Origin of the sequence: Modestobacter muralis, assembly GCF_010682105.1 — a bacterium.
In the GTDB taxonomy this organism is placed as follows: domain Bacteria; phylum Actinomycetota; class Actinomycetes; order Mycobacteriales; family Geodermatophilaceae; genus Modestobacter; species Modestobacter muralis.
Genome location: NZ_JAAGWH010000005.1, coordinates 1 through 56,046, shown reverse-complemented (window position 1 = coordinate 56,046; position 56,046 = coordinate 1). Strand labels below are relative to the sequence as shown.

The 56,046-nt window shown below is 74.9% G+C and carries 56 protein-coding genes (1 of these 56 only partly in view); 26 read left to right on the top strand and 30 right to left on the bottom strand.

The features are described 5' to 3' along the window. The 8 genes from cutA to GCU67_RS01750 form a co-directional block, all read left to right on the top strand. Positions 1-844, top strand: partial view of an aerobic carbon-monoxide dehydrogenase large subunit gene (gene cutA, locus GCU67_RS01785; RefSeq protein ID WP_163609370.1) — the 3' end only. 1,571 nt of this gene lie to the left of the window's left edge; 844 of the gene's 2,415 nt are visible here — the last part of the coding sequence; its start codon lies off the left edge, out of view; it ends in the stop codon at positions 842-844. Further along, positions 841-1,533 (top strand): SRPBCC domain-containing protein, encoded by a 693-nt coding sequence (locus GCU67_RS01780; protein ID WP_163609369.1) that lies wholly within the window; start codon positions 841-843, stop codon positions 1,531-1,533. Before cutA ends, GCU67_RS01780 begins: the two co-directional genes overlap by 4 nt. Positions 1,534-1,629: 96 nt before the next feature. After that, positions 1,630-3,714 carry a hydantoinase/oxoprolinase family protein gene (locus GCU67_RS01775; RefSeq protein WP_163609368.1) on the top strand — a complete coding sequence of 695 codons (2,085 nt, stop codon included), beginning with the start codon at positions 1,630-1,632 and terminating at the stop codon, positions 3,712-3,714. Then, positions 3,711-5,582, top strand: a complete 1,872-nt coding sequence (locus GCU67_RS01770; protein WP_163609367.1) for a hydantoinase B/oxoprolinase family protein — start codon at positions 3,711-3,713, stop codon at positions 5,580-5,582. The genes GCU67_RS01775 and GCU67_RS01770 overlap by 4 nt, the downstream gene beginning before the upstream one ends. A 4-nt stretch (positions 5,583-5,586) precedes the next feature. Further along, positions 5,587-6,426, top strand: coding sequence for an SDR family oxidoreductase (locus tag GCU67_RS01765; protein ID WP_163609366.1), 840 nt, complete (start codon positions 5,587-5,589; stop codon positions 6,424-6,426). 53 nt (positions 6,427-6,479) lie between these two features. Continuing rightward, positions 6,480-6,995: a MarR family winged helix-turn-helix transcriptional regulator gene (locus GCU67_RS01760; protein ID WP_163609365.1), complete on the top strand. Its 516-nt coding sequence runs from the start codon at positions 6,480-6,482 to the stop codon at positions 6,993-6,995. Positions 6,996-7,087: 92 nt separating this feature from the next. Continuing rightward, positions 7,088-8,512, top strand: a complete 1,425-nt coding sequence (locus tag GCU67_RS01755; RefSeq protein ID WP_163609364.1) for an amidase — start codon at positions 7,088-7,090, stop codon at positions 8,510-8,512. Between the two features lie 85 nt (positions 8,513-8,597). Then, positions 8,598-9,410 (top strand): copper homeostasis protein CutC, encoded by an 813-nt coding sequence (locus GCU67_RS01750; RefSeq protein WP_211660588.1) that lies wholly within the window; start codon positions 8,598-8,600, stop codon positions 9,408-9,410. On the opposite strand, the gene GCU67_RS01745 is transcribed toward GCU67_RS01750, so the two are convergent. From GCU67_RS01745 to GCU67_RS01730, 4 genes are all read right to left on the bottom strand, one after another. Next, positions 9,376-9,987: a TasA family protein gene (locus GCU67_RS01745; protein WP_163609363.1), complete on the bottom strand. Its 612-nt coding sequence runs from the start codon at positions 9,985-9,987 to the stop codon at positions 9,376-9,378. The two genes, GCU67_RS01750 and GCU67_RS01745, sit on opposite strands and share 35 nt — an antisense overlap. Before the next feature lie 148 nt (positions 9,988-10,135). Next, the gene (locus GCU67_RS01740; protein WP_163609362.1) at positions 10,136-11,551 is read right to left on the bottom strand and encodes an amidase family protein; all 1,416 of its coding nucleotides are present in this window, start codon (positions 11,549-11,551) and stop codon (positions 10,136-10,138) included. A gap of 8 nt (positions 11,552-11,559) precedes the next feature. Then, positions 11,560-11,814, bottom strand: a complete 255-nt coding sequence (locus GCU67_RS01735) for a hypothetical protein (protein WP_163609323.1) — start codon at positions 11,812-11,814, stop codon at positions 11,560-11,562. Between the two features lie 86 nt (positions 11,815-11,900). After that, positions 11,901-12,842: an EamA family transporter gene (locus GCU67_RS01730; RefSeq protein WP_163609361.1), complete on the bottom strand. Its 942-nt coding sequence runs from the start codon at positions 12,840-12,842 to the stop codon at positions 11,901-11,903. A gap of 69 nt (positions 12,843-12,911) precedes the next feature. Here GCU67_RS01730 and GCU67_RS01725 point away from each other — a divergent pair, with 69 nt between their 5' ends. From GCU67_RS01725 to GCU67_RS01715, 3 genes are all read left to right on the top strand, one after another. Next, positions 12,912-13,766 carry a LysR family transcriptional regulator gene (locus GCU67_RS01725; RefSeq protein WP_163609360.1) on the top strand — a complete coding sequence of 285 codons (855 nt, stop codon included), beginning with the start codon at positions 12,912-12,914 and terminating at the stop codon, positions 13,764-13,766. 294 nt (positions 13,767-14,060) lie between these two features. Then, entirely contained in the window at positions 14,061-14,474 is a 414-nt protein-coding gene (locus GCU67_RS01720; RefSeq protein ID WP_163609359.1) for a hypothetical protein, read from the top strand. Positions 14,475-14,633: 159 nt separating this feature from the next. Continuing rightward, positions 14,634-14,837, top strand: a complete 204-nt coding sequence (locus GCU67_RS01715; RefSeq protein ID WP_014741881.1) for a cold-shock protein — start codon at positions 14,634-14,636, stop codon at positions 14,835-14,837. Positions 14,838-14,936: 99 nt separating this feature from the next. On the opposite strand, the gene GCU67_RS01710 is transcribed toward GCU67_RS01715, so the two are convergent. Then, positions 14,937-15,395, bottom strand: coding sequence for a hypothetical protein (locus GCU67_RS01710; protein WP_163609358.1), 459 nt, complete (start codon positions 15,393-15,395; stop codon positions 14,937-14,939). 154 nt (positions 15,396-15,549) lie between these two features. Between GCU67_RS01710 and msrB the strand changes: the two genes are divergently transcribed. Continuing rightward, positions 15,550-15,963: a peptide-methionine (R)-S-oxide reductase MsrB gene (msrB, locus tag GCU67_RS01705; protein WP_163609357.1), complete on the top strand. Its 414-nt coding sequence runs from the start codon at positions 15,550-15,552 to the stop codon at positions 15,961-15,963. A gap of 59 nt (positions 15,964-16,022) precedes the next feature. Here the strand turns inward: msrB and hemQ are convergent, their stop codons facing one another. Genes hemQ through hemE form a run of 4 tightly spaced genes read right to left on the bottom strand, consistent with a single transcriptional unit; the run spans position 16,023 to position 19,705 of the window. Further along, positions 16,023-16,739 (bottom strand): hydrogen peroxide-dependent heme synthase, encoded by a 717-nt coding sequence (hemQ, locus tag GCU67_RS01700; protein ID WP_163609356.1) that lies wholly within the window; start codon positions 16,737-16,739, stop codon positions 16,023-16,025. Positions 16,740-16,794: 55 nt separating this feature from the next. Next, on the bottom strand, positions 16,795-17,280 hold the full coding sequence (locus GCU67_RS01695) for a GNAT family N-acetyltransferase (protein ID WP_163609355.1): 486 nt from the start codon (positions 17,278-17,280) through the stop codon (positions 16,795-16,797). Positions 17,281-17,303: 23 nt separating this feature from the next. Next, positions 17,304-18,659 carry a protoporphyrinogen oxidase gene (hemG, locus tag GCU67_RS01690; RefSeq protein ID WP_163609354.1) on the bottom strand — a complete coding sequence of 452 codons (1,356 nt, stop codon included), beginning with the start codon at positions 18,657-18,659 and terminating at the stop codon, positions 17,304-17,306. Then, complete coding sequence (hemE, locus tag GCU67_RS01685; protein WP_163609353.1) at positions 18,659-19,705, bottom strand: uroporphyrinogen decarboxylase; 1,047 nt, start codon at positions 19,703-19,705, stop codon at positions 18,659-18,661. Before hemE ends, hemG begins: the two co-directional genes overlap by 1 nt. Before the next feature lie 142 nt (positions 19,706-19,847). Between hemE and GCU67_RS01680 the strand changes: the two genes are divergently transcribed. The 3 genes from GCU67_RS01680 to GCU67_RS01670 all read left to right on the top strand — a co-directional run bounded on the left by GCU67_RS01680 (position 19,848) and on the right by GCU67_RS01670 (position 22,602). After that, entirely contained in the window at positions 19,848-20,468 is a 621-nt protein-coding gene (locus GCU67_RS01680) for a DUF3000 domain-containing protein (protein ID WP_338104700.1), read from the top strand. A 125-nt stretch (positions 20,469-20,593) separates the two neighbouring features. Further along, positions 20,594-21,304: a LuxR C-terminal-related transcriptional regulator gene (locus tag GCU67_RS01675; RefSeq protein ID WP_163609351.1), complete on the top strand. Its 711-nt coding sequence runs from the start codon at positions 20,594-20,596 to the stop codon at positions 21,302-21,304. 20 nt (positions 21,305-21,324) lie between these two features. Further along, entirely contained in the window at positions 21,325-22,602 is a 1,278-nt protein-coding gene (locus tag GCU67_RS01670; protein ID WP_163609350.1) for an HRDC domain-containing protein, read from the top strand. Positions 22,603-22,638: 36 nt separating this feature from the next. Here GCU67_RS01670 and GCU67_RS01665 read toward each other — a convergent pair whose 3' ends face one another. The 5 genes from GCU67_RS01665 to GCU67_RS01645 form a co-directional block, all read right to left on the bottom strand. Then, on the bottom strand, positions 22,639-23,142 hold the full coding sequence (locus tag GCU67_RS01665; protein ID WP_163609349.1) for a hypothetical protein: 504 nt from the start codon (positions 23,140-23,142) through the stop codon (positions 22,639-22,641). Further along, positions 23,139-23,765 carry a hypothetical protein gene (locus tag GCU67_RS01660; protein ID WP_163609348.1) on the bottom strand — a complete coding sequence of 209 codons (627 nt, stop codon included), beginning with the start codon at positions 23,763-23,765 and terminating at the stop codon, positions 23,139-23,141. The genes GCU67_RS01665 and GCU67_RS01660 overlap by 4 nt, the downstream gene beginning before the upstream one ends. Before the next feature lie 119 nt (positions 23,766-23,884). Beyond that, a complete protein-coding gene (locus GCU67_RS01655) occupies positions 23,885-25,171 on the bottom strand; it encodes a sugar ABC transporter permease (RefSeq protein WP_163609347.1) in 1,287 nt (428 codons plus the stop codon). A gap of 3 nt (positions 25,172-25,174) precedes the next feature. Beyond that, the gene (locus tag GCU67_RS01650; RefSeq protein ID WP_163609346.1) at positions 25,175-25,972 is read right to left on the bottom strand and encodes an ATP-binding cassette domain-containing protein; all 798 of its coding nucleotides are present in this window, start codon (positions 25,970-25,972) and stop codon (positions 25,175-25,177) included. A gap of 70 nt (positions 25,973-26,042) precedes the next feature. Continuing rightward, entirely contained in the window at positions 26,043-27,137 is a 1,095-nt protein-coding gene (locus GCU67_RS01645; RefSeq protein ID WP_246214449.1) for a sugar ABC transporter substrate-binding protein, read from the bottom strand. A 226-nt stretch (positions 27,138-27,363) separates the two neighbouring features. Here GCU67_RS01645 and GCU67_RS01640 point away from each other — a divergent pair, with 226 nt between their 5' ends. Then, the gene (locus GCU67_RS01640) at positions 27,364-28,569 is read left to right on the top strand and encodes a thiolase family protein (protein WP_163609344.1); all 1,206 of its coding nucleotides are present in this window, start codon (positions 27,364-27,366) and stop codon (positions 28,567-28,569) included. Continuing rightward, positions 28,566-30,629, top strand: coding sequence for a 3-hydroxyacyl-CoA dehydrogenase NAD-binding domain-containing protein (locus GCU67_RS01635; protein WP_163609343.1), 2,064 nt, complete (start codon positions 28,566-28,568; stop codon positions 30,627-30,629). The genes GCU67_RS01640 and GCU67_RS01635 overlap by 4 nt, the downstream gene beginning before the upstream one ends. A gap of 107 nt (positions 30,630-30,736) precedes the next feature. Here GCU67_RS01635 and GCU67_RS01630 read toward each other — a convergent pair whose 3' ends face one another. From GCU67_RS01630 to GCU67_RS01615, 4 genes are all read right to left on the bottom strand, one after another. Next, complete coding sequence (locus GCU67_RS01630) at positions 30,737-31,015, bottom strand: thiamine-binding protein (protein WP_163609400.1); 279 nt, start codon at positions 31,013-31,015, stop codon at positions 30,737-30,739. An 85-nt stretch (positions 31,016-31,100) separates the two neighbouring features. After that, positions 31,101-33,017 (bottom strand): 1-deoxy-D-xylulose-5-phosphate synthase, encoded by a 1,917-nt coding sequence (gene dxs / locus GCU67_RS01625; RefSeq protein ID WP_163609342.1) that lies wholly within the window; start codon positions 33,015-33,017, stop codon positions 31,101-31,103. Positions 33,018-33,118: 101 nt separating this feature from the next. After that, on the bottom strand, positions 33,119-33,487 hold the full coding sequence (locus tag GCU67_RS01620; protein WP_163609341.1) for a hypothetical protein: 369 nt from the start codon (positions 33,485-33,487) through the stop codon (positions 33,119-33,121). Positions 33,488-33,678: 191 nt separating this feature from the next. Continuing rightward, the gene (locus GCU67_RS01615) at positions 33,679-34,431 is read right to left on the bottom strand and encodes a hypothetical protein (RefSeq protein WP_163609340.1); all 753 of its coding nucleotides are present in this window, start codon (positions 34,429-34,431) and stop codon (positions 33,679-33,681) included. Between the two features lie 194 nt (positions 34,432-34,625). On the opposite strand from GCU67_RS01615, the gene GCU67_RS01610 reads away from it, so the two are divergent. Next, a complete protein-coding gene (locus GCU67_RS01610) occupies positions 34,626-34,862 on the top strand; it encodes a hypothetical protein (RefSeq protein WP_163609339.1) in 237 nt (78 codons plus the stop codon). A 4-nt stretch (positions 34,863-34,866) separates the two neighbouring features. Here the strand turns inward: GCU67_RS01610 and GCU67_RS22235 are convergent, their stop codons facing one another. The 4 genes from GCU67_RS22235 to GCU67_RS01590 form a co-directional block, all read right to left on the bottom strand. Further along, positions 34,867-37,386 carry a phosphatidylglycerol lysyltransferase domain-containing protein gene (locus GCU67_RS22235; protein WP_163609338.1) on the bottom strand — a complete coding sequence of 840 codons (2,520 nt, stop codon included), beginning with the start codon at positions 37,384-37,386 and terminating at the stop codon, positions 34,867-34,869. Further along, positions 37,383-38,684: an alpha/beta hydrolase gene (locus GCU67_RS22645; RefSeq protein ID WP_211660587.1), complete on the bottom strand. Its 1,302-nt coding sequence runs from the start codon at positions 38,682-38,684 to the stop codon at positions 37,383-37,385. Before GCU67_RS22645 ends, GCU67_RS22235 begins: the two co-directional genes overlap by 4 nt. A 131-nt stretch (positions 38,685-38,815) precedes the next feature. Beyond that, on the bottom strand, positions 38,816-40,063 hold the full coding sequence (locus GCU67_RS01595; RefSeq protein ID WP_163609336.1) for a TRAM domain-containing protein: 1,248 nt from the start codon (positions 40,061-40,063) through the stop codon (positions 38,816-38,818). A 73-nt stretch (positions 40,064-40,136) separates the two neighbouring features. Then, positions 40,137-42,167, bottom strand: coding sequence for an amino acid permease (locus GCU67_RS01590; RefSeq protein WP_163609335.1), 2,031 nt, complete (start codon positions 42,165-42,167; stop codon positions 40,137-40,139). A 190-nt stretch (positions 42,168-42,357) separates the two neighbouring features. On the opposite strand from GCU67_RS01590, the gene GCU67_RS01585 reads away from it, so the two are divergent. Beyond that, the gene (locus tag GCU67_RS01585; protein ID WP_163609334.1) at positions 42,358-43,026 is read left to right on the top strand and encodes an NAD-binding protein; all 669 of its coding nucleotides are present in this window, start codon (positions 42,358-42,360) and stop codon (positions 43,024-43,026) included. Further along, positions 43,026-43,694 carry a potassium channel family protein gene (locus GCU67_RS01580; protein WP_163609333.1) on the top strand — a complete coding sequence of 223 codons (669 nt, stop codon included), beginning with the start codon at positions 43,026-43,028 and terminating at the stop codon, positions 43,692-43,694. The genes GCU67_RS01585 and GCU67_RS01580 overlap by 1 nt, the downstream gene beginning before the upstream one ends. Before the next feature lie 22 nt (positions 43,695-43,716). Here the strand turns inward: GCU67_RS01580 and GCU67_RS01575 are convergent, their stop codons facing one another. The 7 genes from GCU67_RS01575 to GCU67_RS01545 form a co-directional block, all read right to left on the bottom strand. Continuing rightward, a complete protein-coding gene (locus GCU67_RS01575) occupies positions 43,717-44,508 on the bottom strand; it encodes a DUF3159 domain-containing protein (RefSeq protein WP_338104699.1) in 792 nt (263 codons plus the stop codon). Between the two features lie 48 nt (positions 44,509-44,556). Next, positions 44,557-44,958 carry a single stranded DNA-binding domain-containing protein gene (locus GCU67_RS01570; protein WP_163609332.1) on the bottom strand — a complete coding sequence of 134 codons (402 nt, stop codon included), beginning with the start codon at positions 44,956-44,958 and terminating at the stop codon, positions 44,557-44,559. After that, positions 44,955-45,761 carry an alpha/beta fold hydrolase gene (locus tag GCU67_RS01565; protein WP_163609331.1) on the bottom strand — a complete coding sequence of 269 codons (807 nt, stop codon included), beginning with the start codon at positions 45,759-45,761 and terminating at the stop codon, positions 44,955-44,957. The genes GCU67_RS01570 and GCU67_RS01565 overlap by 4 nt, the downstream gene beginning before the upstream one ends. After that, positions 45,758-46,483 carry a DUF3710 domain-containing protein gene (locus GCU67_RS01560; RefSeq protein ID WP_163609330.1) on the bottom strand — a complete coding sequence of 242 codons (726 nt, stop codon included), beginning with the start codon at positions 46,481-46,483 and terminating at the stop codon, positions 45,758-45,760. The genes GCU67_RS01565 and GCU67_RS01560 overlap by 4 nt, the downstream gene beginning before the upstream one ends. A gap of 2 nt (positions 46,484-46,485) precedes the next feature. Beyond that, the gene (gene dut / locus GCU67_RS01555) at positions 46,486-47,031 is read right to left on the bottom strand and encodes a dUTP diphosphatase (RefSeq protein WP_338104698.1); all 546 of its coding nucleotides are present in this window, start codon (positions 47,029-47,031) and stop codon (positions 46,486-46,488) included. A gap of 68 nt (positions 47,032-47,099) precedes the next feature. Beyond that, positions 47,100-47,981: a hypothetical protein gene (locus GCU67_RS01550; RefSeq protein WP_338104697.1), complete on the bottom strand. Its 882-nt coding sequence runs from the start codon at positions 47,979-47,981 to the stop codon at positions 47,100-47,102. 225 nt (positions 47,982-48,206) lie between these two features. Then, on the bottom strand, positions 48,207-48,506 hold the full coding sequence (locus tag GCU67_RS01545) for a DUF4193 domain-containing protein (protein WP_163609328.1): 300 nt from the start codon (positions 48,504-48,506) through the stop codon (positions 48,207-48,209). Between the two features lie 567 nt (positions 48,507-49,073). Here GCU67_RS01545 and GCU67_RS01540 point away from each other — a divergent pair. After that, the gene (locus GCU67_RS01540; RefSeq protein ID WP_163609327.1) at positions 49,074-49,628 is read left to right on the top strand and encodes a LytR C-terminal domain-containing protein; all 555 of its coding nucleotides are present in this window, start codon (positions 49,074-49,076) and stop codon (positions 49,626-49,628) included. Between the two features lie 18 nt (positions 49,629-49,646). On the opposite strand, the gene GCU67_RS01535 is transcribed toward GCU67_RS01540, so the two are convergent. Then, on the bottom strand, positions 49,647-50,474 hold the full coding sequence (locus tag GCU67_RS01535) for an inositol monophosphatase family protein (protein WP_163609397.1): 828 nt from the start codon (positions 50,472-50,474) through the stop codon (positions 49,647-49,649). Positions 50,475-50,536: 62 nt separating this feature from the next. Here GCU67_RS01535 and ppgK point away from each other — a divergent pair, with 62 nt between their 5' ends. The 5 genes from ppgK to GCU67_RS01510 form a co-directional block, all read left to right on the top strand. Beyond that, the gene (ppgK, locus tag GCU67_RS01530) at positions 50,537-51,280 is read left to right on the top strand and encodes a polyphosphate--glucose phosphotransferase (RefSeq protein ID WP_163609326.1); all 744 of its coding nucleotides are present in this window, start codon (positions 50,537-50,539) and stop codon (positions 51,278-51,280) included. A gap of 348 nt (positions 51,281-51,628) precedes the next feature. Beyond that, the gene (locus tag GCU67_RS01525; protein ID WP_163609325.1) at positions 51,629-52,960 is read left to right on the top strand and encodes an RNA polymerase sigma factor; all 1,332 of its coding nucleotides are present in this window, start codon (positions 51,629-51,631) and stop codon (positions 52,958-52,960) included. Positions 52,961-53,157: 197 nt separating this feature from the next. After that, a complete protein-coding gene (locus GCU67_RS01520; protein WP_163609324.1) occupies positions 53,158-54,465 on the top strand; it encodes an SGNH/GDSL hydrolase family protein in 1,308 nt (435 codons plus the stop codon). Positions 54,466-54,874: 409 nt separating this feature from the next. Beyond that, entirely contained in the window at positions 54,875-55,102 is a 228-nt protein-coding gene (locus tag GCU67_RS01515) for a DUF7455 domain-containing protein (RefSeq protein WP_211660585.1), read from the top strand. 146 nt (positions 55,103-55,248) lie between these two features. Continuing rightward, on the top strand, positions 55,249-56,046 hold a 798-nt coding region (locus tag GCU67_RS01510), incomplete at its 3' end, for a peptidoglycan binding domain-containing protein (RefSeq protein ID WP_476738948.1).

The following is a 56,046-nucleotide window of genomic DNA, read 5'->3' as shown; positions in this document are numbered from 1 at the left end:
CGGCTACGCGGTGGGCACCTTCGCCTCCCGGGCCGCGGTGGTGAGCGGCAACGCGGTCGCGCTGGCGGCCAAGGGGGTGCGGGAGAAGGCGCTGCGCATCGCCGCGGAGCTGCTGGAGGCCGACCCCGGCGACCTGGAGATCGACGAGGGCCTGGTCCAGGTCAAGGGGACGCCCGGTGCCTCGATCCCGCTCCGCACCGTCGCCGTGCTGTCCAACCCGCTGCGGTACGCCTTCGACGAGGCGGCCCGGCAGGCCACCCAGTTCGCCGGGCCGGGCGACGACTCCAAGCCACCGATCGCGGTCGGGGACTCCCCCGGCCTGGAGTACACCGACTACTACTCCCCGCTGCGCTCGACCTTCGCCGCCGGCGCCCACGCGGCGGTGGTCGAGATCGACCCGGCGACCTGGGAGATCGACGTCGTCCAGTACGCCGTGGTGCACGACTGCGGCAACGTGGTGAACCCGATGATCGTCGAGGGCCAGGTGCAGGGCGGGGTGGCTCAGGGCGTGGGCGGGGCGCTGTACGAGCGGATGGCCTACGACCGCGACGGGCAGCTGCAGAACGCCTCGTTCATGGACTTCCTCATGCCCTACGCCAGCGAGGTGCCCGACGTGGACATCGACCACCAGGAGACGCCCTCGCCGCTGAACCCGCTGGGCATCAAGGGCGCCGGCGAGGCCGGGGTGATCCCCGGCTCGGCCGCGATCGCCTCGGCCATCGAGGACGCCGTGGGCCGCCGGATCGCGGCGATGCCGATCAGCCCCACCGAGCTCTACGACCTGATGCGCTCCGACGGCGAACAGGTGCCCCGCCTCCCCTCTGCGACAGGAGTCCCCGCGTGAACCTCGACGGCAGTGCGGTGCTCAGTGCCCCACCCGAGGACGTGTGGTCGGTGATCACCGACCCGGCCGTGCTGGCCCGCACCATCCCCGGGTGCCTCTCCCTGGACCAGGTGGGCGAGGACAGCTACACGATGTCCGTCTCGGCGGGGGTGGGCGCCATCCGCGGCACCTACGCCGGCGAGGTGCGGCTGGCGGAGATGAACCGGCCCTCCTCCTACGTCATGCACGCCAGCGGGTCCGGCGGCCCGGGGTCGGTGCGGGCGACGGTGCAGATCGGGCTGGCCCCCTCCGGCGAGGGCACCGAGCTGACCTGGTCGGCGGACGCCGTCGTCGGCGGCGCGGTCGCCGGGGTCGGCCAGCGGATGATCTCCGGGGTCGCCAAGCGGATGGCCGGGCAGTTCTTCTCCGCGATCGACGGGGAGCTCACGAACCCGCCCGAGGCCGAGGCGCCGTCGGCGGTGGCGAGCGCGGCGGCGGTCTCCTCGACCAGCGTCGACGGGCAGTCCGCGGAGCCTGCGTCGTCGCCGTCCGCGCCTCCTGCGCGGCGCGCGGCGCCGGCCCGGCCGGTGGCCGGCTCCGGCGGGTGGGTGCCCGGCGAGGCGCGGCCGCTGCTGGTCGGCGTGGCCGGCGGTGGCCTGCTGACCCTGCTCGGCGTCTGGGTCGGGTCCCGCCTCGGCCGCGGCCGCTGACGCCGTCCGGTGCGGCCGCCGCCGACGCGACCGCACCGGTCCGGCAGTTCCCGCGCCCCCTTCCGCCCAAAGTATCTCACCGCTAAGGTAAATGCCATGGGGACACCTGCCCGACAACGTCAGATCCGCATCGGCATCGACACCGGCGGCACGTTCACCGACGTCGTCGCCGTGGACGAGGAGACCGGCCGGACGGCCACGACCAAGACGCCCTCCACCCCGGCCGACCCGGCCGAGGGCTTCCTCACCGGGGTCCGCAAGGTGCTGGACCTGCTGGGGCTGGACGGCTCGAGCGTCACCGCGGTCAGCCACGGGACGACGGTGGCCACCAACCAGCTGCTGGAGGGCAAGCTGGACCGGCTCGGGTTCATCACCACCGAGGGCTACGAGTCGGTCCTGGAGATCGCCCGCCAGTCGGTGCCCGACGGCTACGGCAACAGCTACTTCTGGGTCAAGCCGCCGCGGATCGTCCCGGCCGACCTGGTGCGCACGGTGCGCGGCCGGCTCGACGTCACCGGCGCCGAGGTGCGCCCGTTCTCCCGCGAGGACGCCGTCGCGGCCGCCCGGTTCTTCCGCGACGCCGGCATCACCACCATCGGCGTCTGCTTCCTGCACTCCTACGCCGACGACGCCCACGAGCGCGCGATGCTCGAGGTCCTGCGCGAGGAGTGCCCGGACGCGGTCGTGTCGATCTCCAGCGAGGTGCTGCGCGAGTACCGCGAGTACGAGCGCTCGGTGACCACACTGGTCGACGCCGCGGTGAAGCCGAAGGTCGGCGCCTACGTGCGCAACATCCGCCACCGGCTCGACGAGCTCGCGCCCGGGGTGCCCTTCTACGTGATGAAGAGCAACGGCGGCGTGCTGTCGGCCGCCGAGGTGGTGCACCAGCCGATCACCACGATGCTCTCCGGGCCGGCCGCCGGGGCGCTGGGCGCGGCCCTGATCGCCGGGGTCGCCGGCTTCGACCGGGTGCTCACCTGCGACGGCGGGGGCACCTCGACCGACGTCACGGTGGTCGTCGACGGCCAGCCCACGCTCACCACCGAGGGCTCGGTCGGCGACTATCCCAGCAAGATCCCGATGATCGACGTCGTCACCGTCGGCGCCGGCGGCGGGTCGATCGCCTGGCTGTCCCCCGAGGGCACGCTCAAGGTGGGGCCGAAGTCGGCCGGCGCCGACCCAGGCCCGATCTGCTACGACAACGGGGGCGACCAGCCCACCGTCACCGACGCCCACGTCGTCCTGGGCCGGATCCCCCCGCACCTGCTCGGTGGGGAGATCCCGCTGTCGGTCGACGCCGCCCGCGCCGGGCTCGAGACGCTCGGCGCCACGCTGGGGATGACGGTCGAGCAGGCCGCCACCGGCATCCTGGAGATCTCGGCGTGGAACCAGGCCAACGCGCTGCGCCAGGTCACCGTGGCCCGCGGCCTCGACGTCCGCGACTTCACCCTCACCACGTTCGGCGGCTCGGGTTCGCTGCTGGCCTGCCGGCTGATGGACGTCCTGGGCCTGCCCCGCACGCTCGTCCCCCCCAACCCGGGCAACGTCAGCGCCTTCGGGCTGCTCACCGTCGACGTCCGCAACGACTACGTGCAGACGATGGTCTCCCGGCACACCGACCTCGACCTCGACCGGCTGCGGGCCATCTACGTCGACCTCGAGGCGCAGGCGGCCGCGGCGCTGGAGGGCGAGGGCTTCGGCCCCGACGCCCAGCGCCTGCAGCGCAACGCCGACCTGCGCTACGTCGGGCAGGCGTTCGAGGTGCGCGTGCCGGTCCCCGACGGCGTGCTGGACGCCGCGGCTGCCGAGCAGGCGGCGCAGGCCTTCCACGCCGCGCACCGGCAGCTGTACGGCTACGACTTCGTCGACGACCCGCGCCAGGCGGTGGAGTGGGTGAACCTGCGGGTGACCGGCATCGGCCCGATCCGCCGCCCCGACGTCGTCGAGCTGCCCGCCCGGGACGGCGGGCCGGAGCGGGCCGTCACCGGACGGCGCCCGGTCTTCTTCGACGACTGGGTCGACACACCGACCTACGACCGGACCGGGCTCGCCCCCGGTGACGTGGTCCCGGGCCCGGCGATCGTCGAGGAGTTCGGCTCGACGGTCCCGGTGCACCCCGGCTTCTCCGCCGCCGTCGACGCCCACGGCAACCTGCTGCTGACCAAGGAGGACGCGCGATGAGCGAGACGCGGAGCAAGGTCCAGGCCGACCCGGTGCTCGTCGAGATCGTCGCCGGGACGCTCGCGGCGATCGAGAAGGAGGTGGAGACGTCGATCGGGCGCACCTCCCGCTCACCGATGATCCGGGACGCGCACGACTTCCGGGCCGGCATCCACGACCGGCAGATGCGCAAGCTCACCGGGCGGTCGTACTCCGCGCTCGTGCAGCCGGTGGTGCGCGACTACCCCATCGCGACGATGGCCCCCGGCGACGTCTACTTCCACAACGACGTCTACCTCTCCGAGGGCGGCATCGGCCACCTGCCCGACCTCTGCGTCACCGTGCCGGTCTTCGCCGACGTCGATGGTGCGCCCACCGTGGTGGCGTTCGTGCAGGCCTTCGGCCACCACGACGACATCGGTGGCGCGGTGCCCGGCTCCATGCCCTCGGCGGCGACCAGCGTGTTCGAGGAGGGCCTGATGGTCCCGCCGATCAAGCTGTGGGACCGCGGGGTGCCCAACGAGAGCGCGTTGAAGATCATGACCCGCAACTCGCGGATGCCGGACTCGCTGGCCGCGGACCTGGACGCGGAGTGCTCGGCCTGCCTGGCCGGCGCCCGGCGGCTCGGCGAGCTGTTCGACCGCTACGGCGTCGAGGCGATCGAGGCCTGCTTCGAGGCCAGCCTGACCAGCTCCACCGAGGTGTATCGGCGGGAGGTGCTGTCCCAGATCCCCGACGGCACCTACGTGTGGGAGGACTACGCCGAGCACGACGGCGTCGACGAGCCCCAGCTGCACCGGCAGCGGATCACCCTGACCATGGACTCGACCGCCGACGTCCCGCTGGTCATCGACTTCACCGGCACCGGCCCGCAGGCCAAGGGCCCGATCAACCACTGCGGCGACTACGCCGACGGCAACTTCCTGAAGAAGTGGCTGGCGCCGATCCTGCGCAACCTCGCCGCCACGCCGGAGCGGATGGCGCAGCTGGACGTCAACGAGGGCGTCGTCCCGCTGATCGAGATGCGTTTCCCCGAGAAGGGCACGCTGCTCACGCCGATCTTCCCGGCGCCCACCAACGCACGGACGTTCGTCATCCTGCGCCTGCTCGGGGTGCTGGCGGGCGCGCTGGCCAAGGCCACGGGCGGCCGGATGCCCGCCGACCAGGAGACGATCCGCTACACCGGGGTCTACGGCACCGACGCCGACGGCGAGCCCTACCTCATGCGCGAGGTGCTCGGCGGCGGGTCGGGCGGGCGCTACTACGCCGACGGGGAGGACACGATCCACGTCGTCCCGGACTCCCGGAACCTGCCGACGGAGTTCACCGAGTCCCGGTTCCCGCTGCGGATCGAGCGCCTGGCGCTGGCGCAGGACTCCGGCGGGCCGGGCCGGTACCGCGGTGGCTGCGGCTACGAGAAGGACATCCGGGTGCTGCGCGACGCGCACTTCATGTCCATCGCGGACCGCTCGATCCTGTCCTGCTGGGGCGTGAAGGGCGGCAAGGCGGGTCGGCCGTTCTCCATCACCGTCGACCCCGGCGGGCCCGACGAGCACGAGGTCGACGCGCTGGCCGACGCGGAGCCGCTCACGGCCGGCACCGTGGTGCGGGTGCGGACGACGGGCGGCGGTGGCTGGGGCGACCCGCTGGAACGCCCGGTCGCCGAGGTGCTCCAGGACATCGCCTGGCGCAAGGTCAGCGTCGACGGCGCCCGCCGCGACTACGGCGTGGTGGTGCTCGCGGACGGCTCGGTCGACCAGGCGGCCACCGACCGGCTGCGGGCGGAGGTCCGGGACGGCCGGGCCGACGTCGAGCCGTTCTTCGACCGCGGCCCCGGCTACGCGCTGCTGTCCGGTGGCGCGGCCGCCAACGAGTACGACTTCCTCTGAGCCGATGATCGTCGTCACCGCCGCCGGGGGCCGCACGGGGCTGGCCGTGGTCGCCGCGCTGCGCGCCCGCGGCCAGGCCGTGCGCGCCCTGGTGTCCTCGCCGCGCGCCTCGGCGTCGCTGACGGCGCTCGGGGCGGAGGTGGTGCAGACCGATCTCACCGACGTCGACTCCCTGCCGGCGCGGCTGGCCGGGGCGCAGGCGGTCCACCTGATCTGGCCGAACTTCGACGCCCGGGAGCAGGCGGGCTCCGTCGCGGTGCTCGCGGCCGCCCGGCGGGCCGGCGTGGGCCGGCTCGTCCACCACTCCGTCCTGCACCCGCAGGTGCGGGCCATGCCGCACCACGCCGCCAAGGAACGGGTCGAGGAGGCGGTCGTCGGAGGCGGGGTGCCCTGGCGCGTCCTGCGGCCCTGCGCCTACGCCGACAACCTCGACGCGGGCCTGTCCGACGTCGCGGCGACCGGGCGCTTCTCCAGCCCCTGGGGACTCACCCGCGGGCAGTCGCTGGTCGACCTCCGCGACGTCGCCGAGGTGGCCGCCGTGCTGCTCACCGAGGACGGCCTGGACGGCGGCACGTTCGAGGTGGCCGGCCCCGAGCCGCTCACCGCCCCGGCGATCGCCGGGCTGCTCGCCCAGCGGCTGGACCGCGAGGTGACGGCGGTGGACGTCGTCCCCGACCGGCCGGTGCCCCCGGTCTCCGACTACGCGGCGCACTGCCGCCGGCTGATGTTCGACTGGTACCGGGAGCACGGGTTCACCGGCACGCCCTGGGCGCTCGAGGCGCTGCTGGGCAGGCCGGCCCGGACCCTGGCCGACCACCTGGCCGCGCAGGAGGTCACCCGGTGACCGACCTCGCTGGACGGGCTGGGGCCCGGCGACCCGTCGTTAGCATGACCGCCATGGCGCAGGCGGACGCGGACGCGGTGGACCTGATCCTGGAGCAGTGGGGGCGGGAGCGGCCGGACCTGGACTGCTCCCCCATGGGCGTCATCGCCCGGGTCACCCAGGCCCAGCGCGAGGTCTACCTCGCCCAGCGGGAGACCTTCGCCCGCCACGGCCTCGACGCCGCCGCCTTCGACGTCCTGGCGGCGCTGCGCCGCGCGGGCCGGCCCTACCAGCTCACCCCGACGGCGCTGATGCGCACCGCGCTGGTCACCTCCGGCGCGATCACGCAGCGGCTGGACCGGCTCGAGGAGAAGGGCCTCATCTCCCGCGAGCCCAGCGAGGACGACGGCCGCGCGGTCCTGGTCACGCTCACCGAGCTCGGCGGGCAGGCCCTGGACGCAGCACTGCCCGACCACCTGGAGACCGAGCGCCGACTGCTGTCCGGCCTGAGCACCGACGACCAGCAGCTGCTCGCCGGTCTGCTGCGCCGCCTGCTCATCACCCTGGGGCGCACGCCGGCCGCGCCCTGATCGACGGTCGACGACGCGAGGTACCTCAGCGCTAAGATGTCCCGGCGACCCGCTCCGGGCCCGGCACTGCCGACTGACCAGGGATGCCGACGATGACCTCAGTCCACGAAGACCTGTGCACCCGACCGGCGACCGAGCTGGCCGCCCTCCTGCGGGACCGGCAGGTGTCCGCGCGTGAGCTGGTGGACGCCCACCTGGACCGGATCGACCAGCTCAACCCCGGGCTCAACGCGATCGTGACGCTCGACGCCGAGGGCGCCCGGGCCGCAGCCGACGCGGCCGACGCCGCGCTCGCCGCCGGCGAGGACGTCGGCCCGCTGCACGGCCTGCCGGTGGCCCACAAGGACACCCACATGACCGGCGGGATGCGCACGACCTGGGGGTCGCCGCTGCACGCGGACACCGTGCCGGCCCGCGACGAGCTCGTCGTCGCCCGGCTCAAGGCCGCCGGCGCCATCCGGGTCGGCAAGACCAACACCCCCGAGTTCGCCGCCGGCTCGCACACCTTCAACACCCTCTTCGGCGTGACGCACAACCCCTACCGGCACGGGCTCTCCGCCGGTGGCTCCTCCGGCGGGGCGGCGGCCGCACTGGCCGCCGGGCTGGTGCCCCTCGCCGAGGGTGGCGACATGGGCGGGTCGCTGCGCAACCCGGCGGCCTTCAACAACGTGGTCGGGCTGCGGCCGACGCCGGGACGGGTGCCCTCCCACCCCGCGCCGGTCGGGTGGTCGCAGATGCAGGTGCAGGGCCCGCTGGGCCGCACCGTGGCCGACGTGGCGCTGCAGCTGTCGGCCCTCGCCGGGCCCGACCCGCGGGTCCCCATCTCGCTCGGCGACGGCGGGGCCTCCTTCGCGGCGGCGCTGCCCGAGCGCCTGGACGGCCTGCGCGTGGGCTGGGCGCCGGACCTGGGCGGCCGCATCCCGGTCGACCCGGCGATCACCGAGGTCCTGGGCACCTCGGTCCGGGTGTTCGAGGAGCTCGGCGCCCGGGTGGACGAGGCGTGCCCCGACCTCACCGACGCCCAGCAGGTGTTCGAGGTGCTGCGCAGCTGGCAGTTCGAGGCGACCTTCGGCGAGCGGGTGCGCCGCACCCCGGAGTCGTTCAAGGAGTCGATCCGCTGGAACGTCGAGGTCGGGGCGAAGCTGACCGGCGCCGACGTGGGCCGCGCCGAGCTCGCCCACACGAAGCTGTACGAGCGCGTCGTGGCCTGGTTCGACCAGTACGACGTCCTGCTGGCACCCACCACGCAGGTGCTGCCCTTCCCGGTGGAGATGGAGTACCCGACCGAGGTCGCCGGCGTCCCCCAGGACGACTACCTGGGCTGGATGCGCTCCTGCACGATCATCACCCCCACCGGCTGCCCGGCGCTGTCGGTGCCCGGCGGCTTCACCGCCGACGGCCTGCCGGTGGGCCTGCAGGTCATCGGCCCGCCGCGGGGCGACCGGCGGGTGCTGGAGGTCGGGCACGCGTTCGAGCAGGCCACCGGTTTCGGACGGCGCCGCCCGCCGCTGGGGTGAGCACCGCCCTGGACCCCCTGCTGGTCCTCCTCACGGTGCCCGGGCCGGGGCGCCCGCCCGCCCGCGCACGGGCCGGGAGCTCCGCATGACGCTGGTGGAGATCTGCGTCGACGACGTCGCCGGGGCCCGCGCCGCCGAGGAGGCGGGCGCTGACCGGGTCGAGCTGTGCGCCGATCTGCTCGAGGGCGGCATCACCCCCAGCATCGGCATGCTGGAGCGGACGCTCGCCGCGGTGACCCGGGTGGGGGTCCAGGTGCTCGTCCGGCCTCGTGGCGGCGACTTCCGCTATGACGCGGACGAGGTCGCGGTCATGCGCGCCGACATCCGCGCGGCCCGCACCCTGGGCGCAGGCGCCACCGTGCCGGTGGGGTTCGTGCTCAGCGGGCTGACCACCGACGGCCGGGTCGACCGAGCGGTGCTCGCCGCACTGCTGGCGGAGTGCGGTGACGCACCGACGACCTTCAGCAGGGCCTTCGACGACGTGGCCGACCGGCGGGCTGCGCTGGACGAGCTCGCCGCGCTGGGCGTGCACCGGGTGCTGACCTCGGGCGGAGCCGCCACCGCGTCGGCCGGCGCCGCGGAACTGCGGGCGCTCGCGACCGACGGCCGGGTGATCGTGCTCGCCGCCGGGTCCGTGCGGTCGGGCACCGTCGGTGACCTGCTGACCCGCACCGGGGTCCCCGAGGTCCACCTGCGCGCACCCGGCCCGCCGGCGGCCGGCTCCGCACGTCCCCGGCGGAGGTCGCTGCCGTCGTCACCGCCGTCCGGGCCCATCGGGACCAGAGGTGACCGACGTGCCGACAGGCGACGTGCCCGGAGCCGGCCAGGGCTGGTGACCCCCGGGCCCGGCCGGGGCGCGCGTGTCAGCGGGTGGTGCCGGTGGCCTGGGTGCCGGTGAAGGTGAAGGCCATCCGGCTGCGCGCGCCCTGGAACGCGTTGCCAGCGCCCTCGGGCAGCGCGACCGAGACGGCCAGGTGGTCGACCCCGCCCACGGCCAGGCTGGCCGGGGTGGCGAGCACCCGGCTGCCCGCGACCGGGCCGGCGGCGAGCGTGCGCTCGGTGCCGCTGCAGGTGTACACCGGCGCCCCGCCGACGAGCGCCGTCGACCAGACCACGTCGCAGGACCGGACGGTGAGCTGCAGGCCGTTCGCGGTGTCGGTGTCCAGCACGCTGGACTGCAGCGGGACGGCGGACAGCGAGACCGAGGCCATCGGTGCCGTGCCGTCGTTGCGCAGGTCGACCACGCGGGTCATCCGGTCGCCGGGGAGGAAGCCGGCCACGTCGAGCGGGTACGCAGAGCCGCCGGCGTCGGCCAGGTCGATCGAGACCACGCCCGAGGAGACCGTCGCGGCCAGCGGGGTGGTGCTGTCGGTGAAGGACCCGAAGGTGCCCAGACCGGCCACCGCGGCGGCCGCGCCGAGCACGCCGAGCGAGCCGATCACCCTGCGGGTGCGCGTGCGGGCGGTGGTGGTCATGTCGGCTCCTCGTGCTCGTCCCGGCCGCCGGTCCCCCCGGCGCCGAGGACGACGGTGCCGCCACCGCCGCACGATCGGCGCGTGCGCTCCGCAGGATCTCCGCAAGACCGCCGGACACCGCCGGAGGCGGACGGCCGGGGTGCCGGGGTCAGGCCGCCTGCGCCGCGTCCACCAGCTGCGGCATCCGCAGGTGCCAGTCGGTGCGGCGCTGGAACGCGTCGCCGGCGCGCAGCACCGCCTGCTCCTCGAAGGGACGCCCGGCGATCTGCAGTCCCAGTGGCAACCCCCCGTCGGTGAACCCCATGGGGACCGACAGCACCGGGTTGCCCGTGGCGTTCCAGTAGCCGGCGCGCACCGTCGTGCCCCCGTCGTCCAGCCGGCTCCACCGCGTCTGGACCAGCGGCGGGGCACCGGCGGTCACGGTCGGGGTGACCACCAGGTCGACCTGCGCGAAGAGCTCGGCGACCCGGCGCATGCCGACCCGGCGGACCCGCTGGGCCTGCACGAAGTCGGTCGCGCTGTAGTACAGGCCCGAGGCGATCCGGCTGCGGGTCAGCTTCCCGTACCGCGACCACTGCCGCTCGAAGTCCGGCTGGTGGTAGGTGGCGGCCTCGACGAACATGGTCATGACGTTGACCAGGTTCAGCTCCGCCCAGAGCGGCAGCCGGACGTCCACCACCTCCGCCCCCGCGGCGCGCAGCACCTCGACCGCGACCGCGAGCACCCCGGGCACCGCGGGGTCGTCGCCCCGCGCCGGGGCCGCCGACATGTCGTCGACGCCGATCCTCAGCCCGGTCAGGTCGCCGGTCAGCGCGGCCGGGTAGTCCTCGACGGGCTCACGGACGGAGCTGGGGTCGGAGTCGTCGGCGCCGGCGAGCACCGACAGCAGCAGGGCGCAGTCGGCGGCGCTGCGGGCCATCGGGCCGATGCGGTCCATGCTGTAGGCCAGCGGGACGCACCCGGACTTGGGCACCCGGCCGTAGGTCGGCATCAGCCCGGTGATGCCGCAGAACGCCGCCGGGATGCGGATGCTGCCGCCGGTGTCGGTGCCCAGGCCGGCGAGGAACTGCCCCGTCGCCACCCCGCTGCCCGTCCCCGAGCTGGACCCGCCGGGGTGGTGGCCGACGTCCCAGGGGTTGCGCAGCTCGGGGAAGGGGCTGCCCTCGTCGGCCTCCCCGATGGCGAACTCGGCGGTGGTCGTCTTGCCCATCATGATCCCGCCGGCGCGGCGGAGCCGGGCGACGGCGACGGCGTCGCGGCGGCCGTTCCACTCCGGGTCGTGCACCAGGCTCATCGCCGTGGTCGGGCCCTCGGAGGTGGTGATCAGGTCCTTGACGCCCAGCGGCACGCCGGTCAGCGGCCCCACCGGGTCCCCGGAGGCGAGCCGGGCGTCCGCGGCGGTCGCCGCCGCACGGGCCTGGTCGACGTAGCGGTCCAGGAAGGTGCCGAACCGGGCGTCCAGCCGGTCGGCCGCGTCGATCGCCTGCTCCACGAGCTCGACGCTGGACACCTCCCCGGCGCGCAGCGCGGCCGCGGCGGCGGTGACGGTCAGCGGTGCGTCCACGACCGGTCTCAGGCCCGCGCGCTGAACAGCACGGCCGGCTCGTCGTAGCGCGCCTCGGGGACGGCGTAGAGCAGCCGCACCGCGGCACGGGCGGCCCGGAAGCCCGCGACCAGGCCGGCGATCTCGTCCTCCGCGGGCGTCAGGTGGGCCATCGCCAGCAGCGCGCGGACCGCGGTCTCGGGGTCCGGACCGGGCTCGGCGGGCAGGTCCGCGGCAAGTTCGGCGGCGAGCGCGACCGCCGCCGTCGCGTACATCTGGGTCACTCGTTCCTCCGGTGCGGGGGTGGTGGACGCGACCCCGACGAGGGCACGGCGGGGCGAGGGTATCCACGCGGCCGGCGCTCAGCCGGTCACCGCCCCGTGTCGCCCCTGCGCCGCGCCGGGCCCCGGTGGGCGAGCAGCTGGCTGGCCACGTTGGCGACCACGATGGCGACGATGCCGGCCCAGGCGTCCCAGCCCAGACCCTCCCCCAGCACGACCAGCCCGACCACGGCGGCGAGCACCGGGTTGATGCTCATGAAGACCCCGTAGGCACCGGTGGCCACCCGGCGCAGTGCCTGCAGGTCGACGAACAGCGGCACCGCCGAGGCGAGCACCCCGGCGGTGACCGCGCACGCCACGGTCGCCGCCGACGGCGGGTGCTGGGCGAGCACGACCACCCCGACCGGCAGGAAGAGCAGCGCCGAGATCCCGGCCGCCGTCGCCGGCCCGGCCCCGCCGGGCACCCGGGCACCGATCTCCCGGTTGACCAGGATGTAGGCCGCCCAGCAGCCGCCGGCCAGCAGGCCGAGCCCGATGCCCGGGTAGTCGGTGGTCGGCTGCGGCCGGGTGAGGACGAGGACGCCGCCGGCCGCGACCAGCGCGCACAGCAGCGGCCCCCTCCCCCGGGCGCCGAGCAGGGCCAGCGACAGCGGGCCGAGGAACTCCAGCGTCACCGCCAGGCCGAGCCCGATCCGGTCGACGGCGCTGTAGAGCGAGAGGTTCATGGTGGCGAAGACGACGACCAGCAACAGCACCGGCCGCCACTGGGCCGCGGTGAACCGCCAGGGCCGTGGCCGGGCGACGGCCACCAGCACCGCCCCGGCCACCCACTGCCGGACGGCGACCACGCCCACCGCACCGATGGCCGGGAACGCCAGCGCCCCGACGGCGGCACCGACCTGGTTGGACAGCGCGCTGCCGACCATCATCGCCACGCCGACCCACGCGCCCCCGGCCGGCGGGGTCACCGGTCCCGCCGGCCGCTCGGCAGCCTGCTGCACGCCGTCCGCCAGAGCCTGGTCCGTCCGCATGAGGAGACTGTGCGGGACCGGGGTGCGATGCGCACAATGCAATCGACGCGCTCCCCATACGCTGCACGCATGGCTCTCGAACTGCGTTCCCTGCGCTGCCTGGTCGCGATCGTCGACGCCGGGACGCTGACCGACGCCGCGATCGCGCTGGGGGTCTCGCAGGCGGCGGTGTCCCGCACGCTGGCCGGCCTGGAGACCGAGCTCGGCGTCCGGCTGCTGCACCGCACCGCCCGGCAGGTGACCCCGACCACGGCCGGCTCCCGGGTGCTCCCCCGGGCCCGGCGGCTGCTGGCCGACGCCGACCAGCTGGTCGCCGACGCCGCCGGCGGCACCGGCCGGCTGCGCATCGGCCACGCCTGGTCGGCGATGGGCCGGCACACCCTGGACTTCCAGCGCCGGTGGGCCGCCGCGCACCCGGCGGTCGAGCTGGCGCTGGTGCGCACCAACTCCCCCACCGCCGGGCTGGTCGAGGGCGCCTGCGACCTCGCCGTGCTGCGCACCGAGCCCGACCCCCGCCGCTTCGACAACGCCCTGGTCGGCCTGGAGCGCCGACTGGTCGCCGTGGCGGCCGACGACCCGTGGGCCCGGCGGCGGTCGGTGCCGATGGCCGAGATCGGCGGGCGCACGCTGCTCATCGACCGGCGCACCGGCACCACGACCCCGGAGATGTGGCCGGCCGGCGCCCGCCCGGCGGTCGAGTACACCAACGACGTCGACGACTGGCTGACCGCGATCGCCACCGGGCGGTACGTCGGGGTGACCGCGGCAGGTACCGCGGCGCAGTACCGCCGTCCCGAGGTGGTCTACCGGCCCATCCGGGACGCCGAGCCGATCGCCGTCCGGCTGGCGTGGTGGCGCAGCGACCCGCATCCGGCGGCCGCGGCGGCCGTCTCCCTGCTCACCGAGCTCTACGGGCGGGGCTGACCGGGGCGCGACCCCGGGCGGGACGGGTCGTCCTCAGGCAGGGACGCTCACGTCGTGCCTGCTGCTGGTGCTGACCAGCCTGGCGATCGGTCTGCGCCCGCCGGGTCCTCGACCCCCGGCAGCCCGGGCAGACGGCGCGGCCACCGGTCCACGAGGCCACCGCCCAGGCCTGGGCACGCACCTCCCTCACCCCTGCGGGTGACCGCACCCCGACCAGACGGCTCCGCGGCTCTCCCCGCGGGCACCCGGTGTCGTTGAGGACCCGTCGGGTCGAGGAGATGAGGAGCGCGGGCGATGCGGGTGACCTTCCTGGTGTACGGCGTGCTCTACGTCGTCATCGAGGTCGTCGGGTACCAGCTGGAGCAGGTCAGCTGGCCGGCGGTCACCGCGCTGGACGTCGCGACCGCGCTGACCGACGCCTTCCTCACCGTCGCCGTCCTGGTCGGCGTGCTCGTGGGGATCGACGTGCTGGGCCACCGCTGGCGCCGGGCCCGGCAGCTGCGGCTGGTCGAGGAGGCCCGGCTGGCCACCGCCGAGTGGGCCGACCCGGGCACCCTCGACGTCCGGTCCTGGCGGGCCGAGCCGGTTCCCCCGCAGCTGGCCCTGCCGGCGTCCCCGCGCCGGCGACGCCGCCGGAGCTCCGCCGAGGAGGCCTACGCCGACAACGCGTACGCCCGCCCGGTGGCCCCGCCCGGCCGCCTGCTCTGAGCCCCGGACGGCGGGCACCGGACCGCGGATCTCCGGTTCGTCTGAACTCTTTGCGCCCCGATCACCCACGGAGGGCCCCGAGCAGCTAGGGTCGTCCTCGTCGGGAAGGCCCTGCGCACTGGCAGGACCCCGACGATCAGCCTCAGCTAGGAGCGCGCAATGCCCGAAGGAACAGTGAAGTGGTTCAACGCCGAGAAGGGGTTCGGCTTCGCCACCCCTGATGGTGGCGGCCCGGACGTCTTCGTCCACTACTCGGCCATCCAGACCAGCGGGTACCGCTCGCTCGACGAGGGCCAGCGCATCTCGTTCGACATCGAGCAGGGCCAGAAGGGCCCGCAGGCTGCGAACGTCAACCCGGTCTGATCTAGGACCGGGCTGCTGACGCAGCTCTCTGGAACCACCGACAGTGCCCTCGCCCGGGTAACCGGGCGGGGGCACTGTCGCGTCCGGGCCCCCGCCGGGTCAGCGGGCCCGCGGGACGTAGCCGCCGATGAGCGCGGACATCAGCAGCGCACCGGCGTCCGGGCCGACCGCGGCCGCGGCGTCGGCGAACGCCCGCCAGCGCTCCCGCTCCAGGTCCGACATCGCGCCGGTGGCCCGTGCCTCGGCCTGCTCGAGCAGCCGCTCCCACTCCGTCTGCGGGGTCGGCCACAGCCCGGTGAGCCGGCGGGCCTCCCCCGAGATCGTGGTGAACCGGACGATCTCCCCGGCGTGGTTGGTCAGCGCCTCGACGTAGCCGGCGGTGACGAGCGCGTTGGCGGCACCGACGACGTCCGGCTTGGGCAGGCCGCTGGCCGGGACGACGGCGCCGAGGTAGGGCGCGCTGCCGTGCGGCGGTGCGTCGATCAGTCGTGCGATGGCGCGGAGCACGGGCAGGTCGCGGGTGAACCAGGTGTCGGCCAGGGGCAGCGGGGTGGTCATGGGTCCTCACCGGAGAGTGCGGCGCCGCCGGACGCGGCACCGTGTCCACGGTACGAGCCCCCCGGTCGACGGCCGTTGGTCACCCTCAGCAGGGGTGCGGTGACCTGCGCGGGAGGCCCCACCGCCGGTGGCGGGGCCGCCGTACGGTGGGGTCATGACCACTTCCGCCCACCAGCCCCAGGTCGTGAAGAGCGACGAGCAGTGGCGCGCCGAGCTGTCGCCGGAGGAGTACGCCGTCCTCCGCCAGGCCGGCACCGAGCGGCCCTACACCGGTGAGTACGTCGACACGAAGACCGTCGGCACCTACTCGTGCCGGGCGTGCGGGGCCGAGCTGTTCCGCTCCGAGACCAAGTTCGACTCCCACTGCGGCTGGCCCTCGTTCTACGAGCCGTCGGCGCAGGACAACGTCGTCCTCCGCGACGACACCCAGTACGGGATGCTGCGCACCGAGGTCCTCTGCGGCAGCTGCCACAGCCACCTCGGCCACGTCTTCGCCGACGCCCCGCAGACCCCGACCGGCGACCGCTACTGCATCAACTCGGTGAGCATCACCCTCACCGAGGCCTGACCCGTCGAACGCGAGTGGCCCAGGACCCGTCGGGTCCTGGGCCACTGGCGTTCAGCGCGTCAGGGGAGGTCGGCGACCAGCTCGGCGATCTCCTTGCGGGTGCCGGTGTAGAACGGCACCTCCTCGCGCACGTGCCGGCGGGCGCGGCTGGCCCGCAGGTCGCGCATGAGGTCGACGATGCGGTACAGCTCGTCGGCCTCGAAGGCGAGCATCCACTCGTAGTCACCGAGGCCGAACGAGGCGACCGTGTTGGCGCGCACGTCGGGGTACGGGCGGGCCTGCATGCCGTGCTCCTTGAGCATGTCCCGCCGCTCCTCGTCGGGCAGCAGGTACCACTCGTAGGACCGCACGAAGGGGTAGACGCAGACGAAGCGGCGCGGCTCCTCCTCGGCCAGGAAGGCCGGGATGTGGCTGCGGTTGAACTCGGCCGGGCGGTGCAGCGCCATCTGCGACCACACCGGGTCCAGCCGGCGGCCGAGCTCGGTGCGGCGGAAGCGGCCGTAGGCCTCCTGCAACGCCTCCGGAGCCTCGGCGTGCCACCAGATCATGAGGTCGGCGTCAGCGCGCAGCCCGGCCACGTCGTAGACCCCGCGGACGACGACGTCCTTGCCGGCGAGCTCGTCGAACAGGGCGCTGACCTCGTCTGCGGCGGCCGGGCGCTGGCCGTCGGCCAGCGGGCGGGCCATCCTGAAGACCGACCACATCGTGTACCGGATCCGGGCGTTCAGCTCGTTCGCCCGCTTGCCGATGCTGCGCTCTTCGGTCTGCTCGCTCATGCCCCCATTGTCGCCCGTCCGCGTCGGCTGGGGGCGCCGGGTCGGGGGCGCTGCGTCACAGCGGGCAGTACATGACGTGCACACCCACCCGGCCCAGGGTGGCGTGCTCGTACGCCCCCGGGACGGTGCCGATCACGGTGAAGCCGAGCCGTTCGTAGACGGCGATGGCGCCGTGGTTGGTCTCGACGACCGCGTTGAACTGCATCCCCGCGTAGCCCCGCTCCCGGGCCCAGTCGAGCGCGTACCGGCACAGCGCCGTCCCGACGCCCCGGCCTCGCACGTCGGCGGCGACCAGGAAGCTCGCGGTGGCCACGTGCGACCCCGGCCCCCGCCGGTTGGGACCGACCCGTGCGGTGCCCAGGACCCGGTCGCCGTCGACGGCGACGACGGTGCGCTCGGGCTCGGCCTGCACCCAGGCGGCGTGCCCGGCCTCGGCGCTCATGTCCGGCTCGTAGGCGTAGGTCTCCTGCGCCCGGGCGACCTCGGCCATGACCGGCCACACCTGCGCCCAGTCGGACTCCACGAACTGCCGGATCTCCACCCGGGCACGGTAGCGGCCCGGCGTCAGCCGAGGGCGGCGACGGCGGCGCGGGCGTCACGGATGCAGGCCGGGACGCCGACCCCGCCGTAGGCGGCCCCGGCGACGGCGAGCCCGGGGACGGCGGCCACCGCGGACCGGACAGCAGCGACCCGCTGGGGGTGCCCGACCAGGTACTGCGGCAGCCCGTCGACCCAGCGCACCAGCTGGGTCTGGACCGGCTCGGGCCGCGCCAGGTCCAGCAGGTCGGCCACGTCGGCCACCACGGCGGCGGTGAGGTCGACGTCGGTGCGCTGCAGGGCGGCGTCGTCGCCGAACCGGCCCACGGAGGACCGCACGCGCAGCAGCCCGTCGCCGGACAGGTGCGGCCACTTCGAGGAGGAGACCGTCACGCCCTTGACCAGCCGCCCGGTCACCGGCGGCACCAGCAGCCCGGAGCCGGCCGCGACCTGCTGGGCCGGGAACGCCATCGCGACCACGGCCATCGACGCGTACGGGATGCCCCGCAGCGGCTCGACGGCGTCGGGCGCGAGGTCGGCGAGCAGGTCCGCGGTCGGCCCGGCCGGGGTGGCCAGCACGACGGCGTCGGCGGTCAGCGTGGCGCCGTCGGCCAGGTCGAGCTCGAACCCCGCGGCGGTGCGGCGCAGCGCGGTGACCCGGGTGCGCAGCCGGACGTCGGCGCGGGAGGCCCGCACCAGCGCGGCGGGCAGCGAGCCGACCCCGTCTCGCACGGTGACGAAGACCGGGCCGTCGACGTCGCCGCGGCTGCGGGCACCGGCGTCCCGGGCGGCGATGGCGGCGCCGAGCACCGTGGTGGCCGAGGGCAGCTGGGCGGCCAGCGCCGGCATGGTGGCGGCGAGGCTCAGGTCGTCGGGCCGGCCGGCGTAGACCCCGCCGAGCAGCGGCTCGACCAGCCGGTCGACCACCTCGTCACCGAGCCGCTCGCGCAGCAGCCCCCCCACGGAGACGTCGCCGTCCAGGTGCAGCGGGGGCAGGTCGACCTCGGCGCGCACCCGCTCGACGCCGGCCGGGGTGAGCACCCCGGCCAGCCCGTCGGCCGTCGTCGGCACGCCCTGCAAGGTGCCGGCAGGCAGCCGGTGGCGGCCGTCGGGCAGCACGATGGAGGCCTGGGTGGTGGCCGGGGCGACCAGCTGGTCGGCCAGGCCCAGCTGCTCCACCAGCTGCACGGCCTCCGGCACCCGGGCGAGCATCGCCTCCGGACCGGTGTCGTAGGCCAGCCCGGCGAGGGACACCCGGTCCAGCTTGCCGCCGACCCGGTCACCGGCCTCCAGCACGACGACCTCGCCGTCGAGGTGGGTGCGGCGCCACTCGAAGGCGGCGGTGAGGCCGGTGATCCCGGCGCCGACCACGACGAGGCGCATCAGGCGGTGGTGAGCTCGTGCACCAGCTCCACGACGTGGGTCAGCGCGCCCGGGTCGGTCTCGGGGAGCACGCCGTGGCCGAGGTTGAACACGTGGCCGCGGGCGGCCCGGCCCTGCTCGACGATGCGGCGCACCTCGCGGTCGATGGTCTCCCGGTCCGACAGCAGCACGGCCGGGTCGAGGTTGCCCTGCAGCGAGTAGCCCGGGCCCACCCGGCGGGCCGCCTCGTCCAGCGGCACGCGCCAGTCGACGCCGACCATGTCCGCGCCCGCGTCGCCGATCAGCGGCAGCAGCTCCCCGGTGCCCACCCCGAAGTGGGTGCGCGGCACGTCCCGGTCACCGAGCCCGTCGAACACCGCGCGCGAGTGCGGCAGCACCCGCTGGGCGTAGTCGGCGGCCGACAGCACCCCGGCCCAGGAGTCGAACAGCTGGACGGCGCTGGCGCCGGCGTCGACCTGGGTGCGCAGGAAGGTGGCCGCGGAGATCGCCAGGTGGTCCAGCAGCCGGTGCCAGGCCTCGGGCTCGGCGTACATGAACGCCTTGGTGCGGGCGTGCTCCTTGGAGGGGCCGCCCTCGATCAGGTAGGTGGCCAGGGTGAACGGCGCCCCGGCGAAGCCGATCAGCGGCGTCGCGCCCAGCTCGGCGACCAGCCGCTGGACGGCGGTGCCCAGGAAGTCCAGCCGGTCGGGCTCCAGCGGGGGCAGCGCGTCGACGTCGGCCACGCTGCGGATCGGGCTGGCGATCACCGGCCCGACGCCGGCCTTGATCTCGATGTCGACGCCGGCGACCACCAGGGGCAGCACGATGTCGGAGAAGAGGATAGCCGCGTCCACCCCGTGCCGGCGCACCGGCTGCATGGTGATCTCGGTGACCAGGTCGGGGTCCTGGCAGGCCTGCAGCATCGCCGTCCCCTGGCGGAGCGCCCGGTACTCCGGCAGCGAGCGACCGGCCTGGCGCATGAACCACACCGGGGTCCGCGTCACGGGGAGCCCGCGGGCGGCGCGGACGAGGTCGGAGTCGGCGGCCGGTCCTGCAGCTGTTCCCACGGCTGCCGATCCTCCCAGACGGCGCCGCGGCCGGCCGAGGACCGTCGGGGGCACCCCGCTCGCGGGTGCCGGCTGTGGGCCGGCTCACCGTCGGCGGCGCGTCGGGTGCGGCCCCCGGTGGTGGGCGACCTACCCTGCGGACGTGGTGCAGCAACGGACGGACCCGGTGGACGGGACAGCGCCACCCGCGCCGGTCCCCGCGGAGTTCCGGGCCGCCCTCGACGCACTGGCCACCGTCCGCCCGCGCCCCGAGGTCGCCCTCGAGCCCATCCCCGCACCCAAGCGGCTCGCCCCGTGGTCCCACGCGATCGGCCTGAGCATCGCCGACCCGTCCGACGACGAGGAGGAGCTGGCCAGCGGCCGCTTCATCGTGCTGTTCGACCCCGCCGGCCACGACGCCTGGGAGGGCACGACCCGTTGCGTCGGCTACGTCTCGGCCAGCACCGACTCCGAGATGGTCGACGACAGCATGTTCTCCGAGGTCGCCTGGAGCTGGCTGACCGAGGCCCTGGTCGCCTGCGGCGCCGACCACCACGCCGTCGGCGGCACCGTCACCCGCACCGCCTCCACCCGCTTCGGCTCCATCGCCGCCCCCGAGCACTCGGTCGACGTGGAGATCCGCGCCTCCTGGACGGCGGAGGGCACCGACCTCGACCGGCACCTCACCGCGTTCCTCGACGTCCTGGCCAACGCCGCGGGCCTCCCGCCCACCGGCGTCCACCTGCTGGGCGCGAGCGCGCAGCCGGTCGACAGCGGCGCATAGACTCCCGCCGTACTCCACTCGGCCCAACACCCGTTGCGCCAGGTGCGCGGACACGCCGGTCCGTACGTCGGGTCTTCAGCTGCTGACCACACCGTCGTCGGTCCGGTCCGACGACGGGAGGGTGCATGCCGCTGGGCAGGCTGTGGTCGGACGGCGTCCTGTTCGGCCCGCACGCCAGTGCCCTGGTCGTCGACCCCTCCCCCCTCCTGCGCGAGGCGCTCGCCGACCGGCTCCGCACCCTGGGAGCACGCGACGTCGAGGAGGCCGCCGGGCTGGAGGAGGCCCGGGTGCGCGCCCACGTGTCCGGGCCGCGGGCGCTGTGCGTGCTGGAGGTGGACCTGCCCGAGGCCGGCCCGGAGAGCGCCGGCCGCGGCGGTGACCCCGGCCGTGGGCTGGAGCTGCTGCCCACGCTGCGCACCGAGGGCTGGCCGGTGACCGTCGTGCTGACCTCGGTGACCGAGCCGGCGGTCGTGCGCTCGGCGTTCCTGGCCGGGGTGCAGGGGTACCTGCTCAAAAGCAGTCCGCTCGCCACCCTCACCGAGGGGCTGCGCGCGGCGCTGTCCGGTGAGGTCTGGGCCGACCCGGGGATCGCCAGCAGCCTGGCCCAGGGCCTCACCCGGACAGGCGTGGAGGAGGCTGTCGGGGAGCTGTCCGCGCGCGAACGCGACATCCTGCGGCTGGTGGCCGACGGGAACACGAACAAGGAGATCGGCGAGAAGGTGGACCTGTCCGCACTGACCGTGAAGAGCCACCTGGCGCGGATCGCGCGCAAGCTGGGCACCGGCGACCGGGCGCACATGGTGGCGCTGGGCATCCGTTCAGGGGTCATCAACTGAGCACCGACCCGAGCACCGAGGTGGACACCACGAGCGAGAGCCCGACCGACCAGACCCCCGCCGACGCCCTGCCGGCCGAGCAGCCGCCGGCCGAACCGGAGTCGACGGCGGAGCCCCTGCTCGCCCCGCGCGACGGGCTGCCCCCGACCATCGAGACCTCGACCGCGCTGGTCGCCTACGCCGACGCCCTCGCCGGCGGCAGCGGGCCGGTCGCCGTCGACGCCGAGCGCGCGTCGGGCTACCGCTACGGGCAGAGCGCCTACCTGGTGCAGATGCGCCGCGCCGGCGCCGGCACCGGGCTGATCGACCCGGTGCCGCTGCCGGACCTGTCGGTCGTGCAGGCCGCGATCGCCGACGAGGAGTGGGTGCTGCACGCGGCCAACCAGGACCTCCCGTGCCTGGCCGAGATCGGGCTGGCCCCCGCCCGGCTCTTCGACACCGAGCTCGCCGCCCGGCTGGCCGGTCTGCCGCGGGTGGGCCTGGGCGCGGTGGTCGAGTCGCTGCTGGGCCTGTCGCTGCAGAAGGGGCACTCCGCCGCCGACTGGAGCACCCGCCCGCTGCCGGAGGACTGGCTGGTCTACGCCGCCCTCGACGTCGAGGTGCTGGTCGAGCTGCGTGACGAGCTGGCTCGCATCCTCGCCGAGCAGGGCAAGACCGAGTGGGCCCGGCAGGAGTTCGAGGCGATCCTGGCCGCGGGCCCGCCGGCGGCGAAGGTCGACCCGTGGCGGAAGACCTCGGGCATGCACGGGCTGCGCAGCCGGCGTCAGCTGGGCATGCTGCGCTCGCTGTGGCAGGCCCGCGACGACCTGGCCCGGCGCCGCGACATCGCGCCCGGCCGGGTGCTGCCGGACTCCGCCATCGTCTCGGCGGTGCAGGCCGACCCGAAGACCGAGGGCGCGCTGCTGGAGCTGCCGGTGTTCCGCGGGCGGGCCAACCGCAAGCTGGTCACCACCTGGTTCGGTGCGCTGACCCGCGGCCGGGAGCTGCCGGAGAACGACCTGCCGCTGCACAGCCGGCCCGGCGACGGGCCTCCCCCGGTCAACCGCTGGGCCGACCGCGACGCCGCCGCCGCGGCCCGGCTCAAGGCCGCCCGCGCGGGCCTGGCCGAGGTGTCCGAGCACTGGTCGGTGCCGGTGGAGAACCTGCTCTCCCCCGACCTGGTGCGCCGGCTGATGTGGACCCCGCCCCGGCCCGCGGACGCCGCGACCGTCACCGAGACCCTGCGCGCCGGTGGTGCGCGGGAATGGCAGATCGGGCTGACCGGCGAGCTGCTCACCGAGGCGATCACCGCGAGCTGAGCGGGCGTGAGCTGACCGACGCGGTTGCCGCGTCGGTCAGCCGCGGGTGCGGCAGGCGAGGTCGTGGAAGTCGGCCAGCGGTGCCTGCACGGAGCGGGGTCCCCGGTCGTCGTCGTACACCGAGTACTGCACGGTGTCCGGTGTCAGCGCGTCGAGCTCTGCGACGCGGAAGTCGGCCTGGGTCAGCTCGCTGTCCTCCTCGTGGTCGCCGGCGAGGACGACGTACAGGTCGTCGTCGAGCGGTGCCCGCAGCGGCGTGCCCTGCCAGTCCTCCCCCGGCGCGGCGAGGACCACCGTGGTGGACGCACGCACCGGCGCCGCGGCGACGAGGTCCGCGTGCACCTCGTTGGGCTGCTGCCCCCGGTTCGGACCCGCGACGCCCAGTTCCTGCACCGAGCCGCGGCAGATCTCGACGACGGCCACCGGGGCGCCGTCGGCGGTCACCGTGATGCCGACCGCGCCGTTGACCTCCGGGGTCCCGGCACACCCGGCCAGGGCCAGCGCAGGCAGGACGGCGGCGAGGACCAGTGGACGGCTCATGCCGACACCGCGCCCCGGCCGGAGGGCCCGGTCGGGGCGCTGCCGGCTGTCCGCGCCCGCAGCTCGCGGACGGCGGTGCGCGGGTCGTCGGCGAAGAAGGTGACCTGCTCGGCGACGACCGGCGCCCCGTCGAGGAGCACGGTCGCCCCCGGGCGCAGCCGGAGCCGGACACTGCTCTCCCCGAGCACGCTGAGCACCACCGATCGCCCGTCCACCTCGAGGGTGCGGCCGTGGTCGACGGTCGTGGCCGCCCGGGCCTCGAGGACATCGGCGGTCGGGACGACGACCTCCCGCAGGGAGCCGAACCGCAGCACCAGCAGGTCGGGGCCCAGCACGTGGGGGCGCTGCTGGAAGGAGAGGGTGAGGCCCAGCGTCACCACCAGCGCCACCAGGCTGACCACACCGACGACCAGCCGCACCGTCTCCCACGGCAGCAGCAGGTGCACGGCCACCCCCTCGACCGGGCTCAGCAGGACCGTCACCCACAGCATCACCCCGATGCGCGAGGTGTAGGACAGCGGCACCTCCCCCGGCTCGACCGCCCGGTGGCGGCGGACCGCCCACCACAGCGACCGGCAGCTGCCGGCCAGGGCCCTGAGCAGTGCCGCGCGGTCACCGGCCATCGAGCGCTCCGTCCGTCGTCCGTGGCCGGACAGCAGCGGATCGAGACCGCCCGGAACGTGCAACGGGGCGGTCCCGCGGCGTCGTTGCCGCAGGACCGCCCCGTCGATCGGGAGTGGCGCTAACTCTTCCCGGCCGCCGCCCGGCGACGGGCCAGCGCGTCGACCGAGGCGGCGAGCAGCAGCACCCCGCCGGTGATGATGTAGTTCAGGTACGCCGACACCTGCAGCAGACCGAGGCCGTTGTCGATGATGGCGATCACCAGGCCACCGAGCACGGCGTCCCGGATCCGGCCGCGGCCACCGAAGAGGCTGGTGCCACCGATGACGGCCGCACCCACCGCGTAGAGCAGCGTGTTGCCGCCACCGGAGCCGGGGGTCACCGAGCTCAGGCGCGCGGCGGCCACCAGACCGCTGACCGCCGCCATGGACGAGGACAGCATGAACACCAGGACGCGGATCCGGGTGACGCTGATGCCGGCCCGGCGCGCGGCCTCGGAGTTGCCACCGACCGCGTAGACGTGCCGGCCGAACGTCGTCCGCCCCAGCAGGAAGGTGAGCACCAGGAGCAGGACGACCACGACCGGGATGGCGTACGGGATGCCCTTGAGGTCGACCGCCTTCGACAGCGCGCGGTCGGCGTTGAGGATGCTGGTGAGCACCAGCACGACCACGGCGATGAGCACGATCCGGCCCACCACCACGATCAGCGGCTGGCTGTCCAGGCCCTTGCTGCGCTGGGTGCGCCAGCGGTTGAGCTGGAGCACCGCATAGGCCGCGATCACCGCCGCCGCCAGCGCCCAGCCGGCCCCCACCGGGATGTAGCTGTTGGTCAGGCCGCGGATGGTCTCGTCCCGGATCGGGACGGTGCCGCCCTGGCCGATGACCCGCAGCGTCACACCCTGGAAGGCCAGGAACAGCGCCAGGGTGACCACGAACGACGGGATGCCGATCAGCGCGACCAGCGTGCCGGTGAACAGGCCGATGACCGCACCGGTGACCAGCGCCGCCAGGACCGCGACCCACCAGGGCGCGCCCTGCTGGGCCAGCAGCTGGGCCGAGACGGCCGCGCAGACACCGCTGACCACACCGGCCGACAGGTCGATGTCGCCCAGCAGCAGGATCCACACCAGGCCCATCGCCAGCAGCGTGATCGGGGCGGCCTGGATGATCAGGTTGGTGATGTTCAGCGGGGTCAGGAACGTCTCGGGACGCAGCGCGTAGAACAGCAGCGTCAGGACGACGATGCCGAGCACCGCGGGCAGCGCACCGAGGTCACCGCCGCGCAGCCGGTCGACGTAGCCCCGCACCACACCGCCGAGCGAGCCGTCGGAGCGGTCACCCTCGAAACCGGAGGGCGCGGCGCCGCCCGGTTCCAGGTCGCTGGTGGGGACGATGTTGCTCGCCATGGGTCAGACCACCTCGGAGACGGTGGCGGGAGCCAGGCCGATGTCGCCGGAGCGTCCCGCGGTGATGAGCTCGATGACCTGGGCGCGGTCGACGGTCGAGATGTCCACGTCGGCCGCCATCCGCCCCAGGTACAGGGCGGCCACCCGGTCGGACACCTCGAAGACGTCGACCATGTTGTGGGTGATGAACAGGACCGCGTGGCCGGTGTCGGCCAGCCGGCGCACCAGGTCCAGCACCTGCCGGGTCTGGGCCACCCCGAGCGCGGCGGTGGGCTCGTCGAGGATGACGACCTTGGAGTCCCAGAGCACGGCCTTGGCGATGGCGACCGTCTGCCGCTGACCACCGGAGAGGCTGGACACCAGCTGGCGCACGGACTTCAGGGTGCGCACCGACAGCTTGGCCAGGGTGTCGCGGGCGGCCTGCTCCATCGACGCCTCGTCGAGGACGATGCCGTGCTTGCGCTCGCGGCCCAGGAACATGTTCTGGACGACGTCGAGGTTGTCGGCCAGCGCGAGGTCCTGGTAGACGACCTCGAGCCCGAGGGCGGCGGAGTCACGCGGCCCGGTGATGGACACCGGCTCACCGTTGAACAGGATCTGGCCGCCGTCGATCGGGTGGATGCCGGCGATGGACTTGATGAGCGTGGACTTGCCGGCGCCGTTGTCGCCGACCAGCGCCGTCACCTTGCCGGGGTAGACCTTCAGGTCGACCCCGTGGAGGACCTGCACGGCGCCGAAGCTCTTCTCGACACCGCGGAGCTCGAGGATCGGCGACCCGGCCTCGGCGTGCGGAACGGTCATGCGTGTTCCTTCCTGGAACAACCCTCGGGGCGCCCTCCCCGGAAGAGGAGGACGCCCCGAGGAGGAGTGGTTACTGGATGCCCAGCTCGGTGCAGGCGGCGGCGTACTCACCGGTGCACAGGTCGGCGGCGGAGACCTGACCGTCGTCGACGACGTCCTTGACGTTCTCGCGGGTGATGGCCACCGGGTCCAGCAGCACCGACGGGACGGTGCGGCCACCCTCGGCGTCCTCGGACTCGCCGTTGACGATGTCGGGCTGCTCCTCGCCGTTGATCAGCGAGATCGCGAGCTCGGCGAGGGCGTTGGCCTCCTCCGCGGCGGACTTGTAGACCGTCATGCACTGGCGGTTGGCCAGGATGTTCTGCAGGCCCTCGAGCGAGGCGTCCTGCCCGGTGACCGGCACCTGACCGCCCTGGCCGTTGCGGACCAGGGTCTGGATGGCCGCGTTGCCGAGCTGGTCGTTGGCCGCCAGGACGCCCTGGATGTTGCCGCCGTTCTGGGTGTACATCTGCTCGAAGATGGTCGCGGCCTCGGTGGGCTCCCAGCCGGGGACGGCCTGCTCGGCGACCTGCGTGTAGTCGGTGATCTTGTCGAGCACCTCGTGCGCGCCGTTGGCGAACGACGTGGCGTTGCTGTCGTCGGGCGAGCCGTTGAGGAAGACGATGTTCTTCGCCCCGGCGCCGAGGCAGTCGGCCAGGCCCTGGCCCTGCAGCCGGCCGACCTCGGTGTTGTCGAAGGAGACGTAGTACTTCGCCGAGCCACCCAGGGTGAGCCGGTCGTAGTCGATGGTGGCCACGCCCTGCTGCTCGGCCTGGCTCTGGATCTGCGCACCCGAGGCGTTGTCCAGGTTGACGATCGCCAGGACCGTGACACCCGAGGTGATCATCTGGTCGGCGATGGTCTGCATGCGCTGGGCGTCGCCCTGGGCGTTCTGGACGTCGGCCTCGATGCCGGCCTCCTCGAAGGCCTTGATCAGCAGGGGGCGGTCGAAGGACTCCCACCGGGTGGAGGACTCGGTGTCGGGGAGGATGACGCCGACCTTGCCCTCCGCCGCCGCCTCGCCGCCGCCGCTGCTGCTGGCAGCCGCGCCGCCGCTGGCCGCCGGCTCGTCGCCGCCACCACAGGCAGCCAGGCCGAACACGAGGGAGGCTGCGAGAGCCGTCATCAGGGTGCGCTGTCGCGCCATGGGGTCCTACCGTTTCGTCGTTGATCCGGAAGCGTTTCGCTGGGCATCGTGAACCTGGCTGGTTGTGACCGCAAGCACATGGTGATCCCGTTGCCGGACCGTTATCCGGGACTCCCCGGACGAGGGGGTTGGCCCGGGAGTTACCAGCGGGTAACTTCGGGTCGCCGGCGCTGCCGCCGACACCGGAACTCACCGCGGAGGTCCCATGTCCCGCCCCTTGCGTGAGGTCGTCTTCGTCGACGGCGTGCGCACCCCGTTCGGCAAGGCCGGCCCGACGGGCATCTACGCCGAGACCCGGGCGGACGACCTCGTGGTCCGCTGCATCCGCGAGCTGCTGCGCCGCAACCCCTCGCTGCCGCCCGACCGGGTCGACGAGGTGGCCATCGCCGCGACCACGCAGATCGGCGACCAGGGCCTGACCCTCGGCCGCACCGCGGCCCTGCTGGCCGGGCTGCCCCGGTCGGTGCCGGGTTTCGCGATAGACCGGATGTGCGCCGGCGCGATGACCGCGGTGACCACGACGGCGTCGGGGATCGCCTTCGGCGCCTACGACGTGGCCATCGCCGGCGGCGTCGAGCACATGGGGCACCACCCGATGGGCGAGGGCGTCGACCCCAATCCCCGGTTCGTGAGCGAGAAGATCGTCGGAAGTTCCGCGCTCGTCATGGGCTCGACGGCCGAGAACCTGCACGACCGGTTCCCGCACCTGACCAAGGACCGGGCCGACGCGTTCGCCGTGGCCAGCCAGCAGAAGTACGCCGCCGCCGTCGCAGGCGGGCACATCGGCCCGGAGCTGGTGCCGGTGGCGACCCGGTCGGCCGAGGCCGGCTGGGGCCTGGCCACCGTCGACGAGCCGCCCCGGCCCGGGACCACGCGGGAGGCGCTCGCGACCCTGCGCACGCCGTTCCGCCCGCACGGGCACGTGACCGCCGGCAACGCCGCCGGTCTCAACGACGGCGCCACCGGCTGCCTGCTGGCCGCCGAGGAGGTGGCCGAGGAGCTGGGTCTGAGCGTGGGCATGCGGCTGGTGGGCTTCGGCTTCGCCGGCGTGGAGCCCGAGGTGATGGGCGTGGGCCCGATCCCCTCGACGGAGAAGGCGCTGGCCCGTACCGGCCTGTCGATCGCCGACATCGGGCTGTTCGAGCTCAACGAGGCCTTCGCCGTCCAGGTGCTGGCCTTCCTCGACCACTTCGGCATCGCCGACGACGACGAGCGGGTCAACCCCTGGGGCGGCGCCATCGCCGTCGGGCACCCGCTGGCCTCCTCCGGCGTCCGGCTGATGACCCAGCTGTCCCGGCAGTTCGCGCAGCGGCCCGACGTCCGCTACGGGCTGACCGCGATGTGCATCGGCATCGGCATGGGCGGCACCGTGATCTGGGAGAACCCGAACTGGGACGGAGAGCTGGCATGAGCACCGACGAGGTCGTCACCCGATCGCTCGTGCGGTACCTGGCGGTACCGGGGCTGACCGGTGAGCTCGCGCTCATCACGCTGGACAACGGGCACGACCACACCCGGCCCTCGACGTTCGGGCCCGGCGGGCTGGCCTCGCTGGACGCCGCACTGGACGAGATCGAGGCGCGCTCCCCCGCCGCCATCGCCGTGACCGGCAAGCCGTTCGTGTTCGCCGTCGGCGCGGACCTGTCCGGCATCCCCTCGATCGGCTCCGCGGCCGACGCGCGGGAGATCGCCGAGACCGGGCACCGGGTGTTCCGCCGACTGCGCGACTCCACGGTCCCGACGTTCGCGTTCGTCAACGGCGCGGCGCTCGGCGGCGGGCTCGAGCTGGCGCTGCACTGCCACCACCGCAGCATCGCCGCGACCGCCGTCGTCGCCTTCCCCGAGGTCTTCCTCGGCCTGGTGCCCGGCTGGGGCGGCACCCAGCTGCTGCCGGCGCTCATCGGGATCGACGCCGCGGTCACCGTCATCGTGGAGAACGCCCTCGCGCAGAACAGGACGACGCCCGGGCCGAGGGCAGCGCAGCTGGGGATGGCCGATGCGGTGTTCGAGCCGGCCGACTTCCTGGAGCGGTCGCTGGAGTGGGCGGCCGGCGTGGTGTCCGGGGACGTCGCCGTGCGTCGTCCCGAGGTCGACCGGTCGGCGTGGGACGACGCGATCGCCCGGGCGCGCGGGATCGTGGCCGCACGGACCCGGGGCGCCTCCCCAGGTGCGCTGCGCGCGGTCGAGCTGCTGGACCTCGCGCGGGCCGGCGACGCCGGGTTCACCGCCGGGACGGCGGCCGAGGACGACGCGCTCACCGACCTGCTGATGAGCGACGAGCTGCGGGCCGGCCTGTACTCCTTCGACCTGGTCAACAAGCGGGCCAAGCGGCCGGCCGGCGCCCCGGACAAGGGCCTGGCCCGGAAGGTCACCAAGGTGGGCGTGGTCGGTGCGGGACTGATGGCCTCCCAGCTGGCGCTGCTGTTCGCCCGCCGGCTCGAGGTGCCCGTCGTGCTCACCGACGTCGACCAGGCGCGCGTGGACAAGGGCGTGGGCTGGGTGCACGCGGAGCTGGCGAAGCTGGCCGAGCGCGGGCGGCTGTCACCCGACGCCCGCAACCGGCTCACCGGCCTGGTCACCGGCTCGCTGTCCAAGGACGCCTTCACCGACGCCGACCTGGTCATCGAGGCGGTGTTCGAGGAGCTGTCGGTCAAGCAGCAGGTGTTCGCCGAGGTGGAGGCCGTCGTCTCTGCCGAGTGCGTGCTCGCCACCAACACCTCGGCGCTGTCGGTGACCGAGATGGCCGCCGGCCTGCAGCACCCCGAGCGGGTCGTCGGGCTGCACTTCTTCAACCCGGTCGCCGTCCTGCCGCTGCTGGAGGTCGTGCGGGCCGAGCGCACCGACGACGCCACGCTGGCCACCGCCTTCGCCGTCGGCAAGCAGCTGGGGAAGTCGTGCGTGCTGGTCGCCGACGCCCCGGCCTTCGTGGTCAACCGGCTGCTCACCCGCTTCCTGGGTGAGGTCACCGCGGCCGTGGACGCCGGCACGCCGGTCGCCGTCGCGGAACGGGCGCTGGAGCCGCTCGGGCTGCCGATGACGCCGTTCGAGCTGCTGTCGCTGGTGGGCCCGGCGGTCGCGCTGCACGTGGCCGAGCGGATGCACGAGGCGTTCCCCGACCGCTACGGGGTGAGCACGGGGCTGCAGCGGATGGTGTCGCTGGGGAAGAAGAGCGTGTTCTCCGCGCCCGGCGTCCTCGACTCGGAGCTGGCCGGCATCGACGCCGGCGACTCCCCGCTGACGGCCGAGGAGCTGCGGGACCGGGCCGAGCGGGCACTGGCGCAGGAGATCGGGCTGATGCTCGACGAGGGCGTCGTGACCGGCGTCCAGGACATCGACCTGTGCATGCTGCTCGGCGCCGGCTGGCCGTTCTGGCTGGGCGGCATCTCCGCGTACCTGGACCGCACCGGCGTCTCCGAGTCCGTCACCGGCTCGCGCTTCCTCCCCCGCGGGGTGGCGTCCCTGCCGGCCTGAAGCGCCGCAGCGTGGATCAGGTGACCTGATCGTGCGTGCTCCTGGCTCACCGCACACCGTGAGCCAGGAGCACGCAGGGTGAGCCCGGACGACGGCCGCACTGTGCGTCAGCGGAACTTGTGGGTCAGCGAGTCCATCGTGCGGTCGACGCTGGCGATCTTGACGTGCGAGATGCCGCTGGTGGCGCCGGCGGCGAGCATCGCCTCGTGCGCCGCCCGCAGGGTCGCCCACACCGCGTCGGCGTCACCCTCGATCGTCGTCCCCAGCGCCCCGACCTCCGACCGCAGCCCCGACGCCTTGATCACGGCGATCGCCGCCTCGACGAACGCGTGCGGGTCCTCAGCAGTCCCCGCCGGCGACGGCGCCACCTGGATCTCGGCGATCATCACGGTCCCTCGTCCCCTCGGTGCCCTCCGGCCACGTCCAGAGGCTCGGCCCGAGCTCGCGAGGGCTGAGGAGGACGTGGTCCTCCTACTGCTGGCCCTCGACCCGGGCGGACTCCTCCGGGGCCGAGGCCCGGTCGGCCACGCGGGCGGCCCACTCGACGATGCGGCGGGCGACGTCCTGCTCGGTGAGGCCGACGTCGGCCAGCACCTGGCCGCGGCTGCCGTGCTCGAAGAACTGCTGCGGCAGCCCCAGCGTGCGCACCGGGACGTCGGAGTCGACGTCCTGCAGCGCCTGGGTCAGCAGCGTGCCCACCCCCCCGGCCCGGCCGCCGTCCTCGACGGTGACCACGAGGCGGTGCTCGGTGGCCAGGGTGCGCAGCTCGTCGGAGACGGGGACGACCCAGCGCGGGTCGACGACGGTGACCTCGATGCCGTGGTCGGCGGCGCGCTCGGCGACCGCCAGGCACATGGGCACCAGCGAGCCGCAGGCCACCAGCAGCACCTCGGGCGTGGCGCCGCGGCGCAGCACGTCGACCGGGCCGAGGCGCTCCAGCGCCGACACCTCGACCGGCAGTGCACCCTTGGGGAAGCGGACGACGGTGGGGCCGTCGGTGACCGCGACCGACTCGCGCAGCGCCTCGCGCAGGGTGGGCTCGTCGCGGGGTGCGGCCAGCCGCAGGTTCGGGATCACCGAGCAGATCGACATGTCCCACATGCCGTTGTGCGAGGCGCCGTCGGAACCGGTGACGCCGGCCCGGTCCAGGACGACGGTCACCGGCTGGCCGTGCAGGGCGACGTCCATGAGCAACTGGTCGAACGCCCGGTTGAGGAACGTCGAGTAGATCGCGACGACCGGGTGCATCCCGCCCATGGCCAGGCCCGCGGCCGAGGTGAGCGCGTGCTGCTCGGCGATGCCGACGTCGTAGGTGCGCTCGGGGAAGCGCTCGGCGAACGGCGCCAGGCCGGTGGGGTGCAGCATCGCCGCGGTGATGGCCACGACGTCGGAGCGCTCGGCGCCGATGCGCACCATCTCGTCGGCGAACACGTCGGTCCACTCCGGACCCTTGGCCGCCGAGGACAACCCGCTGTCGGGCTCGAAGACGCCGGTGGAGTGCCAGGCGTCGACGGTGTCGGTCTCGGCCGGCGGGTAGCCGAAGCCCTTGGTGGTGACCGCGTGCACGATGACCGGCCCGCCGAAGTCGCGCGCCCGGCGCAGCGCGGACTCCATCATCTCGATGTCGTGGCCGTCGACGGGGCCGACGTACTTCATGCCGAGGTCCTCGAACATGCCCTGCGGGGCCAGCACGTCCTTGAGGCCCTTCTTGATCGCGTGCAGCGCGTCGTAGAGCGCGGTGCCGACGACGGGGGCGCGGTGCAGGGCCTGCCGGACGGCGGTCAGCGCGTCCTCGTAGCCCGGGCGCAGCCGCAGCGTGGCCAGCGCGTCGGCCACCCCACCGATCGTCGGGGAGTAGGAGCGGCCGTTGTCGTTGACCACGATCACGACCGGGCGCTCGGCGGCGGCGATGTTGTTCAGCGCCTCCCACGGCATGCCACCGGTGAGCGCGCCGTCACCGATGACCGCGACCACCGGCCGGTTCTCCCCGCGCACGGCGAAGGCCTTGGCCAGCCCGTCGGCGTAGGACAGCGAGGTCGAGGCGTGGCTGTTCTCCACCCAGTCGTGCTCGCTCTCGGAGCGGCTGGGGTAGCCGGACAGGCCACCGCGCTGGCGCAGCTGGGTGAAGCCCTCGAGCCGGCCGGTGAGCAGCTTGTGCACGTAGGCCTGATGGCCGGTGTCGAAGATGATCGGCTCGCGCGGGGACTCGAACACCCGGTGGACGGCGATGGTCAGCTCGACGGCACCGAGGTTGGGCCCGAGGTGCCCACCGGTCTTCGCCACGGCGGCGACGAGGGCGTCACGGATCTCCGCGGCCAGGGCGGGGAGCTGGTCGGGACGCAGCGCCCGGAGGTCGGCGGGCCCGGTCAACGAGCTGAGCAGCGACACGACGGGGCAGGGTCCTCTCGACGTCGGCAGCGTCGGTGGGGCGCAACCGTTGAGTCCCCACTGTAACTGCGAACCGGGGACCTGCCGCGTGGAGCGAGGACCTACAGCCGGGGCACCCAGCGCTCGCCCCGCAGGGCGCCGGCGACCACCTCGACGCCCCGCGCCGCCCGGGTCAGCCGGGCGCCCTCGCGCTCGTAGGCGCGGATCGCGGCCTCCATCGCGTCGGGGGGCAGCTGGTCGGCCAGCTCGACGCGCACGGTGCGCCAGCCGGCCCGGGCCGCCTCCAGCCCGGCCGCGACGTGGTCTCCGGCGAAGCGGGCCAGCAGCACCGGGTAGCGGCGCAGCACCTCGTGCGAGCGGTAGTCCGGCGGCACCAGGTCGTAGAGCCAGGCGACGGCGCTCTGCTCCCAGTCGGGGGCGCCGGGGGGCCGCACCTCGTCCGGCCAGCCCGGCGGCAGTGCGGCGTCCACCCGGTCAGTGTGCGACCGGGCTCCGGGACGCCGGACACCGGCTCGCACGTGTGTTCGAAGCGTGACCTGCCGGTGGCCCGCCGTGCGGCCCACCGGCGATCGGGCCGGACCCGGACCACGACACGGGACGACCCGGCAGGCGTGTGTGTGCTGGCCTGCCGGGTCGTCCCTGCTCGCGCTCAGCCGGACGGTCAGATGGCCGGCACCGGGCGCTTCGTCCCGGTGAACGAGCTCACGCACGTCCCCTGGTCGGCGAACACGGGGCGCGTGCTGGTGGCCCAGCCGCCCTTCTTGCACTGCTCCTTGCTGGTGAGCACCACGGGCGCGGCGAAGGTGTGCCGGACGCCGGCGAAGTCGATGGCGTCGAGCACGCCGTCGCCCTTGACGCCCGAGCCCAGCGAGAAGCCGAACGCCGTGACCTGGGCCGACGGGAAGGCGGCGCGCCACTGGTCCAGCGTGCCGTGGTTGTCGCTGCCGGAACCGCTGGTGTGACTGGGGGCTGCGTCCTTGACGAACTGCTTCGCCCCGTTGTTGAGCCACCAGTCGTTGCCGTAGAGCGACTCCCCGACCAGGATCCCGTCGGCCGTCCCGTCGGCGTCGAAGTCGACCACCAGCTGGGCGCCGGGCACCCCGCCGTTGGTGGTGTTGGTGAACTGCAGTGCCGGCTCACCGGCGTCGGCCAGCGGGATGCCTGCGGCCACGTACTCGGCCACCTTGTCGGTGCTGGTCGTGCCCCCGGTCCACAGCCGCAGCCCGGTGCCCTGGAGGGCGTAGTGGCCGGTGGCCCGGGTGTCGGACAGCGTCCGCACGAAGTCGTCCGGGACCGTGATCGTGTCCGTCGCGGCGGTGGCCGTCGGCTGGGTGGTCTCCGCACTCGCCGGTCCGGCTGCGAGCACCAGTGCCCCGGCGGCGAGCGCGATGGCGGCAGCCCTGTGTCGTGCCATGGTCGGTGACCTCTCTCGGTGTCCGTCCCCCGTGGAGCGGACAGTGGCGGGACCGTAACCGCCCGTCACCCCGCACATGAGAGTGCTGGACCCGGTGGCGGGGCCCCTGGGGCCGGTGTGGCGGGAGGGGCCGGTGCGGGGAACAGACCCGTCCCCGGTGCATCCGGCGGGCCCGTCACGAGCGAACGTCCACCGTGGAACAGCTCGATCGCACGCAGGTGCGCCGGGTCATCGAGCCGCTGCTCGAGGCCGGCTTGACCATCGACCAGGTCGAGGTGCTGGTGTTCCGGCTGGGCTTCGAGGCCGTCGTCGGTGCGGGGCCGGGCACCGTGGCGGGCGTGCACACCCTGGTCGCCGCCGAGTCACCCGAGGTGCAGGCGGCGTGGGCGGTCACGGTCGGCCGGATGATCGAGCTCGCCGGGCCGACCTGACCGGCTACCGGGCGACGGCCACGGTCCCGGCCGACTCGGGGGCGGGCGCGGGCTGAGTCGGGGCCGGGCGGGTCCGCCGGGCGGCCAGCAGCGTCCGGGCCAGCCGCAGCGCCTGGCCCGGGGACAGGTGCGGCAGGTAGGCCCGCGAGACGGCACCGGCGATCCGCGGCAGGTCGGCGGTGTCCAGGTGCACCAGCCACAGCGGCCGGTGCTGCGGCTGGAACTTCGCCTTGAAGGCCAGCAGCGACCGGAACCCGTACACCGGTTCCATCCACCGCCCGGTGTTCTGCAGCAGCCGGGCGAGCACGTCGGTGTCGCCGGCGCCGGCGGGCAGGGCCAGCGGCGCCCCCGACAGGCTGACGAACTCGGCACCCTCGGCCTGGAACGTCAGCACCGCGGTGCCGACCAGGAACTCCATGGTGCCCGGCGGGCAGCCGGGGCTGCGACGCATCAGGTCCAGCGTCCAGCCCACCTGCACCCCGTCCCGGGACGCGGGCAGCCAGCTGGTCGCCCCGTGCACCCGGCCGTCGGGGTCCACGGCCAGCAGGCAGCGGACGGCGGGGTCGGCCAGCTCGTCGAGCCCGCCGAGGGTGAACCCCATCTCCGGCAGCCCCTTGCCGGCGAGCCACTCCTCCGAGGAGCGCGCCACCTGCTCGCGCAGGGCCAGCGGCGCGTCCGCCCAGCGCACCCACACCGCCTGCACGCCCCCGCGCGCGGCCCGGTTCATCGCCGTCCGGACGTCCTGCCAGCGCCGGCCGACGAACGCCAGGCCGCCCAGCGGCAGCCACGTCTCGCTGGCGACCTGCACCCGGCGGGCGCCGGGCAGCGCCGCGGCGACCGCGTCGGTGACCGACCACCAACACGGCGTCCACCCGCCCGCCAGGCACCAGGCGGTGAACTCCGGCACCGCCCGGGTCCGGGCCGCCGGCGCGCCGACCGGGTCGCCGGTGGTCAGCGCCACCCCGCCCACGACCCGGAACGCCACGACGGCCTGCCCGTCCTCGGTGAACCACCAGCGGTTGCCGACCCAGGTGGTCATGAAGGACATCGCGCCGTCCCCGTGCCGGGCCACCAGCTCCCGCGCCCGGACGGCGTCCCCGCTGGGCACCGCCGGCCGGACGACGGCCCACGCCGTCCCGGCCAGGACCGCCCAGCAGGCGACCCCGGTCCAGTCGGCGAGCACCCGGGCGGCGCCGTGCAGCGGGGCCAGCCGGGGCAGCACCTCCCCGAGGTAGCCGGGCGGCAGCAGCCGGGCGGGCAGGTCCAGCAGCAGGCGGGCCACCGTCGGGGGCTGCGCCCAGTCACCGCGCAGCAGCACCCCGGCGACGACGTGGGCGGCCACCACCAGCGCCAGGCCGCCCCCCGCGCGCACGGCCCAGCGCCGGGCGGTCCCTGGAGCGGCCGGCACGGCGAACCGGCTGCGGGTGAGCAGCAGCAGCGCCAGGACCGCCGCGGGGGCGACCAGCGGCGCCCACAGCGCGACCACCGGCAGCCCGGCCCGCGGGGTGTCCAGCAGGGTGAGCGCCTCGGCCGGACGGCGGAGCACCGCGGCGACGACCACGCTGCCCACCACGGTGAGCACGCCGGAGAACAGGACCGCGCCGGTCCACGCCGCCCGCCGTCCCCGACGCAGACCCTCGGCGAGCACCAGCTGGACCAGCACCGGCAGGACCGACAACAGCGCGGGACCGGGCCCGTGCAGCCGGGCGCGGGCGGTCAGCAGCCGGCAGTCCCCCGGGTCGCCGGCCGCGCACACCTGCTGCAGCAGTCCCGCGCCCGGCCGGCCGGAGACGAACAGGTGGGACGCGAGCGCCCACGGCCCCTCCGGGTCGCGGGAGAGCGCCGCCACCAGCGGGCCCACGGCCGCCGCGGCCACCACCAGGGCCACGAGCGCGCGGGACTCGCGCCGGCTGACCGGTCCGCGGTCGTGCCCCCGGCCCCGGGCGCGGTGGGCCACCTCGCCGGCCAGCAGCCCGACGCCCCACCCGGCCAGCCGGTGCACGTCCCCCGCCGTCCCGGCGTAGAGCACGGCCATGACCAGCACCACGCCCAGCACGACGCGCAACCGGCGGCGCAGCAGCGGGGTCGCGGTGGCCGAGGCAGCGGCGACCACGGCGAGCACGCCCGGCAGCGGTCCGACGACGACGGCGGCGCTCAGCTGGTGCCCCCACCGGTCGCCGGTGGTGGCCAGCAGTGCCCCTCCCCCGCTGCCCACCAGCCCGGCGAGCACCTGCCCGCCCAGCAGGGCCACCCCGGTCCGCCCGCTGCCCCAGCGGTGCTCGACCGGGCCCAGCAGCGCGACCACCAGCGCGAGCGTGACCACCGTGCCGGCCGGCGTCCGCACCGCCAGGCCGGCGGTCAGCAACGTCTCCCAGCGGCCGGCGGCCAGCGGGCCGACGCCGGTGCCCAGCGCGTCCGGTGCGGCCCACCGGGCCCCGGCCACCAGCACGGCCAGGAGCAGGAGGGTGACCGGCACCGCGCCCGCCACCGACGCGGTCCGGCGGAGCCACCCGGGGGCGGTCACGACGGCAGCCCGGTGTGCGCGGTGAGCCACGGCAGAGCGCCCTGGAAGCCGGCGCCCCAGACGTCCCAGGCGTGGCCGCCCGGCAGCTCCAGGGAGGTCACCGACACCCCGGCGGCCTGCAGCGCGGCCGTGACCTCCGCCGTCTGCGGGCGGTACTCGTCGTCGTCGCGCCCCACCAGGAGGTAGGCCGACAGCTGGGGGTACCGGCGGGCGGCCAGCTCGTGCAGCGGGTCGACCGCGTCCAGGGCCGCCCGGTCACCGCCGAAGGCGGCCTGCGCGGTGCCGGCGGGGTCACCGAGGGTCGGGGCACGCTGACCGGAGGCGTCGAGGAAGGTCGGGAACAGGTCGGGGTGGGCCACGGCCAGCTGGAGCGCGCAGGTGCCGCCGTAGGAGAAGCCACCGACCGCCCAGTGCGCGTGGTCCGGGTCGACCTGCAGGGTGCTGCCGATCCAGGCCGGCACGTCCACCGACAGGTAGGTGGCGGCGTGCCCCAGCGCGGAGTCCAGGCACAGCGGGTTGTCGGTCTCCCCGCCCAGGGCGTCGGGCATCACCACGACCGGCGCCAGACCGTCGTGCGCGCGCGCCCAGTCGTCGAGCCGGTGGGCCAGCTGACCGCCGTCGATCCAGTCCCGGGTGCTGCCCGGCTGACCGCTCAGCAGCACCCACACCGGCAGCAGCGGCCGGTCGGGGCTGAGGTAGGCCGGCGGCAGGTACACCCAGGCCGGCCGGGCCGGGAAGCCGGATGCGGTCGCCGGGATCTCCACCTGCGACAGCGCGCCGGTGGCCGGCATGCCCCTCGGTGGGGTCCAGTGGGCCGGGGCGACCGGCGCGTCCGGGCCGGGGGTGAGGACCCGCTCGATCGGCACCTGGTCGTAGGGCGGCAGCTGCAGCGCGGAGGCCACCGTCGGGAACGACCGGTAGACGACGTCAACCCCGTCCGCCGCGCCGAGCACCACGGCCAGCGCCGCCAGGACGGCGACCCCCCGACGCCACCACCGCTGCCCCGCCCAGCCGGCCACGGCCAGCGTGACGCCGGCCAGCCCGAGGCCCACCCACAGCGGCACCAGCCACGGCAGGCCGTCGGGGAACGGGTCGGTCACCGCCAGCAGCAGCTCCCCCAGACCGAGCAGCACGACCGCGGCCAGCAGGGCGAGCGGCACCCGGCGCGCCGCCCAGCGCCGCCCGCGGTGCGCCAGCAGCAGCACGAGCAGGCCGACGACCAGCCCGGCGATCAGGGCCACGTGCAGGTGCCCGTCGACCAGGCTCAGGCCGGTGACCCAGCTCCACGCTCGCGACACCACGACTCCCTCTCCCGACCGGACCGAGGGAGAGGTTGCGCGGGGGAACTGTGGTCGTCCTGGGAGCCGCCGGGGAGGTGGCTGCACACGGCCGGGACAGCGTCACCCCGGCCGGCGCACAGCCGGAGGGGTCAGGCGGGGACGAGCAGCGCGACGCACTCCACGTGCGCGGTCATCGGGAAGCAGTCGTAGGCGCGCAGGTCGGCCAGCCGGTAGCCGGCGGCGGCGAACGCAGCGACGTCGCGGGCCAGGGACGCCGGGTCGCAGGCCACGTAGACCACCGCGCGGGGTGCGGCACCGGCGATCACCCGGCTGACGTCCTTGCCGGCCCCGGCCCGCGGCGGGTCGAGGACGACGACGTCGGGGCGGCCGAGATCGACCAGCAGCTCGGTGAGCCCGGGGGCGTCGACGTCGCCCTGCCAGACCTCGGCCTGCGGCAGGTCGGCGAGGTTGGCGTCGGCAGCCGCGCAGGCCGCCGCGTCGGACTCGACGCAGACGACCCGGCCGCCGGGCCCCACACCCGGGGCGAGGGCGCCGCCGAACAGGCCGGCACCGGCGTACAGGTCGAGCACGGTCTCCCCCGGCTGCACCGCGGCGAAGCCGGACACGGCCTCGACCAGCGCGTCGGCAGCGGCCGGGTGCACCTGCCAGAACCCGGTGCCCTCGACCTCCCAGTCGCGGCCACCGGCGGAGCGCTGCGCCCGCCCGGCGGGCTCCTCGGGGACGTCGGCGCCCGGGCGCAGCACCAGGACGTCCTGGGGCCGGCCGCGGCGGTCCAGGGTGGCGGTGGTGACCACACCGGCGGAGTCGACGGCGACGTCGACCGCCCCGGCGTCCAGCCAGCGCCGTCCCAGCACGGCCTGCGCGGCCGGCTCGACGGTGATCGGGCAGTCGTCGAGGGCGACCACGTCGTGCGAGCGGTGCCGGCGCAGTCCGGGGTCCCCGGCGCGGTCGAGGGCGAACCGCGCCCGGGAGCGCCAGCGCAGCGGCCCGCCGGGCAGCGCCTCGACCGTCACCGGGACCTCCAGGCCGGCCAGCCGGGACAGCTGCTCCCGGACGACGGCGGCCTTGAGCTCCAGCTGGCCGGCGTGGCTGACGTGCTGCCAGTCGCAGCCGCCGCACTTCCCGGGACCGCTGTACGGGCAGGGCCGCTCGACCCGCTGCGGGGCCGCCTCGAGCACCTCGACGGCGTCGGCGCGGCAGAACCCGGCGTGCCGGTCCTCGGTCACCTCGACCACGACCCGCTCGCCGGGCAGCGTGTGCCGCACGAACACGACGCGCCCCTCGTGCCGCGCCACGCAGTGCCCACCGTGCGCCACCGGCCCGACGGTCACCTCGAACCGCCGGCCCTCCCAGCCGCCACCCGCAGCAGCGGACACCCGCGCCCGGCTCTTCGGCCTCGCCGCAGGGGCCCGCCGCGAGCCTGCGAGCGGCGGGGGGCGGCGAGGTCCTTCAGCCATAGGGCGTCTGCTCCACGTCGTCGGTCAGGCCGCGGCGGAGGTCGCCGGGCGCGGGGGTGCCGTCCCGGGGGACGCGGTCCAGCGAGCTCTCCAGCTGCCACGGCACGCTGGTGATCATGACGCCGGGCTGGAACTGCAGCCGGCTGCGCAGCCGCAGCGCGCTCTGGTTGTGCAGCAGGTTCTCCCACCAGTGCCCCACGACGTACTGCGGCACGAAGACCACGACCAGCTCGCGCGGGCTGGACCGCCGGATGTCGCGCACGAAGTCGACGACCGGGCGGGTGATCTCGCGGTAGGGCGAGTCGAGCACGGTCAGCGGCACCGGGATGTCGTAGCGCTCCCAGTCGGCCTGCAGTGCGCGGGTGTCGGCGTCGTCCACGTTGACGGTGAGCGCGGTCAGCTGGTCGGGGCGGGTGGCCCGGGCGAAGGCCAGCGCCCGCAGCGTCGGCTTGTGCACCTTCGACACCAGGACGACGGCGTGCACCTTCGAGGGCTTCATCCGCGTCTCGCTGTCGGGCACCAGCTGGTCGGCCACGTGGGAGTAGTGCCGGTTGATCGAGCGCATCAGCAGGAAGATCACCGGCATCGCGGCGATGACGATCCAGGCACCGCCGGCGAACTTCGTGACCACCACGATGACCAGGACGACGGTGGTCAGCGTCCCGCCGATCGCGTTGATCACCCGGGACCGCTTCATCCGGCCGCGCGCCGCCGGGTCGGTCTCCCCGCGCAGCTCCCGGTTCCAGTGCCGCACCATGCCCCACTGGCCGATGGAGAAGCTGGTGAACACCCCGACGATGTACATCTGGATCAGCTGGGTCGAGTCGGCGTCGAAGACGACCAGCAGCAGGACGGCGAACCCGGCGAGCAGCAGGATGCCGTTGCTGTAGACCAGCTTGTCGCCGCGGGTGTGCAGCTGACGGGGCATGAACCGGTCCTGGGCGAGCACCGAGCCCAGCAGCGGGAAGCCGTTGAACGCGGTGTTGGCGGCCAGGATGAGCACCAGCGCCGTGGCCGCCTGGACGAAGTAGAAGCCCAGCGAGTCGGCGCCGCCGAACACCGCCGCGGCGACCTGGGCGATGACGGTCCGCTGCGGGGAGTTCTCGCAGTCGGCGAAGCCCACCAGGTCGCAGGCGTTCTCGACGTACTTGACGTCGGACAGGATGGCCAGCGCGGTGACCCCGATGAACATGGTCGCGGCGATGCCGCCCATCAGGGCCAGCGTGGTGGCCGCGTTCCTGCTCTTCGGCGGCCGGAACGCCGGGACGCCGTTCGCGATGGCCTCGACCCCGGTCAGCGCGGTGCACCCGGAGGCGAAGGCCCGGAGCACGAAGAAGATCAGCGCCAGGCCGGTGACGTTCTCGTAGCCGGGCTCGGCCTCGATGGCGTACTGCGCGCTCTCGGCGACCACCGGGCTGTCGACGACGAGCTCGCGCACCAGCCCGGTGACGATCATGACCATGATGCAGGCGATGAAGGCGTACGTCGGGACGGCGAAGGTCCGGCCCGACTCGCGCACCCCGCGCAGGTTCAACGCCACCAGCAGGGCGACGAGGCCGACGGAGATCAGCACGCGGTGCTCGTCGAGGGACGGGAACGCCGAGATGATGTTGTCGGTGCCCGAGCTGACCGACACCGCGACCGTCAGCACGTAGTCGGTGAGCAGCGCGCTCGCGACCACGAGCCCGGCGAACTGGCCGTGGTTCTTCATCGCGACCTCGTAGTCGCCGCCGCCCGAGGGATAGGCGTGCACCACCTGGCGGTAGGACAGCACCACCACGGTGAGCAGCAGGACCACGACCGCGGCCAGCCACGGGGTGAGGAAGAGGAACGTCGTCCCGGCCAGCGTCAGGAAGATCAGGATCTCCTGCGTCGCGTAGGCGACGGAGGACAACGGGTCGCTGGCGAAGATCGGCAGGGCGAGGTGCTTGGGCAGCAGCGACTCACCCGCCTTGTCCGTGCGGACGGGTCGGCCGAGGACGAGACGTTTCGGGAGCTGGCCGAGGTCGGACAGGGACGGCACGCGATGATCGTACGGACGTGGACGGCGCCGATGGGCCGGTACGGGGCGACCTCACTCACAGCGGCACCCCTCCGGGTGGGGCGGCGCTGCCCGGCGCACCTCCCGGGCCCGGAGCCGGGTGTACGTTCGCGCGCTGTACGACCTGGTGTCCCACCGGGCCGGCACAGGAGAACGGACGGGGTGGGATCGGGTGCACGTCGTCGTCATGGGCTGCGGCCGCGTCGGGTCGGCGATCGCCCGCCGGCTCGAGCAGATCGGTCACAGCGTCGCGGTGATCGACCAGGACGCCGAGGCCTTCCGCCGCCTCGGCCCGGAGTTCGGCGGCCGCCAGGTCACCGGGCTGGGCTTCGACCGGCAGACCCTGCTGGACGCCGGCATCGACACCGCCGGGGCGTTCGCCGCCGTGAGCAGCGGTGACAACTCCAACATCATCGCCGCCCGGGTGGCCCGGGAGACCTTCGGTGTCGAGCACGTCGTCGCCCGGATCTACGACTCCAAGCGGGCCGAGGTCTACGAGCGGATGGGCATCCCCAGCGTCGCCACCGTGCCATGGACGGTCAACCGGCTGATGCGCGAGCTGCTCTCGGTGAAGGTGAGCGAGCTCTGGCGCGAGCCCACCGGCAAGGTGCTGCTCATGCGGGTCACCGTCACCGACAGCTGGGTCGGTCGGCCGCTGGCCGAGCTGGAGGCCGCCTCCGGCGCCCGCGCCGCGTGGCTGGTCCGCTTCGGTGAGGCCCAGCTCCCCACCGCGAGCACGGTGCTGCAGACCGGTGACCACCTCGTGGTCGCCGTGACCGACGAGCTGACCGACCGCGTGCACGCCGTGGTCGAGCAGCCGGCCAGCGGAGGGCAGCACTGATGCGCGTCGCCATCGTCGGAGCCGGTGCCGTCGGCCGCTCCATCGCCACCGAGCTGATCGGCAACGGGCACGCCGTGATGCTCATCGAGCGCAACGGCTCCCGGGTCAAGCCCAAGTCGGTCCCCGGCGCGGAGTGGGTCCAGGCCGACGCCTGCGAGGTGACCTCCCTGGAGGAGGCCCAGCTCGCCACCTGCGACGTGGTCATCGCCGCCACCGGTGACGACAAGGCCAACCTTGTCGTCTCGCTGCTGGCCAAGACCGAGTTCGCGGTCAACCGCGTCGTCGCCCGGGTCAAGGACCCCCGCAACGAGTGGCTGTACACCGAGGCCTGGGGCGTCGACGTCGCCGTCTCCACCCCGCGGGTGCTGGCCGCCCTCGTCGAGGAGGCGGTCACCGTCGGCGACGTCGTCCGGCTGATGAGCTTCCGGAAGGGCGCGGCGAACCTGGTGGAGATCACCCTGGCCGAGGACACCCCCTGGATCGGCCGGCCGGTGCGCGAGGTGCCGCTCCCCCGGGAGACCGTGCTGACCACCATCCTGCGCGGGGACCGGGTGATCAACCCCGACCCCGACGAGCCGCTGGAGGCCGGGGACGAGCTGCTGTTCGTCACCCACGGCGAGGTCGAGGAGGAGCTGCAGCGGATGCTCTGCCCCGACGGCAGCTGCTGACGGACCGCGTGGCCGCGGGCCGTCAGGCCGGGGGTTGCTCGGCTGCGCGGTGACGGTGCAGGCGGGCGACGACCCAGAGGGTGACCACCAGCTGGACGGCGGTCACCGGCAGGCCCAGCACCACGCTGGAGGTGCCGAGCAGGCCCACCTCGTCGGCCCGGTAGAGCACGTACTGCACCCCGCCGCGCAGCAGGAAGACCCCGCCCCACAGCACGGTCAGCCAGCCGTAGGCGCGCAGCATGCGCGGGTCCTCGCGCCAGGGCCGGTCCGGCTCGGGGTCGGCCGGGCGTGCCCCGCCGCGCACCGGGGTGTCTGCGGCGTCGGCGGCGACCGGGTCGGTGCCGCGGCGCAGCCGGTCGCGGAACGAGGGCAGCTTGTGGCCCGACAGCGACCCGAGGTGGCTGGGGGCCAGGAACTCGGCGACGACGCCCACCAGCGGCCGGCGCACCAGCAGCGAGCCGAGCACGACCACGCCGATGGCCAGGTTGCGGATGATCCCGATGACGAAGAAGTCGCGGGCCTCACCGGTGCGGGCGGCGATGAAGACGGCCACGGCGACGGCGAACAGGCCGCTGATCGCCTGCTGGATGCTCTCCCGCCGGACCAGCCGCAGCAGGAAGACCAGCACCGCGGCGATGACCGCGGCCCAGATGCCGACCCTCAGCCCACCGAGGCCGTTGGCGACGATGAAGGCGATGGTCGGCAGCGAGGCGTCGACCATGCCGCGCCAGCCGCCCAGCTGGTCGAGCACCATGTGCCGGTCGAAGGTGACGTTCTCCCCCGCCGGCTCGCGGCCCGGTGCCGAGCTGCTCACCGGCTCCCCCCGTCGGGTCGTGCCGTCACGCCCGGACCCCCGAGGGGGTCACCCGGCGCTCAGCTCGTACCAGGGGTTGTAGATGACCTGCCGGCCCTCGAAGGCGGCGAAGCGACCGCGGGCGGTGAGCCGGCGGCCGGGCTCGATGCCCGGGATGCGGCGGCGGCCCAGCCAGACCAGCGTCACCGAGCCCGAGCCGTCGAACAGCTCGGCCTCCAGCGTGGGCACGGTCTCCCGCGGCGTGTAGACGACCGACTTGATCCGCCCGGTGACGGTGACGACCTGGCCCTTGCGGCACGCGCTGACCGCCGAGCAGCCGGCGATGGCCGCGTCGGAACGCAGCTCCTGCGCCTCGACGGTGCGGTCGTCCGCGGTGAGCTTCTGCAGCGTGCGGGAGAGCCAGCTGCGCGCACCGGGCTGCGCTGCCGACTCCGCCTTGGTCTGGGTCACGGCTCCAGCGTAGTGCGGTCTGCCGCGGCTGTCCGACGTGCCGTCAGCCACTCCACGACCCGGCGCCAGGCCGGCCCGTCCAGGTCGATCGCGGCCATGTGGTCCCCGGGGACCAGCGCCACCTCGACGGCGTCGCCGGCGGCCGTGGCGGCCGCGGCGTAGCGCCGGCTCTGCTCCGGCGGCACGGTCGTGTCGTCCTCGCCGTGCACGCACAGCACCGGGACGCCGGTGGGCAGCAGGCGCACCGGGTCGGCGGCGGCGTACCGGTCGGGCACCTCGGCCGGCGTCCCGCCGAGGAGGGCGACCGTGGCGCCGTCGCCCAGGTCGGCGGCGACGGCTGCGTCCAGGTCCAGCACCCCGGCCTGGGACACCGCGGCGGTGACCGGCACCCGGGGGTTCCCGCCGGGCGCGCCGGCGGGCAGCTGCCCGCGGCCGGCCGCCCAGGCGGCCAGGTGCCCACCGGCGGAGTGCCCGACCACGGTGACGTCGGTGAGGTCGAGGCGGGCCGCGGCCGGCGAGTCGGGCAGGGAGTCCAGCGCCGCTGCGACGTCGGCCAGGGTGGTCGGCCAGCCCCCGCCGGCACCGACCCGGCGGTACTCCACGGCGACCGCCGCCCACCCGGCCGCGGCCAGGTCGGCGACCAGCGGCCGGGCCAGCTCGATGCCGTACCGGGCGCGCCAGAACCCGCCGTGCACGACCACGACCACCGGTGCCGGGGCGTCGCCATCGGGGAGGGTGACCTCGAGGAACTGGTCCGGCCCGGACCCGTAGGCGTGGGTGAGCGGCTGCGTCTCCTGGCTCACGCCGGGGCGTCCGGCGGGATCGGGGAGGTGGCCCGGCCCGAGCTGCGGCCGGCGGCCTGCTGGCGGGCCACCTGCTCGGCGGCCTGCGGCGGCAGGGTCAGCGGCAGCGGGTCGCGCACCGGCATCGGCCCGGTGCCGCGGACGACGACCACGCCGCGGAACGCCTGCTCCAGCGGCAGCCCCGCCTCCGGGCCGGTCGCGGCCGGGCCGCTGATCATCCCGCGGAGGAACCAGCGCGGACCGTCGACGCCGAGGAAGCGGGCCGGCCGCCGGACCATCGTCGGCGCGGTCTCCCCGGGCTGGGGGGCCGTCGGCAGGACCACGGTGCCGGCCAGCTCGCGGCCGAAGGGGCCGTCGACCTCGGTCAGCTGGGCGCCCTGGGCGGCGGCGCCGCGGGCCAGCTCGACCCGGACCTCGTCCCAGAGCCCGCCCGCCCGGGGCGCGGCGAAGACCGACAGCTGCAGCAGGGAGTCGCCGTAGCGGAGGCTGGCGCCCACGACCTGCTGCTGGGCGTTGACGTCGACCCGCAGCTCCATGCCCGACAGGGCCGGCAGCCGCAGCGCACCGAGGTCGATGCGCAGCTGGCCGTCGTCCGGGGCGTCGGCGGAGTCCCAGGGGCCGCTGGTGCCGACCTCCTCGCGCTCGCGCACCTGCGGCTCGGGGGGCACCCCCCGCTCGCGGAGGCTGCGGTCGATCCGGTTGCGCCGGCGTCCGATGGGCATCGTCAGGCCCGTCCTTCCAGGGATGAGGGGGTTGCGTCGGGCGAGGGCCGGTCCAGCGCGCCGGACCCGCCGGTCGACCCGTGGCCGCCGCTGCCGCGCTCGCTGGCGGGCAGCTCGGCCACCGGCACGAAGCGCGCCCGCACGACCGGCTGGACGACCAGCTGGGCGACCCGGTCGCCGCGGGACAACCGGATCGGCGTCGTCGGGTCCAGGTTCACCAGGTTGACCTTGATCTCGCCGCGGTAGCCCGCGTCGATGGTGCCGGGTGCGTTGACCAGGCTGAGGCCCAGCCGGTGGGCCAGGCCCGAGCGGGGGTGCACGAACCCGGCGTACCCCTCCGGGATGGCCACGGCCACGCCGGTGCCGACCAGCGCCCGCTGGTGCGGGGCCAGCTCGACGTCCTCGGCCAGGCAGAGGTCGGCACCGGCGTCCCCGGGCAGGGCGTAGCCGGGGGCGACGGCGTCCGGGCCGGTGAGCAGCACCGGGACGTCGACCACGGCCACGGGCCGGTCGGCGGCGGCCGGGTCCTCGGCATGGGGTGCGGGCACGGCGGCGAGGCTAGCCCCGCCGCCACCGCCGCCCGCGGCGGGCCGCACGCCGTGCACCGCGGTCGTGCTCAGGGCGTCGCGGCGGGCGGCAGGTGCAGGTCGGCCCGCAGCCGGTCGGCCAGGGTCACGGTGGCCTTGCGGTTGCTGCGGGCGGCCAGGCTGGCGCCGAGGAGCAGCGGGGCCATCGAGGTGGTGCTGCGGGCCATCCGCCGGGTGAGCCGGCGACGGACCGCCGAGGCGCCGGCCGTGCCCAGCATCGACAGCAGCCCGCCGGAGCCGCCCGTGCCCACGGCTCGCTGCGTCGTCCAGCTGGCCAGGTAGGCACCGGCGCGGGCCCGGGCGTCGCCGGGCGCCGGACGGCCGGCCAGCTCGTGCAGCTCGCCGACGAGCACGACCTCGACCGCAGCCACCAGCACCGTCTGGGCGCCGAGCTCCAGCGGGACGGCGACCAGCGTGGGCGGGGCGAACCACTGCGCGGCGGCCAGGCCACCGGTCGCCGCCCCCACGCCGGCGGTGAGCCGGGCCGCGCGGGCGACGAGGACGTCGGCGATCTCGCCGTCGGTGGCCCCGGGGTGCGCCGCCCGCAGCCGGGCCGCGTCGCGGATCGGCAACCGGGGCGCGGCGGCGTCCAGCAGGTCCGACAGCAGCCCGCCGGGTCCGATGCCACCGCCCTTGGCGCCCTTCGCGTCCGGTCCGGGCCGGCCCGGACCGGGCCGGGAGCCGCCGGTGTCGGCGGACCGGGCGGCTCCGGCGAGGGCGGAGATGACCTCGGTGAGCACGCTGCCCGCCGCGCGGGCGCCGGCGGAGCGCCTGGCACCGGCGGGGCCGGCCTTGTCGTCGCGGCCCAGCAGGCCCGCGACCGCGTCGGCCAGCGCGCGCCCGGCAGCGCCGAGCCCGTCGCCGGGTCCGCTGCCGCCGTCGAGGACCTCGCCCTCGACCGGCTCGCCCACGGGACGCGGCGGTGGGACGTCGCGCGGTGACCCTGTGCCCTGACCGTGCTGTGTCATCGGTGCCTCTCCGTCCAGAGCTCCGGTACTGCCCGCACCCGGTCGGCGACGAACGTCCCCCACCGTGCCAGGCCCGACCGCGTGGTCCCGCGTGGTGGGGCGAGGGTCAGGCCCCCTCGTAGGGTCCCGCCACGAGGAACGAGTGGTGGGGGGCGAGGGGGCCCTTCATCAGGCGCAGTCGCGGCAGTACAGCGCGTCGCCCTTGGTGGCGGCCAGGCGGCTGCGGTGTTGCACCAGGAAGCAGCGCGAGCAGGTGAACTCGTCCTCCTGCTTGGGCAGCACGCGGACCGTGAGCTCCTCACCGGACAGGTCGGCCCCGGGGAGCTCGAGGGCCTCGTTGAAGTCGGTCTCGTCGACGTCGACCGAGGAGGACTGCGCCTCTGCCCGGCGGGCCTTGAGCTCCTCGAGGGAGTCCTCGCCGAGCTCGTCCGCCTCGTTGCGCCGCGGTGCGTCGTAGTCCTGGGCCATGGTGTGCCCTCTCTCTCTCGTCGCGGGCGCTCGGCCCGCTCGTCTGCCCCCGGCGCTCCGAGCAGCCGGTGGGTGGTGCCGGCCGCCGGAGCGGTCGGTGGTCTGTCGTCGGCCTGCGACCCCTGGTGGGCCGCGGACCGGGTGGCACGGTGGTGCACCGGAGGCATCCGGCCGACCGGGTGCGGACTCGCGTCCACGTGGTCGGCCCAGCGCCCCGTGCTGCGCTCCGGCCAGCCGCCCAACGTCGTGGGGTCCCGGTTTGTGCCCGCCGTCCGCGGCCGGGCACACCGGGGTCCCGCGGACGTCGTCCTGGGGGCGGAGCGCCAGAGGCTACCCCTCCCCCGGTCCGGCCCGGAGAGGCGGCGGACCCACCGTCGCGACCCGCCCGCCGGGCGGCGGCGCCGGGCCGGGGACGCCGCTGGTCGGGGGCCCGGCGGCCGCTGCGCCGGGGTGGGGACCGGCCGCCGGCGGGGTCGGGACGCGCCCGGCCCCCGCACGGTGCGCCGCAGCCACCGCGCCCGCCACTAGGGTCACTCCCGTGTCAGAGCTCGCCGCTGTGAGGACCCCGTGACCGACCTCGCCAGCGAGCCCGGGGTGCGCCGCGCCACACCCCGCCGCACCCGTCGCCCGATCCCGGCCCTGGTCCTGCTGCTGCTGCTGGCGCTGGCCGCCCTCGCCGTGTGGTTCGACGTGCTCAGCGACGAGGAGCGCCGGGACGAGGAGCGCGCGGCGGCCTGCAGCAGCGCCGCCGCCGTCCCGACCGAGGTCGACCCCGCGACCTTCACGATCAACGTGCTCAACGCCTCCGACGTGGCCGGCGAGGCGGGGAAGGTCGCCGAGACGCTCCGCTCGCGCGGCTTCACCGTCGGGCTGACGGAGAACGACCGCAGCGGCAACGAGGTGACCGGCGTCGGCGAGGTGCGCTTCGGCCCCGGCCGCGACGGGCTGGCCCGGTTCGTGGCCCTGCAGCTCCCGGGCGCCGGCGAGCGCCAGGACGGCCGCGCCGAGGCGACCGTCGACGTGGTCATCGGGCCGGAGTTCGCCGGCCTGGCCACCCAGGACGCGGTGGCCGCCGCGCTGGTGCCGCCGACGACCGCCGCCGGGGCCTGCCCGGTCCCGTAGGTCCTCCGGCCCGGTGGGTCAGCTGTCGGTGTGCAGGCGCTCGAGCAGCTCCACCAGCGGGCCGGCCACCGACGGCGCGGCCGCCACGGCCATCGGCTCGGCGAACGGTCGCCCGGCGGTGCCGGTGACCACGAGCCCGGCCTCGGCGGCGACCAGCGCACCGGCCGCGTGGTCCCAGGGCTTGAGGCCCTGCTCGTAGTAGGCGTCGACCCGGCCGGCCGCGGCCGCGCACAGGTCCAGCGAGGCGCACCCCCAGCGGCGGATGTCACGCACCTCGGGCAGCAGCTGGGCGACCACCGCGCCCTGCACCCGGCGCTGCTCGGTGCCGTAGCCGAACCCGGTGGCCACCAGCGACTGGCTCAGCGACGCCGGCGCACTGCCGTGCAGCTGCACGGTCGCCGCCCCCGGCGCGGTCAGCCAGGCGCCGCCGCCGCGGACGGCGGTGAAGAGCTCGCCGGTCGCGACGTTGAGCACCACCCCGACCTCGGTGCGCCCGTCGACCTCCCCGGCGATGGAGACGGCGAACGCCGGCAGCCCGTAGAGGAAGTTGACGGTGCCGTCGATCGGGTCGACGACCCAGCGGACGCCGCTGGTGCCCTCGGTCGAGGCGCCCTCCTCCCCCAGCACGCCGTCGTCCGGGCGCGCCTCCAGCAGCCGGCGCACGATCAGCGTCTCGCTGGCGCGGTCGACGGCGGTGACCACGTCGACGGGTGAGGACTTGGTGTCGACCTGGTCGGCGGCCGTGCTGCGCCCCGCCCCGACGAGCAGCGCGGCCTCCTCGGCGGTGGACCGGGCCAGCTCCAGCAGCTCGGTGTGCAGGTCGGGTCGAGCGGTGCCGGAGGTCATCACGAGGAGGGATCCTGCCCGACCTGCGCGACGTCGGTGCGCTGGGTCACTAGCCTGTCCGCGTGCAGGGCTTCGGAGTGGACATCGGTGGCAGCGGTATCAAGGGTTGCGTCGTCGACCTGGACAGGGGCGAGCTGGTGGGTGAGCGGGTACGGATCCCGACGCCGCAGCCGGCGCTCCCTGCTCCGGTCTACGGCGTGGTGGCCGACATCGTCGGTCAGTTCGGCTGGGAGGGGCGGATCGGCGTCACCTATCCCGGGGTGATGAAGCACGGCGTGGCGTTCACCGCCGCGAACATGGACCACTCGTGGATCGGCACGGACATGGCGTCCGGGCTCGAGGCGGTCATCCCCGGCACGGTGCAGACGCTGAACGACGCCGACGCCGCCGGCATCGCCGAGATGGCCTACGGCGCCGGCCGCGGCGAGCGCGGGCTGGTCCTGATGCTCACCTTCGGCACCGGCATCGGCAGCGCCCTGTTCATCGACGGCCAGCTGGTCCCCAACACCGAGTTCGGGCACATCGAGGTCGACGGCGCCGACGGCGAGAAGGCCGCTTCCGCCGCCGCGCGGGAGCGCGAGGGCCTGAGCTACCCGGCCTGGGCCAAGCGGGTCGACCGCTACCTCGACACCCTCGAGATGAGCCTGTGGGCCGACCTGATCATCGTCGGTGGCGGGGTGAGCAAGAAGGCCGAGAAGTGGGTCCCGCTGCTGTCCACCCGCACCCGTGTGGTGCCGGCGCAGCTGCTCAACGACGCCGGCATCGTCGGCGCGGCCCTGGCTGCCGAGCAGCACATCGGACAGTGACGATGGGGCCCCGGGCACGCCCCGGGGCCCGCCGTCGGACCGTGCGGACAGGAGCGTGCTGGTCACCGGGCCGCCCGCCCGGAGCGAACCCTGTGGACCGCCGCTGTGCCGTCGTTACAATGGAGGAGCCCCGCGCGCCGCTCCCCCAGCCAACAGGTCATCCCCCGCTCCCAGCACGGTGAAACGCCTTCCCGGTGGGTCACCGACCGGGAACGCCGGCGGGCCGCTGGGACCAGGCGGCGCCGGAGGCCGCTGCCCGCGGGCCACACGGCTCTCGAGGAACGCACCGCAGTAGTACGGGAAGGAACCTGAGTGCCCGCCGACCAGCCAGGACCGGAGTCGAACACGGTGAGCAGCCCGAGCCGCAGCAGGACGGTCGCCGCCCGTTCCACCACGGCGGCGCAGGCCACCGCCCCGGTCGCCCCGGCCAAGAAGGCCCCGGCCAAGAAGGCCGCCGCGAAGTCCGCTGCCGGCACCCCCGCCCGTAAGAGCGCCGCCCGCAAGCCGACGATCGCCCCCTCCCCCGGCACCGGCACCGGCGCCGTCCTCACCGCGGTCGCCTCCGACGGCGCCGCCGTCGCCGTGGTCGACGGTGCCGAAGGGCTGACGCTCGACGAGGCCGTCGTGACCGGCAAGGACGGCGTGGCCGTCGCCGAGGTCGCCGACGACAAGGCCGAGGGCGAGGGCCCGGAGTTCGAGTGGGACGACGAGGAGGAGTCCGAGGCGCTGCGGCAGGCCCGCAAGGACGCCGAGCTCACCGCCTCCGCCGACTCGGTCCGCGCCTACCTCAAGCAGATCGGCAAGGTCGCTCTCCTCACCGCCGAGGAGGAGGTGGACCTCGCCAAGCGGATCGAGGCCGGGCTCTACGGCTCCGAGCGCATCCGGCAGGTCGAGGAGGAGGGCCAGAAGCTCTCCCCGCAGATGCGCCGTGACCTCAACTGGATCGTCCGTGACGGCGAGCGCGCCAAGAACCACCTGCTCGAGGCCAACCTCCGCCTCGTGGTCTCCCTGGCCAAGCGCTACACCGGCCGCGGCATGGCCTTCCTGGACCTCATCCAGGAGGGCAACCTCGGGCTCATCCGCGCGGTCGAGAAGTTCGACTACACCAAGGGCTACAAGTTCTCCACCTACGCCACCTGGTGGATCCGCCAGGCCATCACCCGCGCCATGGCCGACCAGGCGCGCACCATCCGCATCCCGGTGCACATGGTCGAGGTCATCAACAAGCTCGGCCGCATCCAGCGCGAGCTGCTCCAGGACCTGGGCCGCGAGCCCACGCCGGAGGAGCTGGCCAAGGAGATGGACATCACCCCGGACAAGGTGCTGGAGATCCAGCAGTACGCCCGGGAGCCGATCAGCCTCGACCAGACCATCGGCGACGAGGGCGACAGCCAGCTCGGTGACTTCATCGAGGACTCCGAGGCCGTCGTGGCCGTCGACGCGGTCAGCTTCACGCTGATGCAGGACCAGCTGACCAGCGTCCTGCAGACGCTCTCGGAGCGGGAGGCCGGCGTCGTCCGACTGCGCTTCGGCCTCACCGACGGCCAGCCGCGCACCCTCGACGAGATCGGCCAGGTCTACGGGGTCACCCGCGAGCGGATCCGGCAGATCGAGTCCAAGACCATGTCGAAGCTCCGGCACCCCAGCCGCAGCCAGGTCCTGCGCGACTACCTGGACTGACGAAGGACCCCCTCGCCCCCAGGCCACGCTCCGCGCGGCCCGGGACCCTGCGAGGGGGCCGTACGACGGCCGGTGCCCTGCGGGGCGCCGGCCGTCGTCGTGTTCCGGGAACTTCCGACGGGCGGTCCGGTGCGGGCACTGGCAGCATGCCGAGCACGCGATGTGCACTGGAGCACATTCGTCCGCATAGAGGCGACATGGCCGTCCCGTCCCGTTTCCGCCGACTCAGGGCCGCGGCCCTGGGCAGCGCCCTGCTCGTGGCGCTCCCCCTGACGGCGGTCACCGCCGCGGAGGCGACCGGCGCCCCGCCCACCAGCTCACCGGCCGCTCCCGGCTGGGTCAACGGCTGGCAGGGCAGCCCCACGGCCGGCGGGACGTTCGACCCCGCGAGCTGCCCGGCCGACACGGGGCTGGAGGACCAGACGGTCCGCAACATCGTCCCGGTCAGCACCTCCGGCTCCACCGTGCGGATCCGGGTCTCCAACGCCTTCGGCGAGGCCCCGCTCCGGGTGGGCGCGGCCTCCGTCGCGGTCGCCGGCGCCGGCGCCGCGGTGGCCCCGGGCACGCTGCGGCCGGTGCTGTTCTCCGGCAGGCCGGACGTGCTCGTCGCCCAGGGCGGTGAGGCGCTCAGCGACCCGGTCCGGCTCGACGTGACGGCCCTGCAGCGACTGAGCGTCAGCGTCTTCCTCCCGGAGGCGACCGGCCCGGCCACCCAGCACAACAACTCGCGGGAGACCAACTACCTGGGCAGCTCCGACCGCACCGGCGACCCCACCGCCACGCAGTTCGACCGGCCGATCTCCTGCTGGCTGTTCGCCTCCGGCGTCGACGTCCTGCCCGGCCGCTCCGTGGTGGGCACCGTCGTGGCCCTCGGTGACTCCATCACCGACGGCGACCAGTCCACGGTCGACGCCGACCAGCGCTACCCCGACTGGCTCGCCCGCCGGTTCGCCGCGGTGCCCGGTCGCACGCTCGCCGTGTCCAACGCCGGCATCGGCGGCAACGAACTGCTCTACGACCGGGTGCCGGAGCTCTTCGGCGTCTCCGCGCCGGCCCGTCTCCCCCGCGACGTGCTCACCCAGGCCGGCGTGCGGGCCGTGATCCTGACCGAGGGCATCAACGACATCGGTGCCGAGAACGCGCGGGCCGAGGACGTCATCGCGGTGTACCAGCAGCTGATCACCCAGGTGCACGCCGCCGGACTGCCGATCTACGGCGGCACGCTGGTGCCCTTCGGCGGCTCGAACGCCGTCTACGGCGGCGGCTACGGGACCCCGGCCGCCGACGCCCAGCGCCGCCTGGTCAACGACTGGATCCGGAGCAGCGGCGCCTTCGACGGCGTCATCGACTTCGACGCAGCACTGCGCGACCCGGCCGACACCAGCCGGCTGCTCCCGGTCTACGACAGCGGCGACCACCTGCACCCCAGTGACGCCGGCTACCGAAGGATGGCCGAGACCGTCGACCTGGGCATGCTGCTGCGCGGGGCCACCCACCCCCGCTGACCCCACGGCACGCCCGGAAGGGCCGGCGTCTCCCCCGCGAGGGAGACGCCGGCCGTCTCCCTGTCCAGGTCCCGGGGCACGAGGCCCTCCCATCGGGTGACGGGACGGTGTGCGGCGGCGCCCGACGGGTAGACGGCGTAGCGTGGACCCCGTCAGAACAGCAGCGGACACACAGCCGGCCTGAACGTCGGCGACCAGCACTACCCAGTACGTGCACGACCCGGACCCAGTTCCGAACCAGCGACGTCCCCTGCTGTAGCCGTTCCACCCAGGTGTCCGAACGATCACGACCGCATCTCTTTCGGCGAGTCACGGTGTTCGGGCGTCGGATCGGGAACAGGAGGGACCATCCTGGCGCTGTGCAGGAGGCCGATCCGCAGCCGCGGGTCCGTGCGGTAGAGAGCGAGTGATGAGCCAGATGACGACCCAGACGCTGACGACGACCCCGCCCACCGAAGATCTCGTTCTCCCCTTCCACTGCGACCGTTGCGGCGCCATGGCGAAGGTGCGAGTGGTCCTCCCCAGCGGCAGTGACCTCGTCTTCTGTGGACACCACGCACGCGAGTACGAGGACAAGCTCCGCGACCTCGCAGCCGACATCATCGAGACCGACGGCGAGGCGCGCGTCTCCTCCTGAGTGCGGGAACTATCGTCGCGCCAGCGATGAAGCCCACACCCGACGAAGCCGCTGACGTCCCGACCCCGCACTCCGGGGACGGGAGGTCGGCGGCTTCGTCGTTCCCGGGACCCGGTGCCCCGGACCAGCGATCCGGAGAGCGACCGATGCCGCAGGACCCCTCCGACACCGTGCGTCTCCAGCCGGACGGCACGATCGGCGGCAACCGCCCCGGACCGCCCCCGGTCCCCACCGGGACACCGGCCGCCCCGGACGAGACCCAGGTGATCGGCGCCCGGGTGCCGGCCGACGGGCCCACGGCCGAGCCGGCCGACGCCGACCCGCCGCACGACGCCACTCAGCACATCGCCCCGGTCACCGCGGAGGCCCAGCACCTCTCCCCGGCCCGCGACGCCGCGCCGCACGACGCGACCCAGCACCTGACCCCGGTCCCCGGCGGGCCGCCGTCGGTTCCCGGCGACGGCCCCGGCGGACCGCCGTCCGCCCCGGCCGGCGAGGACGGGCACTGGTGGCGACGCCGGGCCGTGCTCGTGCCGGCCGGAGCGGTCCTCGCGCTGGCCGCGGTCTACGGCGTCGACCTGCTCGCCTCCGGCGACGACGTGCCCCGCGGCACGGTCGTGGCCGGGGTGGAGCTGGGCGGCCTGTCCCCCGCCTCCGCCGCCGCCCGCCTGGAGAGCGACCTCGCCCCGCGGGTCGCGGCCGACCGCACCGTGCAGGCCGGCGACGTCCAGGGGATGCTGCACCCGGCCAGCGCCGGCCTGGCCCTCGACGTCCCGGCCACCGTCGACGCGGTCGACGACCAGCCGCTGAACCCCCTCACCCGGCTGACGTCGCTGTTCGGCGACCGCGCGGCCGACCCGGTGCTCACCTCCGACCAGCCGGCGCTCACCGCCCAGCTGGACCAGCTGGCCACCACCGTCGACCGGCCCCCGGTCGACGCCTCG

Bases quoted from the DNA above. Each gene is read 5' to 3' on its own strand.
- GCU67_RS01665 (WP_163609349.1), bottom strand. From the start codon at position 23,142: ATGAGCCGTCCACTGGTCCTCGCCGCCGTCCTGCCTGCGCTGGCCCTG.
- GCU67_RS01635 (WP_163609343.1), top strand. From the start codon at position 28,566: ATGAGCACCGACGAGGTCGTCACCCGATCGCTCGTGCGGTACCTGGCG.
- GCU67_RS01545 (WP_163609328.1), bottom strand. From the start codon at position 48,506: ATGGCCCAGGACTACGACGCACCGCGGCGCAACGAGGCGGACGAGCTC.
- GCU67_RS01760 (WP_163609365.1), top strand. From the start codon at position 6,480: ATGGCGCAGGCGGACGCGGACGCGGTGGACCTGATCCTGGAGCAGTGG.
- GCU67_RS01770 (WP_163609367.1), top strand. From the start codon at position 3,711: ATGAGCGAGACGCGGAGCAAGGTCCAGGCCGACCCGGTGCTCGTCGAG.
- GCU67_RS01745 (WP_163609363.1), bottom strand. From the start codon at position 9,987: ATGACCACCACCGCCCGCACGCGCACCCGCAGGGTGATCGGCTCGCTC.
- GCU67_RS01775 (WP_163609368.1), top strand. From the start codon at position 1,630: ATGGGGACACCTGCCCGACAACGTCAGATCCGCATCGGCATCGACACC.
- GCU67_RS01640 (WP_163609344.1), top strand. From the start codon at position 27,364: ATGTCCCGCCCCTTGCGTGAGGTCGTCTTCGTCGACGGCGTGCGCACC.
- GCU67_RS01615 (WP_163609340.1), bottom strand. From the start codon at position 34,431: ATGGCACGACACAGGGCTGCCGCCATCGCGCTCGCCGCCGGGGCACTG.
- GCU67_RS01765 (WP_163609366.1), top strand. From the start codon at position 5,587: ATGATCGTCGTCACCGCCGCCGGGGGCCGCACGGGGCTGGCCGTGGTC.
- GCU67_RS01650 (WP_163609346.1), bottom strand. From the start codon at position 25,972: ATGACCGTTCCGCACGCCGAGGCCGGGTCGCCGATCCTCGAGCTCCGC.
- GCU67_RS01560 (WP_163609330.1), bottom strand. From the start codon at position 46,483: ATGCCCATCGGACGCCGGCGCAACCGGATCGACCGCAGCCTCCGCGAG.
- GCU67_RS01515 (WP_211660585.1), top strand. From the start codon at position 54,875: ATGAGCCAGATGACGACCCAGACGCTGACGACGACCCCGCCCACCGAA.
- GCU67_RS01645 (WP_246214449.1), bottom strand. From the start codon at position 27,137: ATGACGGCTCTCGCAGCCTCCCTCGTGTTCGGCCTGGCTGCCTGTGGT.
- GCU67_RS01730 (WP_163609361.1), bottom strand. From the start codon at position 12,842: ATGCGGACGGACCAGGCTCTGGCGGACGGCGTGCAGCAGGCTGCCGAG.
- hemG (WP_163609354.1), bottom strand. From the start codon at position 18,659: ATGCGCCTCGTCGTGGTCGGCGCCGGGATCACCGGCCTCACCGCCGCC.
- GCU67_RS01655 (WP_163609347.1), bottom strand. From the start codon at position 25,171: ATGGCGAGCAACATCGTCCCCACCAGCGACCTGGAACCGGGCGGCGCC.
- GCU67_RS01520 (WP_163609324.1), top strand. From the start codon at position 53,158: ATGGCCGTCCCGTCCCGTTTCCGCCGACTCAGGGCCGCGGCCCTGGGC.
- GCU67_RS01715 (WP_014741881.1), top strand. From the start codon at position 14,634: ATGCCCGAAGGAACAGTGAAGTGGTTCAACGCCGAGAAGGGGTTCGGC.
- GCU67_RS01750 (WP_211660588.1), top strand. From the start codon at position 8,598: ATGACGCTGGTGGAGATCTGCGTCGACGACGTCGCCGGGGCCCGCGCC.
- GCU67_RS01725 (WP_163609360.1), top strand. From the start codon at position 12,912: ATGGCTCTCGAACTGCGTTCCCTGCGCTGCCTGGTCGCGATCGTCGAC.
- msrB (WP_163609357.1), top strand. From the start codon at position 15,550: ATGACCACTTCCGCCCACCAGCCCCAGGTCGTGAAGAGCGACGAGCAG.
- GCU67_RS01755 (WP_163609364.1), top strand. From the start codon at position 7,088: ATGACCTCAGTCCACGAAGACCTGTGCACCCGACCGGCGACCGAGCTG.
- GCU67_RS01580 (WP_163609333.1), top strand. From the start codon at position 43,026: ATGCGCGTCGCCATCGTCGGAGCCGGTGCCGTCGGCCGCTCCATCGCC.
- GCU67_RS01720 (WP_163609359.1), top strand. From the start codon at position 14,061: ATGCGGGTGACCTTCCTGGTGTACGGCGTGCTCTACGTCGTCATCGAG.
- GCU67_RS01675 (WP_163609351.1), top strand. From the start codon at position 20,594: ATGCCGCTGGGCAGGCTGTGGTCGGACGGCGTCCTGTTCGGCCCGCAC.
- hemQ (WP_163609356.1), bottom strand. From the start codon at position 16,739: ATGAGCGAGCAGACCGAAGAGCGCAGCATCGGCAAGCGGGCGAACGAG.
- GCU67_RS01535 (WP_163609397.1), bottom strand. From the start codon at position 50,474: ATGACCTCCGGCACCGCTCGACCCGACCTGCACACCGAGCTGCTGGAG.
- GCU67_RS01660 (WP_163609348.1), bottom strand. From the start codon at position 23,765: ATGGCCGGTGACCGCGCGGCACTGCTCAGGGCCCTGGCCGGCAGCTGC.
- GCU67_RS01630 (WP_163609400.1), bottom strand. From the start codon at position 31,015: ATGATCGCCGAGATCCAGGTGGCGCCGTCGCCGGCGGGGACTGCTGAG.
- GCU67_RS01710 (WP_163609358.1), bottom strand. From the start codon at position 15,395: ATGACCACCCCGCTGCCCCTGGCCGACACCTGGTTCACCCGCGACCTG.